The organism is Mesorhizobium sp. ES1-3, assembly GCF_020164795.1.
GTDB lineage: Bacteria > Pseudomonadota > Alphaproteobacteria > Rhizobiales > Rhizobiaceae > Mesorhizobium.
Genome location: NZ_JAIUGW010000018.1, coordinates 55565 through 109779, shown reverse-complemented (window position 1 = coordinate 109779; position 54215 = coordinate 55565). Strand labels below are relative to the sequence as shown.

Here is a 54215-nt window from a genome sequence, read left to right as displayed (position 1 = left end):
GCCAAACCTCGCGCAGCCGGCGCGGGTCGCGGACTTCCGCTATGGCGACCTGTCGGGCGCCGACTTTCCGGTGCTGGCCTGGCGGCGCGCCATGAACAGGGCCAGCGTGCGGCGCGGCGCGCGGCTGGCCTATGGCGATCCCCAGGGGTCGGCCGCTCTGCGCGCCGCGCTGCAAGGCTATCTCCGGCGGGCCCGCGGCATCAGCTGCACGCCGGACCGGATCGTGATCGTGAACGGCTCGCAGCAGGGCCTCGACCTCTGCGCCCGGCTGCTGCTCGACGCCGGCGACCGTTTCGTCATCGAGAACCCCGGCTACCTGCTTGCCCGCCAGGCCTTCGCGGCGGCGGGCGGAGTTGCCTCGCCCGTCGCCGTCGACCGCGACGGGCTGAGGACGGACGCGCTGCCGCCGGCTCGGCTCGCTTATGTGACGCCCTCGCACCAGTTTCCGCTCGGCGGCATCCTGTCGGCGACGCGCCGGCGCGCGCTCCTGGCCTGGGCCGCGCGGGAAGGCGCCTACATCATCGAAGACGATTACGACGGCGAATACCGCTACGACATCGCACCCATTCCGCCGCTGCAGACGCTGGACGCGGACATGGTCATCTATGCCGGCACGCTGTCCAAGACGCTGTCGCCGACGCTGCGGCTCGGCTATCTCGTCGTGCCCGCCGGCCTGCGCGTGGCTTTCAGCGCCGCCAAGCGGCTGACGGACCGGCACTCTCCGCTGCTGGAGCAGGAGGCGCTGGCCGACATGCTGGCCGGCGGCGCCTATGAGGGCCACGTGCGCGCCATCCGCAGGAAGAACGCCGAACGAAGGGCGCTGCTGCTGAAGGCGCTGGCGGACAATCTCGGCCCGTCGGTCACCATCGAGGGCGCCGATACCGGGCTGCATCTCGTCATCTGGGTGAACGGCGTCGGCGCCGACCGCGTTGCGGCGATCGTCACGGCCGCGCACGCCGCCGGGATCGGCCTCCATCCGGTGTTGCCGCTCTACGACCCGGCCGGGCCGCAGCCGGCCCTGGCGGGGTTCATCCTGGGCTATGCCGGGCTTCAGGCCGAGGCCTTGCGACAGGGCGTGGCGGTGCTGGCGACGGTGCTGGCCGGGTTCCGCTGAAATCAGCCGAGAAGGTTGCGTGCCGTGCGCATGAAGATCTTCGAACCGATCGGGATCAGGTCGTCGGGAAAGTCATAGTCGGGATTGTGCAGCGCCGGGTGGCGTTCGCCGGCACCGAGGAAGAACATCGCCGACGAGGCGCTGTGGCCGAACAGGCCGAAATCTTCCGAGGCGCGCATCGGCAGGGCTTCCTCGCCATGCGCGACGCTCTCTTCGTCGAGGGCGCGCCGCAGATGCTCGACCGCGTCCGGCGCGTTGACGCTGGCGACGAAGATCTCGTGATAATCCCAGCTGGCGGAGAGGCCGTGGCGGCCGGCGATCTGCTTGACCAGCGCCTCAGTGGCGGCGCAGAGATCGGCCATGCGCTCGTCGCGGCGGGTGCGCAGCGTCGCCCAGACCTCGGCATGGGCGGGGGCGATGCCGAACACGGCTTCGCCCATCCGCGCATGCGTAACGGTGACCATGGAGAAATCATCGTCGGCGAAGGTTGCGCGGCCGAGCGCGGGCAGAGCCGGCATCAGCTCGCTGATCGCGAGCATGGGCGAGGTTCCGGTCTCGGGCATGGAGGAATGCGCGGTCTTGCCCTCCAGCACGATGCGCATGCCGCGCGAGGCGCAGTTGACCACGCCGGGTTTGAGCCTGACCTCGCCGAACGGCACGCCGGGCAGATTGTGCAGCGAGAAGGCGAAATCGGGCGCGATCTCGCCGAAGCGCGGATCGGCGACGACGCCGGCCGCGCCATTGCCGGTTTCCTCCGCCGGCTGGAACATCAGCACGACGCGGCCGCTGGCCGGCCGCTCCCGGCCGAACTGGCGGCCAAGCGAAGCCAGGATGGCGGTGTGTCCATCATGGCCGCACATATGCGACTTGCCCGGCACTTGCGAAGCATGCGGCACGCCGGACAGTTCCTCGATCGGCAGCGCGTCGAGTTCGGAACGAAACAGGACGGTCGGTCCGTTTTTGCCGCTGTCGTAGATGGCAGCGACGCCGTGGCCGCCGAGGCCGGTCAGCACCTTGTCCGGCCCGGTGTCGGCGAGGAAGGCGACGACCTCTTTCGCCGTCTTTTCCTCCTCGTTCGAGATTTCCGGCTGCCGGTGCAGCTTGCGCCGCCACCCGGTCAGTTCGACGATGTCGCGATTGGTCAGGGTCATGCTTTTTCGCCTCCACTGCGGTCCTGTGCTAGCGATAAACGGCCGTGCCTGCCACGGTCCAAGGTCCGGGCTTCGGCGGGCCAGAAACGTTCGCGCCCGCTATCTCACGCGGTTGGGGCAGAGCGCCTTGAACTGGTCGAGCGTATAGTCGTAGCCCGAGGCGCCGGAGCCATCGAGCACCACGTTCTCGTCGACGGCGGTGATCCGGTAATCGGTCGTCACGTCGGTGCCCTTGTTGCGGCCCTGGAACAGCATCTTGGCGCCATAGAAGGTGGTGAACTCGCCGGTCTTGCAGTTGGCGGTGATTTCGAAATGCAGGGGCACCGTCATCTCCGCGTCGATGCACGCCTCGGTGAAGTCGTGGGCATATTCGCGGCAGTAGACGCGCGCCTTCCGCCTGTCGTGTCTGGCCAGGATGCTGGCGTGCGTGGAGCCGATGCCCGCCTTTTTGACGATGGTAAGCTCCATTCCGACCCTGGAGCCGTAATAGAGCGTCGCGGCGCCAGCCGGCGAGGCCAGCAGCATGGCGCAAAGCACAGCCAAGAGACGTCGCATGGAAACTCCTCCCTTGGAGCGAAGGATTGACGCGCGGCATCATCCGGTCAAGCCTTAATGCGGCCCTGCACCTATGCTTCCCTTGGCGGACTTCCGTTCAGGTGGACCGCATTTTGCCGCACCTGGCCCAATCGCCTCGGCCCGGGAAACGGATGGTCATTATGAGACGATTGTTTATAACGGTCGCTGAAATCGCGATACCAAGGGGAGACGATGCGCTACATACGTCCGCTTTCAATCGAAGACGCCGTAGGCCAACTGGCCGGATCGGCCGGTCCGGCCGCCATCCTTGCCGGGGGCAGTGACCTGCTGGTGAGGATGAAGGGCGGCTTTGTCGAACCCGAACTGATCATCGACATCAAGTCGATCGCCGGCTTGCGCGACATCAGGGAAACCGCCGACGGCTTCAGCATCGGTGCCGCCGTGCCTTGCGCCGTGCTGGGCGAGAACGCCGCGCTGAAGAAGGCGTGGCCAGGCGTTGTCGAGGCGGCGAAGCTGATCGGCTCCAAGCAGGTGCAGGGACGCTGCACCATCGTTGGCAACCTCTGCAATGCCTCGCCGGCGGCCGACAGCGTGCCGGCGCTGGTGGCGGCGGGCGCGAAGGCGGTGGTTGTTGGTCCTTCGGGTAAGCGCACCATTGCCGTCGAGACCGTGCCGACCGCGCCGGGCCGGACCTCGCTCGCCAAGGGCGAGATCATCGAGGCGATTCTGCTCGGCAAGCGCGCCGCGCGTTCGGCCGATGCGTATCTCAGGTTCATTCCGCGCACCGAGATGGACATCGCCGTGGTCAGCGCCGGCGTGAACCTGACGCTGGACGAGGCTGGCGTCGTGACGGCGGCCCGCGTGGCGATCGGCGCCGCCGCGCCGACCGTGCTTCTGGTGGAAGAAGGGGCCGAGGCCCTGGTCGGCCGCAAGCTCGACGAAGCAGCGCTGGAGCGGCTGGCCAAGGTCTGCGCCGGGGCCTGCCGGCCGATCGACGACAAGAGAGGCACAATCGAATTCAGGCGCAAGGTTGCGGGCGTGCTGGCCAGGCGGGCCGCACAGACCGCCTATGCACGTGCAGGAGGCAAATGATGGCTGGCGTAGCGGTTTCAACCACGATCAACGGCGACACGATCGAGTATCTCTGCCAGCCCGACGAGACCCTGCTCGACGTGCTGCGCGACCGGCTCGGGCTGACCGGCGCCAAGGAAGGCTGCGGCACGGGCGACTGCGGCGCCTGCAGCGTCATCATCGACGACCGGCTGGTGTGTTCGTGCCTGGTGCTCGGCGCGGAAGCGGAAGGCCGCCGCATCGAGACCGTCGAGGGCATGGCGCATGGCGACAAGCTGCACCCGCTGCAGCAGAAGTTTTTGGAGCACGCGGCGCTGCAATGCGGCATCTGCACGCCGGGCTTCCTGATCGCGGCCAAGGACCTGTTGGCCAAGAATCCCGACCCGACCGAGGAGGAAATCCGCTTCGGCCTCGCCGGCAACCTCTGCCGCTGCACCGGCTATGACAAGATCGTGCGCGCCGTCCAGGACGCCGCACATGTGATGAAGGGAGCCTGAAGATGAATTTCGATCCGCGTTTTTCAGGGCGTAAATTCGCTTCCGTCGGCACGCGTCCGATCCGTCCCGACGGTGTCGACAAGGTGACCGGCCGCGCCCGCTATGGCGCCGACTTCAACATGGCCGGCCAGCTGGTCGGCCGCGTGCTGCGCAGCCCGCACGCACACGCGAAGATCAGGAAGATCGACACCTCGAAGGCGGAAGCGCTTCCCGGCGTGAAGGCGGTGATCACCGCCGCCGACCTGCCTGATCTCACCGATGGCGATGCCGCCATGTACGACATCCTCGACAATTGCATGGCGCGCACCAAGGCGCTCTATGACGGCCATGCGGTGGCAGCGGTCGCGGCGATCGATGCCCACACGGCGAAAAAAGCGCTGAAGCTGATCGAGGTCGACTACGAGGTGCTGCCGCATGTCACGGATGTCGACGAGGCGATGCAGCACCACGCGCCCTTGATCAACGACACGATCTTCACCGAGGGGCTGGAGGAAAAGCCGGTCAAGCCGTCCAACGTCACCAAGCGCTCGCAGTTCGGCCATGGCGACGTCCATCAAGGTTTCGGCCACGCCGATTTCATCGTCGAGCGCTCGTTCAAGACCGAGCAGACGCATCAGGGCTATATCGAGCCGCATGCCTGCGTGGCGAGCGTCTCGTCCGACGGCACGGCGGACCTGTGGGTCTGCACGCAAGGGCATTTCGTCTACCGCCAGCACTGCGCACAGTTGCTCGGCATGGAAGCCTCGAAGCTGCGCGTCACCTCCTCGGAGATCGGCGGCGGTTTCGGCGGCAAGACCCATGTCTGGGCCGAGCCGGTGGCGCTCGCACTGTCGCGCAAGGCCGGACGCCCGGTGAAGCTGGTGATGACCCGCGACGAGGTGTTCCGCGCCTCGGGTCCGACCAGCGCCACCTCGATCGACGTCAAGATCGGCGCCCGCAAGGACGGCACCATCACGGCCGCCGAAGCGACGCTGCGCTATTCCGCCGGTCCCTATGCCGGTTCATGGGCCGAGATCGGCGCCATGACGGCGTTTGCCTGCTATCGTCTCGACAACGTCAAGACCGTCGGCTTCGAAGTGCTGGTCAACCGGCCCAAGACCGCCGCCTATCGCGCGCCGTCGGCACCGATGGCGGCCTTCGCGGTGGAAAGCACCGTCGACGAGCTGGCCAAGGAGCTCGGCATGGATCCGGTCGAGTTCCGCATCAAGAACGCCGCGCAGGAGGGCACGCGATCCTCCTACGGCCCGGTCTACGGCCCGATCGGCATCGGCCCGACGCTGGAAGCGGTGAAAGTCCATCCGCACATGAAGGCGCCGCTCAAGGAGAACCAGGGGCGCGGCATGGCCTGCGGCTTCTGGTTCAATTTCGGCGGCCAGACCTGCGTCGACCTGAACATCGGCATGGACGGCTCGGTGTCGCTCGCCGTCGGCACGGTCGATGTCGGCGGCTCCCGCGCCTCGCTGTCGCTGGTGGCGGCGGAGGAGCTCGGCATCGACTACAGCCAGCTGAAGGCCATCGTCGCCGATACGTCGAGCCTCGGCTATAACGACATGACCGACGGCAGCCGCGGCACGTTCTCGTCGTCCATGGCGACGATCTCGGCCGCTCGCAACGCGATCAAGATCCTGCGCGAGCGCGCGGCGCAGATGTGGGATATCTCCGTCGACGACGTCGTCTGGGAACAGGGCCACGCGGTCGCCAAGGGCGAGAAGCACGGCAATCTCGGCAAGCTGTCGCTGAAGGAGATCGCGGCCAAATCCGGCACCACCGGCGGGCCGATCGCCGGCCATAGCGAACTCGTCGCCGACGGCGCCGGCGTCTCCTTCGCCACCCATATATGCGACGTCGAGGTCGACCCCGAGACGGGTTCGACCAGGGTGATCCGCTACACGGTGGTGCAGGATGCCGGCAAGGCGGTGCACCCGACCTATGTCGAGGGCCAGTACCAGGGCGGTGCGGCGCAAGGCATCGGCTGGGCGCTCAACGAGGAGTATATTTACGGCAAGGACGGGCGGCTGCAGAACGCCGGCTTCCTCGACTACCGCATCCCGGTCTGCTCCGACCTGCCGATGATCGACACGCAGATCCTGGAAATCCCCAACCCCAACCACCCCTATGGCGTGCGCGGCGTCGGCGAAACCTCGATCGTGCCGCCGCTGGCGGCGATCGCCAACGCGGTCTCGAACGCGGCCGGCGTGCGCATGACCCACATCCCGATGTCGCCGCCCCGCATCCTGGCGGCGATCGAGGCGGAACGGGAAGGCTAGGGGAGGGGCAAGCGGCGATGGTCGAAGTCACCCTCTGGGGCGCGCTTGGCCAGGTCGCCGGAGGCAAGAGCAAGGTCGAGGTCGAGGCCAAGGACATAAGGGAGCTGTTCAGGAAACTGGCTGAACAGTATCCCGGCCTGGAGCCATGGATCGACCGCGGCATAGCCGTGGCGATCGACGGGACGATTTACCGGGATACGTGGTCGAAGGAACTGCCGAAGGGGGCGGAGATTTTTCTGCTGCCTCGGCTGGCTGGGGGGTGATTGGTTCATTCGACGCCTGCCCACGAACAGGGTAAGTTATTGATATTCCATAACAGATTGGGCGTTGTGGCTGCTATAGGCGATCCAGGGTTAGGACTTCAATGGACACGAGCCAGCCGATGCTTTTCATTCCATCCCTCTACAATGGCGCGAAGAGTTCCAAGCTCCAGTTGCAATCCTGAAGCCCCTAAAAGCTTGCTGGGATTGGGAAAGCACTTCACTATGGGCTTTGTGCTTCCGGTGCGGTAGACGCGCCAAAATCTGGCGGTGCCAACGCCATGGCGCCAAACTCTGTGGATGGAGGCTTAATAACAAGTGGTCGCTCTCTCTTTCTTCGCACTGGACTTTTTGCCATAACTCAATATCCCCCCGTCTCAGCGCTATCCTAGCGAAATCGCATCGACAAGTTTCTTGCCATCATTCGTGCCAACGAGGAAGATTCCTGTTCGCCGTACACACGGACGGTTGATTTCACCAGTGGATGCACTCTAGACTCTTGCAGTTCTGCAGAAATCGCAAGCGGGGGTGGCACTTGAATCCGGTCGTAAAGGCACAGTTGAAAGCGTTTGAAAAGGCTAATCCATCAACAGGTTTGTCGGAGAACGCTCTTTTCGAGGTGTTTTCAATTTTTTCTACCGCGAATGGCATACTAACAGAGAACATTGATCCTTTCTCCGCACATCTCGGAGGAGAGGAGTTCGGACTAGATGGCATTGCTATAATGGTTCAGGGTGAACTCTGCCAAACTTCTGATGAGGTAAATGGTGCCCTTAGTTCGGGAAAAAATCATTCGGTCGAATTCAATTTATTTCAATCGAAAACTAGCGAAAAGCTCGATTATGGCGACCTATCTAAGTTTTTTGACGGTTCTCACTCATTTTTTATCGGGGACTTCGTTCACCCAACGGAGAAGCTCTCCGATTTGATGTCGGCAAAAGAAGCGGTTTATGGGGCGGCCCTCAAGAGAAATCCAATTTTGCACCTATTTTTCGTTACAACCGGACCGGGCGAAGTAAGTAAGCAGCTAAGGCAGTTAATTGATACAAACAAAACCCGTTTACTTGATTTAAATCTATTTGACGAAGTTGAAATCTCTATTCTTGGTGCAAAAGACATACAGGCCGGATATCGTTCTGCGACTAACTCGATTTCGGAGAAGATTGACATAATCAAGCCAATTACGCTCCCTGAGCATCCGTCTGTTGAGCAGGCTTTTTTAGGCCTTGTTTCAGCGGAACAGCTCGTTCAATTGGCAACCATATCGCAGAGCGACGAATCTGACCGCCGAATTAACCGTGCGGTCTTCTTCGACAATATCAGAGATTTCAATCCGAATTCGTCGATCAACAAGGGCATCTTGCAAGAACTTAAGGAAGGAAATCAGGAATCTTTTATCTTCAAGAACAATGGAGTGACAGTCGTGGCAAAGGAGATCACCAGAAAAGGCGATACCTTTGATCTGGATGATTACCAAATCGTTAATGGATGCCAGACGAGCAACATATTGTTTCAAGCTGGTTATGATGCTGTTGGCGTTTTTGTTCCATTTAGACTTATCGGAAGCAAGGATGCCAATTTTATCTCTAGCATAATTGTGGGAACTAATAAGCAAAATGAGGTAAAGGACGATCAGTTTTGGGCTCTAACTCCGTTCATGAAAGATCTTGAGGAATATTGCAGAGAGCAGTTGGGTGATTTGCGTATCTTTATTGAGCGCCGGGAGAACCAATATAGAAACGAAGCAATTGAAAGAACGAGGATATGCCGGCCAAGCGATTTGGTGAAAGCGATTTCGGCGATGTTTTTGTTCCAACCGCATCGTTCAGCGCGTGACTATCGTGGGATACGTAGAGAGTTCTCCAGTAAGATTTTTCAAGATACTCATCTGGTTGTCCCGTATCATGCGGCAGCGTTTGCTGCGTATCGCACCGATTTTGCAATTAGGAATAAGCGAGTTCCTAGTTCGTGGGGAATATATAAGTATTATGTCCTTTCGGCTCTGGGAAAGAAATTGACGGGTGGCCAAGAAATATTTTCCCTGAAGAAGTCGCGTCAGGAGTTGATTTGCAACGATATAATAGAAATTTTTTCTGATGAACAAAAAATGATTGATCATTACTCCAGAGTGGGAGGGATTCTTGATGTGATGGTAGCAAATAGCTCTGCTAATACCAGAGAGAAGATACGCGATTTTATTAGAACGGAATCTGTCGCCGTCCAATTTGATGGTGATTTCGGCAAGCTAGTTTGAAAACCGTCCAAGGAGCGACCCCTCATCAGCCGATCTTTCGGCAGGCTACACGCCCATTGAATTCCCCCTAAGCCCCAACTTCCGCCTCACCGTCCTCGCGCCCCACCTACCTCCCCTTGTTAAGCTCCCGGTTCAGCGCGGTCATGTCCTCGGTGCTGGGGAAGGTGGTGTAGGCGCCGAGCCTGGCCATGAGATCGCTGAGGTTGCGCGGTGCTCGGGCCTTGTCCGCTGCCGCCAGCGCGTCGCGCAGGTCGCCCGCCGGCAGTGACGTGCAATAGGCCGGCGTGCCCGGCTGCTGGCGCCATGAGTCGGCAAGGCTTCCCGCGTCGACCGCATCGAATCCGGTTTCGTCCACCAGTCGCCGCGCAACGGCCTTGGCGGCCGCGTCATCGCCGGCAACGGGAATTGCGATCCGGTCGGCCGCGCCGCGCGGTTTTCCCGCGTCCGCCAGCACGCCAGCCAGAATGGCGTTGAAAGCCTTCACCACCGGGCGGCCGAACTGGGCGCTCGACCAGACGCTCTCGGGCTTGCCATTGTCCACTTCGGCAATGTTGCCATCGCGTACAGGATAGTAGTTCGAGGTGTCGATGACGACCCCGTTCGCCGGCACGTCGGCGAACAGCTCGGCCAGCTCGGGGTTCTTCCCAAACGGGATGGACACGACGATGACGTTGACGTCTTTCACCGCTTCGGTCGGGGTGACGGGTTCCGCGCCAACCTTCTTGGCGAGTTCGCGCAGCCTGTCGGGGGTCCTGGTCGCGGCGAGCTTGATCGTGTGGCCGTTCGCCGAAAGCTTCCGCGCGAGCGTTGTACCGATATTGCCCGCGCCGATGATACCGATCTTCATGTTGTTCCTTTCAAATTGTTCGATGTCGGCTCGCGGGCGACAATGGGTCGGACGTCGATCACGGCATCGCCGATGGGCCGTGCCCCGCCCGCGCCCAGCGTCAAGCCAATGACGCGGCCGGGCGACGAGCGGTAGCAACTCCACCGTGCTCACCAGTATACATCATAGACTTGGCGTCAATCAGGCACCTGGAGTAGCGCTGGTAGGGCTCAGGATATCGCCTGCCCTGGCAAGATACGGGACCGGATTGTCGCCGGGTCAAGCGGCCGATTTGAGCCGCGAAGCGTCAATCGGCGTCATTCCGCCGGCGGACGCGTCGAAGAGCTGACGAGCGGCATCGACCTCGGCCAAGTTCGCAAGCGTCCACTGATAGAGTGCCCGAAACGGCTCATGCAATGTGTGGCCAAGTGGCGTGATCCGATACTGCACCGCCACGGGCGACAGCGACAACACTTGCCGAGAGATCAGGCCGTTGCGCTCAAGGCGACGGAGGCACTGCGTGAGCGCCTTTTGGGTTACGCCCTCCAGGCGGCGCCGGATCCCGTTGAACCGGTGCGGTCCGTCCTCCAGCACGGTCAGCACCATCATCGACCACTTGTCGGCGATCTGATCGAACAGCACGCGGCTCGGACAGTCCGACGAGAAGCATTTCGGGTCCAGATTGGGCATTGCGGTTTCCTTCGATAAACCAGAGCGACTTAAAGTGCCTAATTGACGTCAGGTCTACGTAATATACCTGTGCGGCATCGATCACAACGGAGTTTCGATTAATGTCCCACGCAGATACCAGTACCCTGTTCCGTCCCTTCGCCATCGGGTCGCTCAAACTGAAGAACCGCATCGTCATGGCACCGATGACACGGCTCTTCGCTCCCGACGGCGTACCCGGCGAGGCGAATGTGGCCTATTACCGGCGTCGGGCGGAAGGACAGGTTGGGCTGATCCTGTCCGAAGGAACCGTCGTCGATCGTCCGGCATCGCGCAACGATGGCGGCATTCCCCTTTTCCACGGCGAGGCGGCGCTGGCGGGGTGGAAGGACATCATCGACGCCGTCCACCAGGCCGGCGGCCGCATGGCGCCGCAGCTCTGGCATACCGGTTCCACCCGTTATCTCAACGGCTGGGAGCCAAACGCGCCGGTCGAGAGTCCGTCCGGGCTGATCGCGCCGGATCAACCGCGCGGCGTCGCGATGACCGAAGAGGACATCGCCGATACCGTGGCGGCCTTCGCTAAGGCGGCCGCCGACGCCAAGCGGCTCGGCTTCGATACGGTCGAGCTCCACGGCGCGCACGGCTACCTGGTCGACCAGTTCTTCTGGACGGGCACCAACCTGCGCACCGACCGCTACAACGGCCCGACGATCAAGGAACGGTCGCGCTTCGCCGGGGAGATCGTCGCCGCCGTCCGCGCGGCGGTCGGCCCTGATTTCCCGATCATCATGCGGTTCAGCCAGTGGAAGCAGCAGGACCTCGCCGTGAAGCTCGCGGAAACGCCGGCGATCATGGAGGACTGGCTGCTGCCGATGGTGGAAGCCGGCGTCGACATCGTGCACTGCTCGCAGCGTCGCTTCTGGGAGCCGGAATTCCCCGAGATCGATGGCGAGAACGGCCTCAACTTCGCGGGCTGGGCCAAGAAGGTGACCGGCGCCGCGACGATCAGCGTCGGATCGGTCGGTCTCGAAAAAGACTTCGCCACCGCCTTTGCCGGCGAGGGATCGACCCCCGCAAGCCTGGACCGCCTCATTGAGCGGATGGAGCGCGACGAGTTTGATCTGATCGCCGTGGGTCGGGCCATTCTGAGCGACCCTCACTGGGTGGCAAAGGTCGAGGGCGGCAAGTACGATTCGCTGAACGGCTTCGAAGCAGCAGCCCTGGCCGAACTGGTGTAACTCACGGTGGGCGGGCGAGGGCACTTGTTTGCCCCGCCCGCCTTGCCGATTTTAGCGCAACCGGAGCCTGCTTCGATTATCGTGCGAACGCCTTGAAAACCGGTTGGGCGGCAAAGCTGAGCTGCACTCGCGGGCATAAGCGCCCCTCACGCCTCCAGCGTCGGCTCCGTATTCACCTCCAGCGCCTCTTCCGCTTCATGCTCCTCGCCCAGAACCTCGCCATGCACTTCCAACGCCCGGCCGATCCAGATCGGGTCGACCAGATGGTCGCGCTTGGGGTTGGTGGTGTTGGGGTGGATGAGGATGCTCAGGCCCTGGTGGTTCAGCATCAGCCAGGGGACCAGCGTGGCGAAAATCCCGGTGGCGAAGGAGACCTGGTACATGGCCTGCCCGTGCGGGCCGACCGGTCCGTCGTGCCAGTTGCCGAGGCGCACGCGGAAACGTTCGGCGATACGCTGGCGCAGCCATTCGGCATGCCGCCGCTCGGCCTGCCCGTCATGGTAGATATGGGCGTGGTAGCTGGCGATCTCGGCGAGTTGTCTCGGCTGCCCGGCCGGCGTTGGACTGGCTTCGCTCATCTCGATGTTCCCCTTAGTCTGGCGTCTGGCGGAACTCTAGCCGAAGCCCGGGCGCCTTGTCTGTAGCCCGCGCGGCTTGCGCCGAGATTGGCGACAAATGGCTGTGGGTCGCATGGAATGGTCGGCTATTCGATCGAATTTCTTTGCAATCCGTTAATGCGGCCATGCGTCAATAAGCATCCGCTAATTATCGGTTCGGGGTACGCAATGACCAAGAATCTCGGCAATGGACGCTATGTGCCGCCCAAGGACACAAGCGTCTCCTTCTTCGGCAAGGTCGCGCCGTCGCTGTTCCCGCTGATCGTGGCGGCACTGGGCTACATGATCGGGCGGCAGTTCTTCGGCCTGTAGCACTGTGGGGCATCACACGCCGGTCCCGGCTGTCGCCTCCTCGGCGCCGGCCTCCGTTCGCCTGATGCGATCGGTGGCCAGAAGCACGACCGGGCAGGCGACGGCGGCCAGCACCGCGGTCGCCGTGTCGCCGAAGAACAGCTCTTCGCCCGGCCGCTGCGTGACGCCCATCACCACCATTGCGGCGCCCTTGGCCACCTCCCTGGCGATCGCCCTGTCGGGCGTGGCGCGCGTCCTGATCGCGGTTTCGACGGCGACGCCATAACGATCGGCGAGATCGGCGACATCCTTCAGCACGGCCTCCTCGCGGCGGTGCGAAACCGAGCTTGGCGGGCTGCCCTTGCGGGCCTGCGAGACATAGAGGGCTTTCACGCGGGCGCGGTGCGGCCGCGCCAGGGCGAGCGCGAACTCGGCCGCGCGCCGCGCGACCTCGGTGCCGTTGACGGGAACCAGAATGGTCGCACTGGTGCGCAGCAACGGCATCCTGCCGCTGGATTTGGCGCCGTTCAGCACCAGGCAGAGCGGGCCGTCGAAGCCGCTGGTGATATCGTTCAGCGTGCCGCTGAAGGTGCCTTTGTCGGTCAGCGCGTTGTCCAGCCCGACCAGCAGCAGGCCGTAGCCCTTGCGGGCTTCCGCGGCGATCGTCTCAGTGGTGGCCTCGAGCTCGGTTCGGGCTGTCAGGTGGACCTTGTCGACGGGCGTATCCTCGGCCTTGCGAACAGCCCTGGCGCTTCTGGCCGCCCCCTTCTTGACCTGCCGCGAGGCCCGCTCGGAACCTTTGTCGCGGGCAGGGCCGGGCAGTTCCCCGCCCTCGAGGTGGAGCAGCGTGGTCGGCATGCCGCTGCCGCCGCCGACCAGGCCGGCGAGATAGGCGGTGAACTTGCCGACCGGGCTGTCGTCGACGAGCAGCAGCAACCGCTCCAGCTTGGAGACGAAGCCGCGCTCGTCGAGCAGTTCACGGTCGACGCGCTGCTTCTCGGCATTGCCGACCGGCAGCCGGCCGAGCGCCCAGCGCAGCATTGGCGGCATGGCCAGCGTGGTGATGACGGCCATGGTGACGATCATGGTGAACAGATTGTGGGAGAGGATGTTCATCGACAGGCCGATCGAGGCGACGATGACCTCGGTCGAGCCGCGCGCGTTCATGGCGCTGCCGACGGCGATCGACTCCTTCAGCGACATGCCGGCCAGCCGGCCGCCGAGGAAGGCGCCCGAGAATTTGCCGATGCTGGCGATCAGCACCAGCGCCAGTGTCAGCAGCGCCAGCGTCGGGTCGGCAAGCACGGTGAGGTCGGCGGACAGGCCGGCCATGCCGAAGAACACCGGCATGAACAACGCCGTGATGACGCCGCGCAACTGGCCCTCGATGTGGTCGGACAGGATCGGCGATTCCCCGACCAGTATGCCGGCGACGAAGGCGCCGAGCACGGTGTGCACGCCGATCAGGTTGGTGATCAGCGCCATCACCCCCATGATGATGAGGATGACCGATATGACTGCGTATTCGCTGCGGAAACTATCGTTGCTCCAGCGGATCAGCGTGAACACCAGGCGGCGGCCGATGGTGAAGGAGAACAGCATGAACAGCGCCACTTCCGCCACGGTCAGCACCAGTGGCAGCACCTGCAGGCTGCCATTGGTGGCGATGCCGAAGGTGACGGCGATGATCAGCCAGCCGATCGTGTCCTCGATGATGGCGGAGGAGACGATGATCTGGCCAAGATTGCGGCGCATGAAGTTCATTTCGCGCACCACCATGGCGACGATCTTGACCGAGGAGATCGACAGCGCCGTGCCGAGGAACAGTCCGGCGACGACGCGCTCGGCCGGCTCGGGCAGAAGGGAAGCCGGCAGCACCTGCGCCAGCGCGAAGCCACAGCCAAAGGGCAGGACGACGCCGGTGATCGAGATCGAAAAACAGGCGGCGCCCACCCGCCGCACGAGGCGCAGGTCCGTCTCCATGCCGGTGAGCAGGAGGAGCAGCAGAATGCCGAGCTGCGAGACGGCATCGATCATGCTTTTCTGCGCGGGGTCGGTGGAAAAGATCAGATGCTGCGCGTCGGGCCAGAGCCAGCCGAACAGCGACGGCCCGAGCAGGATGCCGCCGATCAGCTGGCCCATGATCGCCGGCTGGCGGTAGCGCTGGAAGATTTCCCCAAGGCCACGACCAACCAGAAGCAGGAGGACGATCTCGGCGACGAACAGCCCTTCCGCCGAGCCGCCCATTCCCGAGGCGTGACCGGCCGGCCGCGCGGCCAGCGCGTGGCTTGCCGGTGCCAGGACGAGAATGGCCAGCGCAAGAGCGACCGCAGCGCCGTGCGACCTCGTTGCCGGTTGACGGTTCATGGATTCCCTCAAGACGCCGCGACGGACTGACCATCACAACGCGCGGCTGGCATTTGCGTTGCAGCCGCCTGCCGCCGGATGTCGATGCCAGACGCAGAGCTCAGGGGCGCCGGGCTCAGACGTGGACGTCGCCGATGGAGAGTTCGCCGTCGTCGCCCGTCGTCAGGAAGGCGGCGGCCAGCAGGCCGGCATAGAGGAACGCAACCACGGCGACGATGGCCGCGCCCGGAATGGGACCGAGCGCCGCGGCGCCGACGGCCTCGCGCAACGTGCCGGCAAAGCCGGCCGGCGCGGCCTGGTCGATCAGGCTCGGGGTCGACAGTTTCAGGATCCAGGCGAGCAGCAGGATCAGCATCATGTAGAGGTAGTTGCGGCGCAAACGGCGCGCCAGCGCCACGCGTTGCGAAACCAGGAACTTTGGCGTCCGCAGGCTCTCGCCGACGACCAGCAGCCAGTCCGAGGCGAAGTCGGGCTGCGGCGAGAAGATCTGCGCGAAGTAATGGCGCTCGAACTGGCGCACGCGGGCGCGGTAGACATCGAAGAAGCGGTAGCGGCGCGCCTCGATCCACAACAAAAGCAGCACCAGCAGCATGGCGAACAAAAGCACGCCGTGATGGGCGCTGGCCGTCGACAGCGACACCGACAGCATCGCCGCGACAACGGTGATCGCCCAATTGCTGGTGCGGTCGAGGCGGTCGCGCCAGCCGGCCATGCGTGCGATCTCGGCGCGATGGAAATGGGACATCACGGTGACCAGTTCGCCTGGCGAAAGCGTCCTGCCGACGGGCGTTGCCGGCGCATCGTTCATGGCTTCCTCCCAACCCGATGAAACGTTCCGGGAGCGATCTCGTTCCATGACGACCGCCGTGTCGTGACGCGGGCGACCAGCCGGCCGGTGTCGTGAGTTAGAGACTGGGTCTGGCAAAGATGTCTATCCAAATGCGGCGTGGAGCTTTGATTTTTAGTCCCGCTCCATTTCGAACAATCGCGCCGATCACATTGCATTACCAGGTCTTGACCCCGCCGCAACGAAGCCCAGATCGACCATGCCGGCTCAGACGGGGCCGTTCCGGAACGTGTGTCGGCGCTTCATGGCGGCGCGTCGGGTGACCGTTCGGACTCGGGCATCATGTGCCGGAGGCGATGACGTCTCGCGAGACGCGCGACCGGCCGCGACCGGGCAAGGGCGGTCCCAAAGGTGGAGCGGATCGGACCAAAGCAGAGCGAAAACAGCGAGCGCAAACGGGGTCGGCAGCGATGCCTGCGTCAGACGGCGCATTGTCCCCGGAGCATGGCAGCCAGGGTATGCAAGCGTGCCAGAAACAGGATCAAGAAAAGGAGAAAATGCAATGACCATTCGTGATCTCATGCCATGGAGCCGCGACACCAGCCAATCCGCGACCCGCTTTCGCGAAGGCGACCGGGACCCGTTCATGGGTCTGCATCGCGAAATGAGCCGCCTAGTCGACGACATGTTCCGGGGCTTCGATTCGCGGCTTCCTTCCATGGGCAGGTTCTCTTTGGCCGGCACCGGTTGGCCCAGCGTGGAAATCTCCGAAACGGACAAGGAGCTCCGCGTGACCGCCGAGATACCTGGCATGGAGGAGAAGGACGTCGAAGTGCTGCTCGATGACGGCGTCCTGACGTTGCGCGGCGAAAAACACGCCGAAACCGAGGACAAGGAGCGTCAGTTCTCCGAGCGGTTCTATGGCCGCTTCGAACGTCGTATCCCGATCGGCTTCGAAGTCGCGGAGGACAAGATCGCCGCCGATTTCCGCAACGGCGTACTGTCCGTGAGCTTGCCGAAATCCGAGAAGGCGCAGAACAAGGCAAAGCGCATCCCCATCGGCGGCAAGGGCACCAAGCACTAGAACAGAGCTGCCGGGCGCGGGCCGCGCACGCCTCTGAATCAAATGGATAGAGCATGATGTCGTCCGAAAACCGCTTCACACTTTTTCGGCATCATGCTCTAGCCGGCGGATTTGGCGCCGGTCGCAAGGAGGCCTCTTGAGAATCTCCCAGCCTTCGGCAAGATGGCGGCAAGGCTGGGAGCGCAAGGATGAGCAAGGCCATTTCCGCCGCACCGCCGCGCAAAGCGCCGATGGCGCTGACCGAGGCGCTGGTGGCGCGCACCTTGCGCGCGGTCGAGGATGCCGGGCCGACGCCGGGCATGGTCTATATGACCGACCAGGACTATGCGCGTTTTCGTGACGAGATCATGGCCTCGGCACCGCCCGGGCCGCCGAAACTGTTCGCCTATGGCTCGCTGCTGTGGAAACCGGCGGGGGAGGTGCGGGGTGGCGAGCATGCGGTGGCGCGAGGCTGGCACCGGTCGTTCTGCTTCACGGTGCAGCGCTTTCGCGGCACGCTCGATCAGCCAGGCCTGATGATGGCGCTCGACCGCGGCGGCCAGTGCCAGGGCATGGTGTTCGAGATCGCCGAACCTGTTGCCGCCAATCTGGAGGCGCTGCTGCGCCGCGAAATGACCATCCTGCCCGCCGTCAACGTGCCGCGCTGGCTGCGGGTCAGCACCGAAGGCGGGCCGTGCCTGGCGCTGGGTTTCGTGGTCGATTCCGCCAATCCGCGCTATGCCGGCAAGCTCGACAAGCAGGCGGTCGCGGCGACGTTGGCCAGAGCCGTCGGCCATTGGGGCTCGGGCGCTGAGTATCTGTTCGAGACGATCCGCCATCTCGACGCCTGCGGTATCCGCGACCGCAATCTGTGGCAATTGCAGGAACTGGTGGCGCAGGAAATTGGCCGCACCCACGTCCGCTGAAAAACCGGAGCCGGCGCCGCGCGAATGCGTCTGCGTGAACAGGAAATAGCTGACGACCGCCGAAGGGCTGGGGGCGGGGTATCGACGGTCGCCTGAGCGGAAGAGGCCATGGATTGAGCAAACTACGTTGCGGCAGGCCCTTACCTATAATAGCTGATTTGGCCAAGATGAACAGTCTGTTCGTCCGGTTGGACGAAGCCGCTGTCAACGGGTGAAGGCGATCGCGTCCAGCGCCGAAGGAACTATGTTGGCTTTGCCGTCCATCTCACCGATATTCCTGTCGCTCCAATCTTCCACTTGACGAACATATATCCCTGCGGTTATACGTCAACCAATAGCCAATGGGTTATCGATTTCGGATGCCAGACGCTCATGACATGCTCTTCAGGACGCTCGCCGACCCGACCAGGCGGGCGATCTTCGAACGGCTGTGCCGCCAGGGAGAGCAGACGGTCGGGGCACTGACGAGCCAGTCCGGCGTCTCGCAGCCGGCGGTGTCGAAGCATCTCGGCTTGCTGAAGCAGGCCGGGCTGGTGCGCGACCGGCATGAAGGTCGCCAGACGCATTACAGCGCGCAGCTTGCCGCGCTGGCGCCGCTGATGGACTGGACGCGTGAGATGGCGGGGTTCTGGGAAAGCCGGTTCGACGACCTCGAGGATTTGCTCAAAAGGATGGACCAGTGAACGATAGTGCCCAGGAGACCCGCACTGTCGTCGTCGAGCGGGAAATCTCCCATCCACCTGAAATACTCTGGCGCGCGCTGACGCAACCGCATCTGATCGAGGAGTGGCTGATGAAGAACGATTTCAATCCGGTCGTCGGCCATCGCTTCAACCTCCGCGGCGACTGGGGCGGCGTGCTGGATTGCGAGGTGCTTGCCGTCGAGCCGCACAAGACGCTGTCCTACAGCTGGAACCTCGCGCACCAGGATCCGGCTTTCGATCTCAGGAGCGTGGTGACTTTCACGCTCACCCCAACGTCGACGGGAACCCATCTGCGCATGGAGCAGGCCGGTTTCCGGCCCGACCAGAGACGGGCCTATGGCGGCGCCAAGGTGGGGTGGCCGCAATTCCTGGAGAAGCTGGAAGAGCTTCTGGCGCGGACCGACTGAGGTCTCCGGCCAGGCCGAATGCCACACAGCGGTAGTAAAGGGCGGTCCTCCGCCAGCAAAACCTATGGAGAAAAAGCGATGAAACTCAAACTGACCAGCATCTATGTCGACGATCAGGAAAAGGCGCTCGCCTTCTATACCGATGTGCTCGGCTTCACCAAAAAAGCCGATTTCAGCAACGGTCCGTTCCGCTGGCTGACGGTCGTCTCGGCCGAAGAGCCCGACGGGACCGAATTGCAGCTGGCGCTGAACGACAATCCGGCGGCCAAGGCCTACCAGCAGGCGATCTTCAAGCAGGGACAGCCGGCGCTGATGCTCTTCACCGACGACATCAAGGGCGATCACGAGCGCATCAAGGCGAATGGAGGTGCCTTCGCCATGGCGCCGACCGCGGTGACCGGCTCGACCATCGCGCAGGTGAATGATGGCTGCGGCAATCTCGTCCAGATCACAGAGCTGGCGCGCTGGTAGGGCGCCGGGTTTCAACGCATAGTGCAAAGGAGGCAGAATTGGACTGGAGCAAATGGATACGGCAGGCGCATCGCTGGCTGTCGATTATTTTCACGATCACCGTCGCCGCGAACTTCGCCACCATGGCGTTCGGGCAGCCGCCCGCCTGGCTGGTCTATTCGCCGCTCCTGCCGCTGTTCCTTTTGCTGTTCAGCGGCCTCTATATGTTCGTGCTGCCCTATGTTTCCAGGGGACGCAGCGTGCAGCGGGCCAACGGATAGGAAGGCAGCGGCATGGCCAAGACCGAGCGGAAATCGAGCAAGCCCGCCAAGGCTGAGCCGAAGCTGCTTTCCGGCGGCAATCCGCAGATCGCCAAGGGCTATGGCGATGCACCGGTGCAGGCCTATATCGCGGCCATGCCGGGCTGGAAGCGCGAGATCGGCCAACGCCTCGACGCGCTCATCGAGCGCGCCGTGCCCGGTGTCCACAAGCCGGTCAAATGGAACTCGCCCTTCTACGGCGTCGAAAGCGAGGGCTGGTTCCTCAACATCCATTGCTTCACCAAGTACATCAAGGTGGCTTTCTTTCGCGGCCAGTTGCTGGATCCGGTGCCGCCGGTCGCGTCCAAGAGCAGGGATACGCGCTATTTCCACATCCACGAGGACGATGCGTTCGACGAGGCGCAGTTCAGCGCCTGGGTGAAGCAGGCCAGCCAATTGCCTGGCGAGCGCATGTGAGCGCGCTATTTCCAGCGTTCGAAGGAGAAACGACATGACGACCACCGGACTGCAGGACAGCAAAACTCCCTCCGAGCTGATCGACGGCAGGATCAGGGAATTGGGCGACTGGCGCGGCGAGATGCTGGGCCGGCTGCGCGCGCTGATCCATCAAGCCGATCCCGATGTGGTCGAGACGTGGAAATGGCGCGGCGTGCCGGTGTGGGAGGATGCCGGCATGATCTGCACCGGCGAGACCTACAAGGCCGTCGTCAAGCTGACCTTCGCCAAGGGGGCCGCGCTGCCCGATCCCGCACGCCTGTTCAACTCCAGCCTCGAAGGCAATACGCGCCGCGCCATCGATTTCCAGAAAGGCGAAGAGGTCAACGAGGAGGCCTTCAAGGCGCTGGTACACGCCGCCGTGGCGCTGAACAAGTCGAAGGCGCGGCGTTAAATCCGCTGCGTCACGGTCCTATCATTTAGCGGTCGCCGTCGGTGCTGCCCCTCACCTGCCTGCCGGCATCCTCTCCCCGTATAGTGACGGGGAGAGGGACGCTATCGTGGCTGCTTTCGCCAATTGTCCACGTTGCAATAAATGCGCCGGCGTTGCGGTAGCGCCTCTCGCCCCGTTTGCGGGGAGAGATGTCCGGCAGGACAGTGAGGGGCAGCGCCGACGTAGAAGAAAGGCGCGTTTACGATCTGGGAAGCTTGATGGTGGTAGACATCGCCGGATGATGGCTGGCCAGCCGGGCCGGCCCGGTCTGGATTCGCCGCCATGAAAAGCCCGATGCGCATGCCGTGGGTGGATACGGCCAAAGGCCTCTCCATCATCCTCGTGGTCATGATGTACTCAGCCTACAACACCGGCGAGTACACGGGCGGCGTCGGCTTCCTCCACTACGTCATCGGCTTCGCGACGCCGTTTCGGATGCCCGAATTCTTCCTGATCTCGGGGCTTTTCCTGTCGCAGGTGATCGACCGGCCGTGGCGGCGCTATATCGACCGGCGCGTCGTCCATTATCTCTATTTCTACGTGCTGTGGGCGATCATCTCGATCGGGCTGAAGATCGGCATTTTCAGCCGGGATCCCGCCGGCATGCTGCACGACCTGGCAATGGCCGTCGTCCAGCCCTATGGCGTGTTGTGGTTCATCTACATGCTGGCGGTGTTCGGCCTTGCCGCGAAACTGCTGCGGCAGTTCGCCGTCCCTGCCTGGATCGTCATCCCGATCGCCGCCTGCCTGCAGATGTGGGCGCCCCATCCGGACAGCTATGCGGTCGAACAATTCGCGGCCTATTTCGTCTTTTTCTACGTCGGCTTCGTGATGGCGCCGCTGGTGTTCCGGCTCGTCGAATGGACGCAAGCCCGCCCGGCGCTGGCCGTTGCCGGGCTGCTGCTGTGGGCTGTTGTCAACGGCCTGCTGGTGTATTCGCCGGGTTATGCCATGCAGCCCGTCGGCATGCGGATGGGCTTGGCGGCATGGCCGCCGCTGCATCTGGTGCTGGCCGTCGCTGGAGCGGTGGCGCTTTGCGTGCTTGGCGGCTTCCTGTCGAAATTTCCCGCCATGGAATGGCTGCGGTGGCTCGGCGAACACTCACTGGTCGTCTATGTCGCCTTCACCATCCCGATGTCGCTGTTTCGCGGCGCTGCGCTGGCAAGCGGCCTGTTGACCGACACGGGCATGCTCAGCCTGGCAGTGCTGTTGGTCTCGATCATAAGCCCCGTCGTGCTCTACTTCATCGTCCAGCGCATTGGTTTCGGCATGTTCCTATTCGAACGGCCAGCCTGGGCGCATGTCGACAGGAGCGCCGCGGCACTGAATGCGTCGCAGCCTGTCGCAGCCCAATGAAGCGGGACCTAGGCCGTGATCATAAATGCGAAATGGAAGCCGACAGTTACGCTGCAAGCGCCCATTGTGCTAGAAATTCGGGAGTGAGCTTCTCAGCGTCCTACCTAATGGTTCGATCACACAAGGAGGTCAGTTGGTGAGTACACCTAATTTCGAGGCCCCCAGATGTGAATGCGGGACACTTGAGGCGCTTTCCCAGGAACCGTCGATCCCCATTTTGTTCGATGCCGAGCTCAATGAGTATCACCTCGTTGGAACTGCTCAACAGCAGGTCCTGATCTATCACTGCATCTTCTGCGGCGGCCAAACGCCAGCCTCACGAAGGGGTGATCTTTTCATGCATGTGACCCGTGAAGAGTTCGAAAGGCTTAGGAAGGCAACAAGCGGTCTGAGGACGCTGGACGATGTTGTGGGAGCTTTCGGGCCACCGGACTTCGACCATCCAGCCGGATTCAGTTCCACTGAACCCGGTCTCGGTCCGCGCAGAACCACCGACTTCAGACAGATGACGTTTAGTGCCCTATCAGACACTGCAGATGTCCACGTCGCTATAGGTTTGAACGACAAGGTTCAATTCAGCTTCACGCCGAAGCCTGCAGCGCGCGACTGAGCAAGAAAGACCTTTAGCCCAGCTACCCGATTGGCTTTGGCTTATCCACATCCGCTTCGATGTCGTTTTCCGACCGATCCTTTCATATCGCGCCGGATTCTGACTCAGACCCAGCATGAACCGATAGCGGTTCACCGTTTCACGGAAACGGCCTTGGCGTTACGGCCAACCTCATCCATCCCGCAGCCAGACCAGCATCTCGCCGGGCTCGCGGTTATCCCAGGCGAAATAGGGGATGGCCGTCAGGCGCGTCTCGACCTTGGCCGGCGGTTCGGAACGGTAGAGCCCTTCCTGCCAACCGTCGTCGGCGTCGGCCTTCGCCGTGGCTGAAAGCGTTACCACACCGCCCAGCAAGTCCGGCTCGTCATGCGCATCGATGCCGGCCGTGCGCGGCAAGGTCAGGCGATGCAGTCTGGTGTCATTGTCTGATGCCTCGACGCAGTAGATCAGCGGCCCGCGCGACAGCGCGACGCGGCCGGCATCCTGCCGGACCTCGGGATTGGCGTAGAGCCGCTCGATCGGCATTTCGAGATCGAGCCGGATACGATCGCCCTTTGTCCAGTTGCGCCGGATCGCGGTATATCCGTCGCTGGTGACTTCCTCGAGGTCGACCGTCTCGCCATTGACGGCGAGGCCGGCCTTGGAGCTCCAACCCGGCACCCGCAAATGCAGCGTGAACTCCACCGGCGATTGCGGCTCGACCGCGATCTCGACGGCACCATCCCAGGGATAGCGGCTCGCCTGCGTCAGCGTTACCGGCGTGCCCGACATGTCGAAGCGGGCGGTGGAATCGCCATAGAGATGAACCGCAAGTGCGTCGTCCGCCAGGCTGTAGAAATAGCTGCCGATGGAGGCCACCATGCGGCCGACATTGGGCGGGCAGCAAGGGCAGCGGTGCCATTTCCACCTGTTATGCTTGCCCTGGCTTTCCAGCGGGTTCTCGTAGAAGAACAGCGAGCCGTCGAGCGACAGGCCCGAGATCGAACCATTGTAGAGAGCGCGCTCCATCATGTCGGCGTAGCGGGCGTTCGGGCCCATGCCGAGCATGCGGCTCGCCCAGAACACCAGCCCGACCGACGCACAGGTCTCGGCATAGGCGGTCTCGTTGGGCAGGTCGTAGTCGCTGGTGAAACCCTCATTGTGCGCCGACGGCCCGAGCCCGCCGGTGACGTACAGGTTCTTGGTGGTGAGGTCGTCCCACAGCCGGTCGAGCGCCACGCGCAGCGTGTCGTCGCCATATTCGGTGGCGATGTCGGCCATGCCCGAATAGAGATACATGGCCCGTACCGCATGGCCGACGACCTTGTCCTGCTCGCGCACCGGGATGTGCGACTGGCTGTATTCGTAGGTCTTGAAATGATAGGCCTTCGGGTCGGCGCCGCGGGCGCGCGCCTCCTCGTCGAAATAATGCGGCTGTTGGCCGCGCTGGTCGATGAAGTATTTGGCCAGCTCCATATACTTTTGTTCGCCGGTTACCCGCGCCAGCTTGACCAGCGCCAGCTCGATCTCCTCATGGCCGCAATAGCCCTTCTTCTTGCCGGGCTCGGGGCCCAGTACCGAGGCGATGTGGTCGGCGTAGCGGCACATGATGTCGAGCAGCCTGCGCTTGCCGGTCGCCTGGTAGTAGGCGACCGCGCCTTCGATCAGGTGGCCGGCGCAGTAGAGCTCGTGGCAATCGCGCAGATTGGTCCAGCGCTTGCCGGGCTGGATGCGCTGATACCAGCTGGAGAGATAGCCGTCCTCCTGCTGCAGCCTGCCGTACATGTCGATGACGGCGTCGATCTTCTTCTCCAGTTCAGGGTTCTTGCGCCGGTAGAGCGAATAGGCCGCGGTCTCGATCGTCTTGCCGAGATCGGAATCCCAGAACATCTGCGTGGTCACGGTCGAACCGGTGAAGCCGGGGGAGGCGGCCTCGTCGGGCGAAGGCGAATGGAACGGAATGACGATGCCGGGCGAGGGGCGGTCGGGGTCGATCTGCTCCAGCATGCGCGCCTCCACGCAGCGGTCGTAAAGGATGTCGGCGGTGCGCGTCGCCACCGCCTCGGCGCGGTCGCCCCAGAAGCCGTGCACGTCGACCTGCGGCACCGGCAGCGGGCGGAAGGCGAGCTTCGGCTTGCCCGTTCTAGCCGTCTTTGCGGTTTGCGATCCGGTCATGAACTCACTCCATTCGATCTGTTATTTGACGGCCCCGGCCATCAGGCCGCGGATGTAGAAGCGCTGCAAAGCGAGGAACAGGATCAGGCACGGCACCATCATCACGGTGACGCCCGCCTGCACGGCGCCCCAGTCGATGGCGCCGAAGCGGCCCGACTGAAGCGCTGTCATCATCACCGGCAGCGTGAATTTGGACTGGTCGGTCATCAGCACCAGGGCCGCGAGGAATTCGTTCCAGGCGCCGAGGAAGGCAAACAGCGCAATGGTGACGACGCCCGGCCAGACCAGCGGCAGCATGACCTTAATGAGCATGGTGGCGTTGCCGGCGCCGTCCATGCGCGCGGCCTCCTCGATCTCGCGCGGCACCGCGTCGAAGGCGTTGCGCATCATGAAGATCGAGAACGGCAGCTGCAGCGTCACATAGACGCCGACCAGGCCGGTCAGCGTGTTGTGCAGGCCAAGCTTGGTCAGCACCAGGAAGATCGGCGTCAGGATCGACTGGAACGGGATCATGATCGTCGACAGGATGAGGACGAAGAACAGATCCTTCAGGGGAAACCGGAACCGCGAAAAACCGTAGCCGGCGAGCACGCTGATGATGACCGACAATATTACGGTCATCACCGAGACGTAGATGCTGTTCTGGGCCGAGACCCACAGCCCGTCGCCGAAGCTGTTCAACGTGGCGTAGTTTTCGAGCGAGAATCCCGTCGTCGGCCAAGGCGGCAGCGGTGGCAGGCGGGCCTCCTGCCCCGGCTTGAAGGCCGACAGCACCGTCCAGACGATCGGCGCCACGAACAACACCGAGGCGATGATGCCGGTGGAGTGCCTGGCGAAGCGCGCGGCGAGCTTGCCTGTGCCTGACATCGCCTGCGCCATCAGTCGAGCCCCTCTGGCTTGCGCAGCAGCCAGAGCTGGACGAGGCTGAGCGTCACCAGGATCACCAGCAGCACCATCGAGAGTGCGGCGCCGTAACCGAGCTTGAACGACACGAAGGACTGGTTGAAGATCCAGTACACCGCCGTCAGCGTTTGGTTGCGCGGGCCGCCGCGCAGGATGATGTAGAACTGGTCGAAGGCCAGGATCGAACCGGCCACCGACAGGATCAGCGCCAGCGCCAGCGTGCGGCGCATCAGCGGCAGGGTGATTGCCCTGAACCGGGCGAACGGCCCGGCGCCGTCGATGACGGCGGCCTCCTGCAGGTCCTGCGGGATCGATTGCAGGCCGGTCATCAGGATGATCATGGTGAAGCCTGCGACCTTCCACACCACCATGGCGATGATCGACCAGAAGGCCGGCTGGAAGGTGGCGAGCAGGTTGAATTTCTTGTCGATCAGGCCGAGGTCGTAGGCGGCTGGGCTGAACAGGCCGGAATCGACGTTGAGCAGCCACGACCAGAGCAGGCTCGCAGAGGCAAAGCCGACCACCGCCGGCATGAAGAACATGGTGCGATAGAGATTGGTGAACGGGCGCGGCCGCTCGATGAAGATCGCCAGCGGAAAGGCGACGGCGAAGATCGCGATGGTGACGACCACCGTATAGTAGCCGGTGAATCTCAGCGCGTTCCAGAACCTGGTGTCGCGCAGGATCGCCCAGTAATTGCCGAGGCCGATGAAGGAGTGCTCGCCCATCAGCGGCCAGTTGTGCAGCGACATCCACGCCGTCATGCCGAGCGGAATGACGAAGAACAGCATGACTAGCGCGATCGCTGGCGCGACATAGAGCAGGCCGATCCATTGCCGGCGCCCGGCACCGACGAGTTTGCGAGCGCGGGGCGGGGCGGTGGTTGCGGTGATGGTGGTCATGGTTGAGCGCTCGATGCTGTTAGGGCATCGGCCACGTACCCCCTCACCCGGATTGCGAAGGGCAATTCGGGGCAATCCGACCTCTCCCCGAGGGGAGAGGAGGGCGCCGGCACGGGCGCCAGCCTCTTCTCCCCAGCGGGGAGAAGGTGGCCGCGTAGCGGCCGGATGAGAGGGTCTTGTCTCAACGCGATAGCCCTGTCGTTAGCGATGCAAATTCCCGGCCGCCCGCCCAGGGAGACAGGCGGGCGGCCGGACAGGCGCGCGCTACTTCTGCGGCGCCTGGTCGATGATCGACTGCATGGTTTCCTGTGCATTGGCGATCGCGCCGTCGACGTCGTCGCCGAAGAAGACCTCGTTGATCATCTGCGTCCACGGGCCATTGGCGGAGTTGATCAGGTCGTTGAACACCACGGAATAGGGCGTCTTGCCCTTGGCCATGGCTTCGGCGGCGATCTGGTAGCGCGGGTCGAGATCTTTGAGCGCGTCCTTGGCGATGTCGCCGCGCACCGGCAGGCTGCCGTATTTGGCGAGGATGGTCTGGCCTTCGAGCGAATAGGCGAAGTCCAGGAACTCCTTCACCACGGCGAGTTTCTTGGTGCCCTTGGTGACGACGAAATTGTCGCCGCCGGCAAAGGACGACCAGTTGCCATCCTTGCCCGGCAGGAAGGTGACGCCGTAGTCGACATTGGGATATTGCGTGTTGAGCGCGCCGATGGCGAAGGCGCCGGAGGGAGAGATGCCGATATTGCCGGCGGCGAAGGCGGCAAAGAAATTGGCGCCGGTGTCGGTCTGGGCTCCCGCCGGCACCAGATCCTTCTTGACCATGGAGCGGTAGAGATCGATGGCGCCGCGCAGTTGCGGGCTGTCCAGCGTCGCCTTCGAGCCGTCCTCCGACAGGATGTCGCCGCCCGAGGCCCAGATCAGCGGCGTGAAGGTGAAGATGTTGCAGCCGCCGCAATTGCCGGAGAAATAAAAGCCCTTGATGTTGCCGCCAAGCGCGTTGACCTTCTCGGCGTCGGCTTCGATCTCGGCCCAGTTGGTGGGACCTTTCTCGGGGTCGAGGCCGGCCTGCTTGAACAGCTTCTTGTTCCAGATCAGCACCGAGGCGTCGGCCGAGAAGGGCAGGCCGTAAATATGGTCCTTGTAGGTGCCGGTCTTCACATGCGCCGGAGACAGGCTGGCGAAATAGGGCAGGGATTTCGCCCAGTCGGTGATGTCCTCCAGCTGGCCGGCGGCGGCGAAGGAGGGCGTATAGATCAGGTCGAGCGACAACGCGTCGGGCGCCGTGCCGCCGGCGGCGGCCGCGCCATATTTCGGGATGATCTCGGCATTGGGAATGATGTCGAGCTTGACCTGGTCCTTGTTCGCCTTGTTGAAGGCGTCGACGATCTTCGGCATGAAGTTCGAGCCGTCGGCACGTACCCAGATGTTGGCGGTCTCGGCGGCGGCAAATTGCAGGCCGCATCCCAGAGCGGCAGCCGTCAGGGCCAGTTTGGCAATCAAAGTCCTCATGTTCTCCTCCTCCACATTGGCCGCGATGCGCGGCTTGCCGCCGATCGCGGCGTTTCGTTCTTCAGCCGTCTTTCTCAGCCATTTGACAGGCGGCCGCAGGACTGCCGCACCACCAGCCGGCACGGCAGTTTTCGAATGCCCGGCGTGGCGGGCTTGCCGCCAACCAGGGAAAGCAGGGTCAGCCCGGCCTCGCGTCCAAGCGCTGCCAGGTTCATGTCGATGGAGGTCAGCGGCGGGCGGGTCGCCTCGGCCACGATCTCCCAATTGTCGAAGCCGATGACGCCGACATCATTGGGCACGCCGAGGCCTCGTTCGCGCAGAGCATCGATGACGCCGCGCGCGATCTGATCGTTGCCGCAGAAGACGGCGTCCGGCTTTTCGCCGTTGGTGTCGAACAGTTTTGCCACGGCCTCATGTCCCCAGGCTTCCGACCAGGCGCCGAGCAGCGGCTCGATGGCAGGCAGGCCGTTTTCGGTCAGCGCGGCGCTATAGGCCTGCGCCCGTTCGTGCACCACGGCAAAGCTCGCCGGGCCGGTGACATGGGCGATGCGCTTGCGGCCGAGCCGGCAGAAATGCTCGATCGCCAGCCGCGCGCCACCGGCATCGTCGGAAACGAAGGCGACGGCGTCGGGATCGGGCTGGGTGAAGGCGTAGATAACCGGGACGCGCAGATTGGAGAGGTCGACGGGCAGATGGCGATCGATGCGCTTGCCGGTGGCGATGATGCCGTCGACGCGCTTGTCGAGCATGGCCTCGACATGAAGCTGGCCGAGGCGCGGATCCTCCTCGACATTGCACAGGAACACCGAGACGCCGGCATCGACAAGCGCGTCAGATATGCCCGACATCAGCGGCAGCGAGAAACGGCCATAGGTATCGTTGGTGAGCAGGCCGACGGTGAAGGAGCGGCGCCTCAGCAGGCTCTGCGCCAGGCTGTTGGGACGAAACCCCAGGCTGCGCGCCGTGTCGCGGATGCGCTCGCGGGTCTCGGCGGTCATCCGCCCCTGGTCGTTGAGCGCCTTCGAGGCGGTGGCGACGCTGACGCCGGCCCGGGCGGCCACGTCACGCAAGGTGACGGGCTTAGGAAAGACCGGAACTGGCGGATCGTCCGATGCCATCGGGCCGAGAATCCTTATCTGGGAAAAGGTTTTCCCTTATTGTCCGAAACAACGCCCGGCACGCGGCCGAGCCCGATCGGAAATGTCTGGAAAAACCTTTTCTCATTCAAGGCTAGGCCAGATCGGGTGTGGGTTCAAGGGGAAAAGTGTTGGATAAGCTCCTCCATTCCACCACGCCATTCCGAGCGGTGGCGCTGCCCCTCATCGCCCTGCCGGGCACTTCTCCCCGTATAGTGACGGGGAGAAGGGGCGGCCGCGACCTCGGCGCCCTCTTTTGCAACGTTGGCGATTGGCGAAGCCATCAATAAGCGCCCCTCTCCCCGTCCCTATACGGGGAGAGGATGCCGGCAGGCAGATGAGGGGCGGCGCCGACTTCGACAATCGCTCCATCAAAACCAGGCCTGCCGTCAGCGAAGTTTTAAGGGCTGTTGCGCCATGGTGGTCGCCCGCCAGGAGTTCCTCCATGCCCGATGCATCCTGCACTCCGAAAGACCCGGCCTCGCTACCCGGCAAGCGGATGGGGCAAGGCAGCGCCGACGAACCGCGCCACGATGCCGCGACCATCGCCAGGCTCGAGGCGGAACTTGCCGCGCAGGCGGCGCTGATCGCCAGTCAGGATGTTTCGCTGGCCCACAGCCGCAAGATCTTCGACCGGGCGTCGGCCGCGGCGCGCATCGGCGTGTGGGAATGCAGCCTGCCCGACGAGCGACTTACCTGGACCGACGTGGTCTACGACCTGTTCGACCTGCCGCGCGGCTCGGTGCTCGACCGCGGCGAGATCATCAAGTGCTATCCGGCTGAATCGCGCAAGGCACTGGATAGTCTGCGCGGCCGGGCCATTGCCGAGCGCAGCGGCTTCACCCTCGATGCCGAGATCACGACCGTGGCCGGGCATCGCCGCTGGATCCGCATCACCGCCACCGTCGAATGCGAGGCTGACGTGCCCGTGCGCATCTTCGGCATGAAGCAGGACATCACCGAGGAAAAAATCCTCTCGGACCGGATGCGCTATCTGGCCGAATTCGACGCCATGACCGGGCTTGCCAACCGCGCCCGCTTCCAGGCGCGGCTCGGGCATACGGAGGAGGGCCGACCCGTCGGCGCGCTGCTTTTGATCGACCTCGACGGCTTCAAGGCCGTCAACGACACATTCGGCCATGTCGTCGGCGACGAGTGCCTGAAGGCCGCGGCAGAACGCCTTGCCGGCGGTTGCGGCGAGGCCGAACTGGTGGCGCGCGTCGGCGGCGACGAGTTCGCGGTGCTGCTTGGGCCGCATCTCGATCGAGCTGCCGTCTCCGGCATGGCGCGCCATCTCATCGAGGCGATGGCCAAGCCGCTTCCCGTCCGTGGCCAGTCGCTCAGATTGGGCGCCTCGGTCGGCATTGCCTTCACCGAGGCCGGCCAGCCCTGCGACCTGTTCATGCAGGCCGACACCGCGCTCTATGCCGCCAAGGCCGCAGGCCGCAACACGTTCCGCATCTTCAAGGCCGAGGGGCAAGTGAAAGGGCACAGCGCCGCGGCATGAGGGCTAGGTGTCGTCTTCGAGCCGCCGGATCGTTGCTTCTATCCACGCCGTGACCGCCGCGACGCGGGCGAGGTGGCGAAGGTCGGGATGCGTGAGCAACCACAGTTCGCGCGTCGGGAACGGGTCCGCCGGCATTCGCGCAAGCGCTGCGATGCGATCGGCGACGATGCAGGGCAGCAGCGAACGGCCAAGGCCGGCGAGGACCGCCTGCAGCAGCGGCTCGGCATCGTTGACGGCGAGTTGGGCATAACCATCCTTGCGGGCGACGCCGGCAATCCAGCGCGCCTGCGGCAGAGATGCCATGCCGTCCTCATAGGTCAGCCAGGGCAGATCGGGGATCTGCCCGGGCAGATCAGGCACCGACAGGTGGCGCGCGGCATAGGGGGCATAGGCGAGCGTGCCGATGCGCCTGGCGATGATCCGGCTGCCGGTTTCCGGGCCGGGCCGGGCCAGCCGAAGCGCGATATCCGCCTCGCGGCGGGTCAGGCTGACATCATGGGGATCGGCGACCAGTTCCAGCCGCAGGCCGGGATGGCGGGCGACAAGGTTGGCGATGGCAGGTATCAGCACCCGGTTGATGAGGATCGGCACGGCGGTCACACGCACGGTGCCGATGATCTCGCTGTCGGCCCCCTCGACCGCAAGGGCCAGCCCGCTGATCTCTGCCTCGACAGCTTCGGCCCGATCCGCCGCGATCTCACCGGCCTGCGTCGGCCGCATCTCGCCTTCCGCGCCGCGTTCGAACAGGCGCACGCCGAGCGCACGCTCGATCGCGCGCAGGCGGCGCGCTACCGTTGTCGGATCCAGCCCAAGCCGGCGGCCGGCGGCGGCGAAGGACCCTTCACGGGCCAGCGCCAGCACATGACGCAAGTCATTCCAGTCGAGATCGTGCATTTTTGCAGCTTTGCCAGGAGATATTTCAGGATGATGCTGTGAGAATGCTGCGGTAAGGTCGCTGTGTCCATCCCTGGAGAGAAGCGCGCCGTCGCTTTCATCGCCGGCCTGGCGCGCGGGTTTTCCGGCTTCGGTGCGGCCCTGATTTTCATGCCGCTGGCAAGCTCGATCATCGGGCCGAAATCGACGGCCCCGCTGTTGCTGATCATCGATGCGGTCGCGGCCCTTGGCCTGCTGCCGCGCGGCTGGCTGTTGGCCGACCGACCAAGTGTCGGCACGATGACGCTCGGCGCGCTGGTCGGCGTCCCGCTCGGCACCTATGCGCTGACGCGGATGGACCCGCTGGCGCTGCGCTGGGGCATCATTGTGCTGGTGGTGGTGCTGCTTGGCCTTCTGATGTCGGGTTGGCGATACCATGGCCGCCCTGCAACGACGCTGACGGTCGGCGTCGGCTGGCTCGCCGGCTTTTTCTCCGGCGCCGCTCAGGTCGGCGGCCCGCCGGTCGTGGCCTATTGGCTTGGCGGAGGCGGCAATGGCGAAGTCGTGCGCGCCAACATCATCCTGTATTTCGCCTTGTCGAGCGCACTGGCGGCGGCCAGTTACCTTGCGGGCGGGCTGATCACGCGGCCCGTCCTCGCCCTGGCGCTGGCGGCGGGCCCATCCTACGGGCTTGGTCTCTATCTCGGCTCGCATCTGTTTGGCCGCACGAGCGAACGCGGCTATCGCTGGGCCTGCTATGGTCTGATCGCAATGGCGTCGATCGTTAGCCTTCCGGTGCTGGATTCCATGCTGGGCCGATGAGCGGCTCCGCCCTATGCCATCAAGACGGCCGGCGGGCTGCGACGAAGCGGAGCGGCAACTGCCCGCTAGTTCGACTGCGATGGCCGCGTGGCGGAGCGGCTACGCTGGAGACTGCAGATATCCGAAGCCTCGGTTCGATCCCCAGGCGAGGCCTCCAAAGAACCTCCCCAGGAATTATTCCTTTGCCCTCTCAGCCGAATCGTCGGCTGCCAACACATAGATGCTCTCGCGGGAGCGACCGTAGACCTTCGACGCTGCTCTCGGTGTCGAATGTGGCTAGGTAGCCTGCTTCATTGTCGTTTCCCAAAGCCGAGGCCACTTTTGGGCGACATGCATCAGGCCTTCTTTACCGCCCGTTTCTTCTTCGGTGCCGGGTTCTGGGCTTCCGCCATGCGGTCGGCTTCTTCCTTGGCCAGCCGCAACTCTCTCAGTCGTTTCGTCTTGATCTCCCTGGCCCGCGCCTCGGACATGTATTCAGCGGTTGCCTTGTTGTGCTCGGCCGTCTTCTTCTGCTTGTCGACAAAGCGGGCTTGGGCTTTTTCCATCAGAGTGTGATTGCCATCGGCCATCGAACAAATCTCCTTCATGCTGAAATCGTGAAAACGAACTTGTCAGATAAATAGGGGCTCGGCAGGAAAAATTCAATCTTTCGAATTATTTGGGCCCTTGCCGGCGTGGAGAAACCGAGCGCTGAAATAATACTTCTAATATTTAATTCGTCTCACGATAAATTTTGGCACTCCTATCTATCGAGTGCCAAACCGCCTATAGGAGAGGGCGCGGTCGCCTATGCCGGCCCCAGAAAGAAGTTCCCATGAAGTTCCGTCCACTCCACGACCGCGTCGTCATCCGGCGCGCCGAAGGCGATACTAAATCCAAGGGCGGCATTATCATTCCCGACAATGCCAAGGAAAAGCCGCAGGAAGGCGAAGTCATTGCCGTCGGTCCGGGGGCACGCGACGAAAAGGGCGCGCTCGTTCCGCTCGACGTCAAGGCCGGCGACTTGGTTCTGTTCGGCAAATGGTCGGGGACGGAGATCAGGATCGACGGCGAAGACCTGCTGATCATGAAGGAAGCCGACATTATGGGCGTCATCGAAAGGGCTGTCGAAGCCAAGAAGGCCGCCTGACTGGAGCGCCGCGCGTTCGGCGCGGCGACTGGCCCCCTCAAACTCGAACGGAAAAAATCATGTCTGCCAAGGAAATCAAATTCTCCACCGATGCGCGTGACCGCATGCTGTGCGGCGTCGAAATCCTCGCCAATGCGGTGAAGGTGACTCTGGGTCCCAAGGGCCGCAACGTCATCATCGACAAGGCTTATGGCGCCCCGCGCATCACCAAGGACGGCGTCGCCGTTGCCAAGGAAATCGAGCTTGCGGACAAGTTCGAGAACATGGGCGCGCAGATGGTGCGCGAAGTGGCCTCGAAGACCAACGACCTCGCCGGTGACGGCACCACGACAGCCACGGTGCTGGCCGCTTCGATCCTGCGCGAAGGCGCCAAGCTGGTCGCCGCCGGCATGAACCCGATGGATTTGAAACGCGGCATCGACCAGGCCGTCGCCGCCGTCGTCGGGGAAATCAAGGCGAAGGCAAAGAAGGTCAAGTCGTCGGCCGAGATCGCGCAGGTCGGCACCATTGCCGCCAATGGCGACGCCAGTGTCGGCGAAATGATCGCCAAGGCGATGAACAAGGTCGGCAATGACGGCGTCATCACCGTTGAGGAAGCCAAGACCGCCGACACCGAACTCGACGTCGTTGAAGGCATGCAGTTCGACCGCGGCTATCTCAGCCCCTACTTCGTCACCAATGCCGACAAGATGCGCGCTGAACTCGAGGACCCCTATATCCTCATCCACGAGAAAAAACTCGGCAATCTGCAGGCGATGCTGCCCATCCTCGAAGCGGTGGTGCAGGGCGGCAGGCCGCTGCTGATCATTGCCGAGGACGTCGAAGGCGAGGCCCTCGCTACCCTGGTCGTGAACAAGCTGCGCGGCGGCCTCAAGGTCGCGGCCGTCAAGGCACCGGGCTTCGGCGACCGTCGCAAGGCGATGCTGGAAGACATCGCGGTGCTCACATCGGGCCAGATGATTTCCGAGGATCTCGGCATCAAGCTTGAAAACGTCACCATCGAGATGCTCGGCCGCGCCAAGCGCGTGCTGATCGACAAGGACACCACCACGATCATCGACGGCGCGGGCACCAAGGCGACCATCCAGGCGCGCGTCGCCCAGATCAAGGGCCAGATCGAGGAGACGACCTCGGACTACGACAAGGAAAAGCTCCAGGAGCGGCTGGCAAAGCTGTCAGGCGGGGTTGCCGTGATCCGCGTCGGCGGCGCCACCGAATCGGAAGTGAAGGAAAAGAAGGACCGCATCGACGACGCGCTGAACGCCACCCGTGCGGCCGTGGAAGAAGGCATCGTGCCAGGCGGCGGCGTCGCCCTGCTTCGTGCCCGGTCGGCGCTATCAGGCCTGAACGGCGCCAATGCCGATGTCACCGCCGGCATCTCCATCGTGCTTCGCGCGCTTGAGGCGCCGATCCGCCAGATCGCCGAGAATTCCGGCGTCGAGGGCTCGATCGTTGTCGGCAAGCTCTCCGACAGCAAGGACCACAATCAGGGCTTCGACGCCCAGAACGAGGTCTATGTCGACATGATCAAGGCTGGGATCGTCGACCCGGCGAAGGTGGTGCGCACGGCATTGCAGGACGCCGGCTCGATCGCGGCCTTGCTGATAACCGCCGAAGCGATGATCACCGACATCCCGCCGAAGGATGCGGCGCCGGCGGGTGGTGGCGGCGGAATGGGCGGCTAGTAAGGGTTCGGTCGACCTGCGGGGGTGGCTTCATCGAAGCCGCTTTCCAGGCCTGCCTCAATCAGCCACGCCGGCTGCTCACTGAAGTTCGATATTACCGCCGGGGGATTTTCTTCCGGCGCGCTGGCCTCTAGCCCAGGAGATCGATCCATGATCCTGTTCGCGCAGAAGCCAGAGACGGTCGTCACGACCGAGACGACCGAGGAAAGCCGCTTCGACCGCATCCGCAGGATTGCCGCCGACAAGCACAAGAAGTCCGATTCAGATACGGCAACGCCACAAAAGGGCGAACCCAAGCGCCCGGTGTAAGGCCGCGCCGCTACTGGCCGTTCAACCTCAGACCACATCGCGCGTCCACGGCGCCAGCTCGATGCCGTTGGCCGAGCGTGGTCCAGCCAGACAACTTCCTGTCGGCAGCGTCGGAGTGTCCGGTATTGTCATTATATTAGCTTGAGAGCATATTTATCTGGCAGCGAGCCCTTGGCCGCCGACGCGTCCCGGGGGCGCCTGCGATTGTTCCGAAAAATAAATCACTCCGTGCCGCTCGAATTATGGAGCAGCACGAGACAATGACATTTGGAGGAAATACCCATGAAAGTGACTATCTTGGCAAACTATGCGCCTCATGCCGCCAAAGGATTGATGCAAGGCTCGGACAGGCAGGCTGCGGTCAAGGCGCTTTTTGAAAGCGTTGGCGGCAAGGTGAGCAGCGTGATGTTCACGCGCGGCATCTATGACGTCGTTGTCAATGGCGAGGTGCCGGACCAGTCAGCGGGGATTGGCATGTCCGTTGCGGTGCGAGCGAGCGGCTCGCTGACCGAGATGGTTGTACTGGAGGAACTCGATATGAAGGCAGTGCTCGCGGCCGCCAAAAAGGCTGCGGGCGCGTACAAACCCGCCGGCTGACGAACTTGCCTTCTTGATCAAGGCAGCACGGTTCGATGGACGTGCCGTGCTGCCAAGTCCGACAGGGCATCTTCTTCCGACTTTCGCGGCGACTGGAATTCAAGCTAGTATCGTCCGGTGGTCGTTTGGTGCAGGGCGTTTGCGGAAAAACGGAACCGCGATCCTCAATACGGAGACAAGCCATGTTCGCCGCCAAGGCCATCGACACCTCGGACAAGGCCGCGTTCTACCGAGACCTCGCCGCGCAACTGAAGGCATTGCTGGAGGGCGAGGGCGTTTCGATCGCCAACGCCGCCAACACCTCGGCGCTGATTTTCCAGATGGTGCCCGACCTCAACTGGGCCGGCTTCTACTTCCTGGCATCGGACGAGGAACTGGTGCTCGGCCCTTTCCAGGGCAAGCCGGCCTGCGTGCGCATCGCTGTCGGCAACGGCGTGTGCGGAACGGCGGTCGAGCTCGGCACCTCGATGCTGATCAAGGACGTGCATGATTTCCCCGGCCACATCGCCTGCGACGCCGCCTCGCGCTCCGAGCTGGTGGTGCTGCTGGAAGATGAGGAGGGCGTCTTCGGCGTGCTCGATCTCGACAGCCCGACGCCCGGCCGTTTCGACAGTGCCGACCAGGCCGGCATCGAGGCGCTGGCGGCGATCTATGTCGCGGCGAGTTCGTTCCAGGACTGAGCGCTCGCCATTGAGATAAGCGTCGCCGCAGAGTGCTGCCTTGCAAGCCTATGGTTCTGCCTTCAGCGCGCGCGTGAAGGCAGCGCGTGCCATCTCGATTAGCTGCGCATGAATCTGGCCGCGTGATCGGCCCGCGCCGTCGTCGCATACGGGATCGCCGATTTCTTGGGATATGATCAGCGCCGGCGCGCCGGGCTTGCACTCCCCGAACATGCTGAAATGGCTGGCATCCCCGATCGTCGCATAGCTGGCATTGGGGATCGCCTTGGCGATGCCCGACGCATCGGCCGTCGCGGGAATTTTCCCCGGCTGGCCAAGATTGACGATATCGACCGGGATTTTGATGCCGGAAAAGCTCCCGGCTTCAAAGACATCCGATGGCGCGGGGTCGATCGCCATGACGAAGCGGACGCGCCGGTCGCTGTTGTCCCGTCCGGCGAACCGCATGTCCATGGTGTGGAGGTCGACACCGCTTTGCCTCACCCAACCGCATAGCGAGGCGTTGAGCAGGTCGGTATCACAATAGGCCGCCAGCAGCTTCGGGTCGAGACGCGCGCCGGCAATGGCCAGCGCCGTGCCGCCGCCCATGGACAGGCCAAGGGCGCCCACTTTGCCTTGCTCGACACGATCCCGGAAGGAGGCCTCTTTCTCGATAGCGTCCAGGGTTGCCGTGAGATCGGCGGGCCGCAGCCACAGTTTCATCGTCTCGGCGGCGGACCTGTCTTTCCCGCCATTTCCCGGATGGGTGGGCGCGGCGACGATGAAGCCCTGGCTCGCCAGTGGCGTCGCTATCCAGCTCAGGGCTTGCGGGGTGCCGGCCAGGCCGGCCCCATGCGAGAGCAGGATGAGCGGGAATTTGCCGAGGGATATCGGCGCATCGCGCTCGGCGGAGGTTCCGGTGAAGAGCTGGCTGTCGCCGAGCGTGACAGCCACGCCGCCCGGTTCTGCCGGGTACCAGACGGTGACGTCGAGATCGCTGCCGCGCTCCACCGATCGGGCGGCAATATGGCGAACGCCGACGGCGTCGCCGGCATTGGCCTGCTCTTGCATCGCAAGCGTGGAAACGATGATCGCGCAAAGCATGGTTCGAAATTTCATCAAGTCCTCCGTTCGCCGAAAGCGCGCCATCGCTGGAAACCCCGAAGGCTACGGGCAACAGCTTCGGTCGCCGTGTCGATGACGCGATGTCGCCGGATCCGGGCAGCGCCCGCGACCTCGATCGCGATCGAGGACGTCCATAATCGCGATCTGGTACGGCCGCCGCGGAACGGCGTATTCAGCCGCTCGCGGGGCTCGCAAGGGATGGCGCCTGCGCGTTCTTCTCGCGCCAGGCGAGCGGGGTCGTGCCGGTCACGCGGCGGAACTCGCGGTTGAAGTTCGATTTGGTCTGGAAGCCGGCGGCGAACATGATTTCGGTGACTGACCGGCCGGGTTCGCCGAGCAGCCGGCAGGCCTCGGCGATGCGGTGTTCATTGACATATTGCGAGACGTTCCTGGCCATCGCCCGGTTGATGGCTGCCGAGATCTGCCGCCCCGGAATTCCGGCGCGCCGGGCAAGCCGATTGAGGTTGAGATTGGCGTCGCGATAGAGTTTCTTCTCCTGCATCAGCTCGTTCACCTGGGCGATCGTGTCGGCGTCTTCGCCGGCAGAGGGCGGCGATGAAACGTCCACCGGATCGGCGACGGCGCCGGGAACATGGCTTTGGCTGGCCGCTGCCGCCGCCACCCCGACAATGACGAGAATGAAAAGATTGGCGATGCCGATGATCGTCGCGGCACGGTCGCCATGACCCGATGCCAGCTCGAAGGACACCAGCATGTCGACCAGGGCCGACAGGCACAGTGCCGATGCCGCCGCGATGATGGCCCTGTAGGCAGGCACAGCGCCGTCGAAAGGCGCCAGCCGAAGCCCATCCGCACCGGACCGCAACAGCCACAGGATGGCCGCTGCGTAGATAAAGTCAATTGCGATGAGCGCCACGTCCACCGCGTAGCGCCAGACGATGATCAGCAGCATGACGATTGCAGCCGGCGCCGCATGGAGCATCAGCAAGGCCGGCCACCGGCGGTCGCTGGTGCGCACCAGCTTCGAGACGCCGGCATAGAGTAGCGAGGGCATGATGGCGGCGGAGACGGGAGCGATGTAGCCGACCTCGCGGATGCCATAACCCCAACGCAGGCCGGTCAATACGGATTGCAGCGCGGCAAGCAGGATCAGGCCAAGAAGCGGCAGGTTGGGCGCAGCCTCATCCTCGCGCCTGGCGACGACCCAGAGCAGGATGAACAGCAACAGCGCGACGACGAAGGGTAGGGGAACGAACGGCATGGGGCGAGGCTCTGTGCTGACAGGCGGACCCTAGCCGAAGTGGTCTCGATTCCCAATTGGCGCGTTTCGGTGTTCGATAGAATCTCCGGCCAGCTCTAACTTCTTGTTTTTACGCAATTCCCAAGGGGAAGCGCTACGCGCTTCTCCCGGGAAAACCGCTACGCACTTTTGGAATTGCTCCGGCGATAGGGCTCAGCCCGTCTCAGGCCAACTTCACCAGCATCAGGCTGAAGCAGCCGATGAACAGGAAGGCGCAGAAGGCGAGCGCCAGCGGGCGCAGGCCGCGCGAGCGCAACTGCGAGATGTCGGCCTGAAGGCCCATGGCGGCCAGTCCCATGGTGAGCATGATGGTGGTGGCGATCGCCATTGCCTGCTTCACCTCAGCCGGCATCGCGACCAGGCTGTTCAGCGCCACGACGGCGACGAAAGCGGCGACGAACCATGGCATGGGCGGTCGCGCCGCCGACTGGTCGTTGCTCCCGCGGCGCGCCGTCAGGCCGAGCGCGATGACCATCGGCGCCAGCATGGCAACGCGCGTCAGCTTGGCCACCGTGGCGATCTCGCCGGACTGGGTGCCGTTCTGGAAACCGGCGCCGATGACCTGCGCCACCTCATGGATCGAAGCGCCCGCCCACAGGCCGAACGCATGCTGGTCGAGGCCGAGCATCGGCGCCAGCAGCGGAAAGCCGAGCATGGCGACGGTGCCGAACAAAGTAATCGAGGCGACGGCGTAGGTGACGTCCTCGTCGCGCGCATCGGTGACGATGTTGGTGGCCACGATCGCCGAGGCGCCGCAGATCGAGGTGCCGGCGGCGATCAGCCGCGCCAGCTTGGCGTCGACGCCGATCAGCCGGCCGAGCGTGATGGTGAAGAGGAAGGTGGCGCCAAGGGTCAGCGCCACGATGCCGACGCCACCGGCGCCGATGGAGACGACCTGGCCGAGCGTCAGCTGGAAACCGAGCAGCACGATGGCGAAGCGCAAAAGGCGCTTTTGCGAGAAGGCGATGCCGGCCTTGGCGTGCGCCGGCGTGCCGAGCACGTTGGAATAGATCATGCCGGCGACGACGGCCAGGATCATGGGGCTGAACAAGGCGAAGCCGGAGACATTGCGCGCGGAGAAGGCGACGGCGGTGATCATCGCCACCAGCACGATGCCGGGGATGATGCCGTTCCAAAGGGAATCGAGACGCTTGCGGCCGGCGACCAGATCGGCGGAAATCCTGCTTTTCGGAATATCGTTCGCAATGCGGGTCAGGGAAGACAATGCAATTCTCCAGGCGGGCATGCCGGGGAAATGCCATTTCACAATCGATCTTTCCAACGAATTATTCTAGTTAGAATGATCGAATTTTTCGAACGATCGCGGTCAAAGACGGCCACAAGAACGCGTGCGCGCATTGCTGGTGCCTTGGCGATCATGCAAGCGCACCGAACTTCGAGGACGCAAGCCGTCGGGCTACAACAATTCCTGCCACCGCCGTGCGCCATGAATAACACGCACGATCTCCGCACCGTCGTCCGTTTGGCGATAGAGGATCAAGTAGTTTCCCGCGGGGAACGTGCGCAAGCCTGCTCGCACTTCCGGCCGGGCAATGCCCATGCCCGGCATGTCGGCGATGCGTTCGCAATGGGCATGGATTTCGTCATACCAAACGCAATGCCGCCGAGGGACTGTCCTCGGCTATATAAAGCGCGATGGCTTCGATATCAGCTTCGGCCTCCGGTCTTAGGCGCAGCGTCATCGCGATGTGCGCTCGGCAATCCTCGCATCAAGCTTGCCTTTGATCCGGGCGAAGGCATCCCGTCCATCTACGGGATCGCCGCTTGCCATGCCTTCGTCCCATAGGCGGCCTAACTCGTCGATGGCTTGGTCGCGTTGCACCCGACGAAACTTCCACTCGCGCAAGGCCTCGCGCATGACTTCGCTCGCCGAAGCGTATTCGCCCGCCGCAACGACCTCGCGCATCATGGTTGCCATTTCGGGCGTGAGGGCAACGCTCACTTTCTCGACATTCGCCATCGGCGGCTACTCCTATCTGGACAAAGTAGGCAAGTTTACCACCGGCTGCAAAGAGGATAGGTGGCGCATGACATCAAAGCTGCGCCTCGATCGCCGCCTTGTCGATCACGGACCAGACGTTCCTGATCCTGTCGTTCAGAAACTCGTAGAAGACGTTCTCGCTGAAGGAGACTTTCCTGCCGTTGACGAGCAGTCCGAGGAAAGTTCCCTTGGGCGTGCAATTGAACTGGAGGCGGCTCGCTATGAACGGTGGGTCTGAGATCAACAGCTGGACATCGAAATAGAGGTCCGGGATTTCGCGAAAATCCCGTTCCAGCATGTCGCGATAGCCCGACAGTCCAACCCGGTCGCCATTATAATGCACCTCGTCATGGACGAAGCGATGCAGCCTTTGCCAATCCTGATTGTTGAGGCAGTCGATATAGCCTCGATAGAGATCGGTTTCGGTCACGGCGATGGCTCCGTTGGTAGAACGCCCGATCGGGAAGATAGAACGGCCACGGATACAATCCAGCCGCTTTACCCGCGATATCGCAAGGCATCGACCAGCGGCGGGAAGGCCGCTGGCGGCTGGCGGCTGGGCAAAGCGCTGCCGATGGTTGGCCTAACGATCGGCCTGGACGGTGCCTTGACGCATGGCTGTTGCTGCCCCAGCCTGCCACCATGTTCGTTCTCGCGCCCGCCGACACCAAGCGACGCCGCCCCCGCACGGTGCGGAAGGGCACGCTGATTGCGCGACGAGGAAGATCGGCTTTATAGATCCGCTTCGTTTCCCCAGCCCGCCCGCGAAAAACGCCGGCGGGTTTTTTCATGCCTGGAGCCTTTTGATGATTGCCAATTCTTCGATCCGGTTTCGGCCGGCCGAACCTGCTGACGCCGCAGCGATCCGCGACATCGTCCGTGCCGCCTATGCCAGATGGGTGCCGGTGATCGGCCGCGAGCCGCTGCCGATGCGCGCCGATTACGACAAGGCCGTCGCCGAACACCAGTTCGAGCTCGCCATCGCGGAGGACCGCATCGTCGGCATGATCGAGACCATGCTGGAGGACGATCACCTCTGGATCGAGAATGTCTGCGTCGCGCCGGAGGCGCAGGGCAGGGGCATCGGCCGGCTGCTGCTGGAGCGTGCGGAAACCAAGGCGCGCGAGGCAGGACGCCCGGAGCTCCGCCTGTTGACCAACGGCGCCTTCGAAGCCAATGTGTCGCTCTATCGCAAGCTTGGCTATACGATCGATCGGGAGGAGCCGTTCATGAACGGAACGACGGTCTACATGAGCAAGCGGCCAGTTGGATGCCCACCAATCGGAGCGTGAGCATGGCTGCCAGGATCAAGCTCAAGCAACTCCCCGGCCTTTATGCGATTTCGCGGCTTGAAGCCGGTGACGGCATTCCTGCCTGGGCGGACGGACCGGGCTTCGTCAGCATCACCAGAACCGACGACGAGCTCTCGATCACCTGCCTCCAGGATCGCGTACCGGATGCCGTCAAGCACGATCGCGACTGGGTCGCCTTCAAATTGCAGGGGCCCTTTGCGTTCGACGAAACCGGCATCGTGCTGTCGGTCATAAGGCCGCTGTCGGAAAACGATTTGGGTATCTTCCTGGTGTCGACCTTCGATGGCGACCACCTGCTGGTGAAAGCGTCGGATCAGGAAGCGGCGAGACGGCTGTTGGGCGAGGCGGGTCATACGCTTACCTCTGAGCAAATAGGGAGGCTGGCGTGATGCAGAAAGCCGTGCGCGATCTCTGGGGGATTGCTCCGAAGTTGACGGAAGATCTCACTCTCGAGCAAATTACCGCGGCGCAAACGTGCATTGAATCCCTGCTTCCCCCACTGTCCGCCGATGACGTCAGCGCCCTGATATCGTTGCTGCCTGCCGACGGCGACACAGGCTACGGGCTCAACTGGTCCATTTTACGTGCTGTCGAAACGGCTCCCGAATGGCCGCTGTGGGATATGCTTCGGGACGAAGGCAACGATTGGGTTCGCCGCTTTCGCCAGCGGCTTGCCAATGCAGGTTTCGAGGTTCCATGCGATATCGGTTCAAAGCCGAACTGATCGCACTGCTCGCCGGCCCAACCGCGCTGGCTCAATCACTGGCGCGCTGGCTCAACCACTTCGGGGGTTGCGTTTGACAGCGCCGTTTGCGCATCGTTATTTCTTGCCCGATATGACGGCCCGCCCGGCAATGCGGCACACCCCAGGAGTAACCATGTCACACAATCTGCAGTTCTATATCGATGGCGCATGGGTCGATCCTGTTGTGCCCAACACGCTCGACGTCATCGATCCGTCGATTGAAGATGCCTTCGCGCAGATTTCACTCGGCTCCAGAGCCGATGTCGACAAGGCGGTGGCCGCCGCCAAGCGCGCCTTCGACACATATGGCTTCACCTCGGTCGAGGAGCGCCTCGATATCCTCAACCGCGTCATCGAAGTCTACAAGAAGCGCAGCAAGGACCTGGCGCTCGCCGTGTCGCGCGAGATGGGCGCGCCGCGCCAGATGGCGCTCGACAGCCAGGTCGGCGTTGGCCTCGCACATCTGACCAAGATGGCCGAGACGCTGAAGAATTTCCAATTCCGCCACGTCAAGGGCAACCACCTCGTGGTCAAGGAACCAATCGGCGTCGTCGGCCTGATCACGCCCTGGAACTGGCCGCTGAACCAGATCACCTGCAAGGTCGGTCCGGCACTCGCCGCCGGCTGCACCATGGTGCTGAAGCCGTCCGAAATCGCTCCGCTCGACGCCATCATCTTCGCCGAGATCATCGACGAGGCCGGCGTGCCGAAGGGCGTGTTCAACCTCGTCAACGGCGACGGCCCGGGCGTCGGCCAGGCGCTGTCCAGCCACCCCGACATCGACATGATGTCGTTTACCGGTTCGACGCGGGCCGGCATATTGGTGGCCAAGGCCGCCGCCGACACCGTCAAGCGCGTGCACCAGGAGCTTGGCGGCAAGTCGGCCAACATCCTGTTCCCGGATGTCGATCTCGCCACCGCCGTCAGCAAGGGCGTCGCCGGCTGCTTCAGCAACAGCGGCCAGTCCTGCAACGCGCCGACGCGCATGTTCGTCCCGCGAGACCGCCACGACGAGGCCGCCGGATACGCCAAGACGGCGGCTGAAAAGTTTACGGTCGGCCCGGCCGACGGCGCCAACACCAAGCTCGGGCCTGTGGTCAGCCAGGTCCAGTTCGACAAGATCCAGGACCTGATCCAGAGCGGCATCGACGAGGGTGCGACGCTGGTCGCCGGCGGCCCCGGCCGCCCGGCCGAGCTCAACCGCGGCTACTATGTCAGGCCGACCGTTTTCGCCGACGTCACCCACGACATGCGCATCGCGCGCGAAGAGGTTTTTGGCCCGGTGTTGGCGATCCTGCCCTACGACACCGTCGAACAGGCGGTCGAGCAGGCCAACGACACCGTCTACGGCCTTGCCTCCTACATCCAGGCCAAGGACCTGCAGAAGGCGCGCGACGTGGCGGCGCGCATGCGCTCGGGCAATGTCTACATCAACTATCCCCAATGGGACGCCGGCCTGCCCTTCGGCGGCTACAAGCAGTCAGGCAACGGCCGCGAGTACGCCGAATACGGGCTCGAGGATTTCCTCGAGATCAAGGGCATCGCCGGGTATCAGGCGGCGGAGTAGTTCTTGGCTGCTATCCCCGGTTGGACAGGCGCAGGCGCTGCCCCTCATTGTCCTGCCGGACATTTCTCCCCGTATAGTGACGGGGAGAAAGACGCCGCCAGCAACGCCGGCGCCATTCTTGCAATGCTGATGATTTGGCGAAGGCGGTGACGACAGCGCTCCTCTCCCCGTCCCTATACGGGGAGAGGATGCCGGCAGGCAGGTGAGGGGCAGCGCCGACTTGGGCGATGCTGTCTCCTCCAAGTTCGAAACTTGTTTTGCAGTGGCCCTTCGATCCCGCCTCATCCTTGCCAATTGGCAGGTACATGCTATATATCTGCCATTAGCGAGGTCTAGACATGCAACTTCAGTCCATCGTCACCACGCCGGCTGCGGTCGGCTCAGCCATATCGGATGAAGAGGCGGGCGCCTTGGCGCGGACCACGGTCAATCTGTTCAAGGCGTGGAATCTCAGCGACCTCGAAGCCTGCGTCCTGCTTGGCGGTATTTCGGCGCGCACCTGGGCGCGGTGGAAGGAGGGCGGCATCGGCCGGATCGACCGCGACCTGCGCACCCGCATGGCGCATCTGATGGGCATCCACAAAGGACTGCGCTACCTCTTCACCGAGCCGGCACGTGGCTATGCCTGGATCCGCAAGCCCAATGCCGCCTTCGGCGGGCAGTCGGCGCTCGACCTGATGCTGCGCGGCGACATTGCCGATCTCGCGGCGATGCGCGAATGGCTCGACGCGGAGCGTGGTGCATGGTGAGTGGACTTGCGGTCCGGCGCCGCGTCCACTGGCCCCAGACCTATCGCATCATCCGCTCCATCCATCCGCCGATCGACCTCTTCGAGGACATCGCCGACCCGCGCGACTGGGAGGCGCTGGCCGCCGTCGAGGAGAAGACCAACCCGCGCATCCGGCTCGAGCTCGGTGATCTCGGCAAGGTGCCGGCCGCAAGGCGGGTTTCCGGCCCGGGCGCCAGCTTCGTCATGGCGCCTTTCGTGCATTGCTCGACCTTACGGCCCGGCCGCTTCTCGGATGGCAGCTACGGCATTTATTATGCCGGCGACAGCGAGGACGTGGCGCTGACCGAAACCATCCACCATCACCAGAACTTCATGCGCGCCACCAACGAGGCGCCCGGCTGGACGGCCGATTTCCGCGTGCTGATCGGCAGCGTCGACCGCGATCTCGACGACGTCAACGCCGTGCCCGGCGTGCTCGACCCGGACGACTATACGGCGTCGCAGGCGGAAGGGCGGGCGCTGCGGGCCGCCGGCAGCGACGGGCTGGTGTGGAACAGCGTGCGCATGCCCGATGGCGAGTGCATCGGCATCTTCTGGCCAGACGTCATCGATGTCCCGGTCCAGGGCCGCCACTACAGTTACCACTGGGACGGCGGACGCGTCGACTTCGTGCGCCAGCACGACACGGGCAAGGTGCTGGCGGTGGTGTGAATGCGGGCGGTGCGGTTGACCTCAGGTCAGCGCCGCCGCCAGCAGTTTCGCCTGCGGCGTCAGCGCCTCGAAGCTGCGGGCGCAGAGATTGAGCTGGCGCGTGGCCCAGTCGTCGGTGAGCCGCAGGCTGCGCAGCGTGCGGGCGGCGCGGCGCGCGGCACTTTCGGGCACGATGGCGATGCCGGCGCCTTGCGAGACCAGCCGGCAGACGTTGTCGAGGCCAGGCACACGGATGCGGAAGTGCAGGTGGCCGCCGAGCCGGGCAGCCTGGCGGGCTATGTGCTCCTGCAAGGGATGGCCGGCGCTCAAGCCGACGAAGGGCTCGCCGAGAACGTCGGCAAGGGCGGCGGTATGGCTTTCTAGGCCGGGCTGGGTCCGCGCGATGATCACCACGAGCCGGTCGACGAAAAACGGCTTCTGCTCGAGATGCGAAAGGCCGGCCCAACTGGCGGCGATGCCGAGATCGGTCGCACCGTTCGCCACCGCCTCGGCGATCTCATGGCTGGGGCGTTCGTCGAGGTCGATGTCGATCCCGGGATGCGCCGCCAGGAAAGCCGGCAGTGTGTCGCGCAGCAGCTCACTGGTCGCCGCCGTGTTGGCCATCAGCCGCACGCGGGCGCGCAGTCCCGTGGCATAGGCGCCGAGGTCGCCGGCCATGGCTTCGATCTGGTTCTGCACCGCCCGCGCATGATGGAGCAGCGCCTGTCCGGCCGCCGTCGGCACCACGCCGCGTCGTCGCCGCTCCAGAAGCGGCGCGCCCAGGCTTTCCTCCATGCCCTTGATGCGCGCGCTGGCTGAGGCGAGGGCGAGGCCGGCAAGTTCGGCGCCACCCGTGATGCTGCCGCGTTCGGCCACCAACAGGAACAGCCGGAGATCGGTGAGGTCGAAGCGCATTTTTTCGCTCCCGCAATCGTATCGTGCCCCAATCAGCCTTCGTTCAGGCCGAAGGCTGGCAGCGCAACTTCCACATTGCGGGCGGCCTGCATGTCAGTCAAATCATTTGCGATGGAGATGTGTGATGCGTGAAAAAACATCAGGCCGGCAAGGGCTCGGGATTCTTGAAAGCGCGGCGATCGTGCTGGCGCTCGCGGTGGCTTCGCTTGCCACCGCCCAAGCGCAATCTGGCTTGCGGGGATGCGCGGTGACGACGGCTTCCGTCAGCCGCGATGCCGTGCCCGCAAAGCCGGATGCCGAGGCGACGGACATGCTGTTGCATGACTGAAGGAACCGGCGTGCCCAAGGTCCATCCATGCTGAGCGGGGCCATAGCCTTCATCGGCGCCGTTTTCCTCGCTGCCGGCCTCGTCAAGGGCGTGGTCGGCATGGGGTTGCCGACCGTGGCGATGGGCCTGCTGGCGGTGACCATGCCGCCGGCGCAGGCCGCCGCCCTGTTGTTGATCCCGTCGCTGCTCACCAATCTCTGGCAGTTGTTCACTGGCCTGTCCTTCGGCGGGCTCTGCAGGCGCCTGTGGACGATGATGGCCGGCGTCGTCATCGGTACCGTAACCGGCGCCGGCCTATTGACCGGCGCTCACACGACGATGGCCTCGGCCGGGCTTGGCGCCGCGCTGGTGCTCTATGCGCTGGCCGGCCTCGCCAAGGTCGGCTTCACCACGCCGGCGCGCCACGAAGCCTGGATGTCGCCGCTGGTCGGTGTGGCGACCGGACTGGTCACCGGCGCCACCGGCGTCTTCGTCATCCCGGCGGTGCCTTACCTGCAATCGCTGCGGCTGGAGAAAGAGGACCTCATCCAGGCGCTCGGCCTGTCCTTCACCGTATCGACCGTGGCCCTTGGCTTCGGATTGTTCAGAACCGGCGCGTTTCTCTCGCCGACCGGGCAACTGGCGGGGTCTGTCCTGGCCCTGGCGCCGGCGCTGGCCGGCATGGTCATCGGCCAGGCGCTGCGCCAGAGGATGGGCGTCGAGACCTTCCGCACGGTGTTCTTCGCCGGCCTGCTGGTGCTGGGTGCCTATCTCGCGCTGGAGGCTGTGCTGCGGGGGTAAAAAGGGGCCCGGCCGCATACCGTCTTGCGCGTGTTTCGGCCAGGCCCAGCACTTTGGAGGATCAGACGGTGCGCTTGCGTGCCTGCGTGACGCTCAGCCATGCCGCCGAGACGAGAAAATAGAAGGCGCCGAACGCGGCGTAAGGCGCGATATCGGTGATGTCAGGCGCCGCGGCGCCGATTGCCTGTTTGATGAAGAAGCCGCCGGCAAGGGCCGACTGCGCACCGCTCAGCACCATCGCCCATTGCGCGCCTGAAGCAGCCTTGATCGACCGCGCCATTCTGTAAAAAGTGAGTTGCGGGACCAGCCGTTACCGCACCACGAGCACCGGGATCTCGGTGTAGGACAGCACTTCCGCCGTCTGGCTGCCCAGAAGCAGCCTGCCCAGCCCGCGGCGGCCGTGCGAGGCCATGACGATCAGGTCGCAGCCCTGCGCCCGCGACAGTTCCAAGATCGCCTCGGCGGGTCTTTTCTCCTCGACATGGATCAGTTTGGCGGACACGCCGGCGGCCTCGGCCGATGCCTTGCATTTGTCGAGCACTTCCTTGCCGTAGCGGCGCGCTTCTTCCTGGTAGGCGGCCAGTTCATCGCCAGCGGCATAGCCGGCCATGGCGCCGCCCCAGGCGAAGATCGGGAATTGTTCCGAGACGGTGATGAAGGTGACGGCGGCGCCGATGCCCTTGGCCAGCGTGAGGCCATGGGCAACGCCCTTGTCGGCCAGTTCCGAGCCGTCGGTGGCGATGAGCAGATGTTTGTACATGATGATCCGACCTGTCGTGCGAGGATTGTCCGCGGGCGGACATGTTCCGGTGATGACTATCCAACAGAGATAGTTATGCCCCCGCGCTCATTCATTGAGCCAATGCGGCGGGCATCAGGGCCAGAAATGTGGCTTGATATCCAGAGCTTGGTTTCTCGCGCGGTCAATTGTTGGCGTCGGCGCCGCCCCTCATTGCCCTGCCGGGCATTTCTCCCCGTATAGAGACGGGGAGAAAGGGCAGTTGCGACCTTGGCGCTCTTTCTGCGGCGCTGGAGATTCGCGAAATCATCGACGAATGCGTCCTTCTCCCCGTCACTATACGGGGAGAAGATGGCGGCAGCCAGATGAGGGGCGGCGCCAACCTATCGAGAAGAAGCACCGCGCAGATTTAGCCAGCCGGATTCCCCTTGGCGGAATCGTCCTCTAAGGTGCCGACAACTCCGAAAGGCACCCCATGAGCAACGCGTTTCCGCAGATCCATCTGGTCCGGCATGGCGAGACGGCATGGAGCCTTTCGGGGCAGCATACCGGGCGCACCGACATGCCGCTAACGCCGGCCGGCGAGGCGGCCGCGCACGGCGTCGCAGATCGGCTCAAGGGCCTGTCGTTTTCCCAGGTTTGGTCGAGCCCTTCTCAGCGCGCCTACAACACCAGCGTGCTCGCCGGCTTTGGGGAGCGCAGCGTCAGGATGGACGACCTGCAGGAATGGGACTACGGCGCTTATGAAGGGCGCACGACCAGGGAAATTCTGGCCGAGCGGCCGGGCTGGAACGTGTTTCGCGATGGCTGCCCGCAAGGCGAGATGGCGGCCGATGTCGGTGCCCGTGCCGACAGGATCATCGACCGCCTGCGCAAGGCCAATGCCGACATACTGATCTTTTCCAGCGCGCATTTCCTGCGCGTGCTCGCCGCCCGCTGGCTCGGGCTGCCGCCGGAAGGCGGGGCGCTGTTCGTGCTCGACACAGCCAGCATCAGCGTGCTCGGTTACGAGCATGGCCTCGGCGAGCCGGTCGTGCGCAAGTGGAATCTGAGGTAGGGCTGGCAGCTTAGCGCCGACATCAATCGCTTCGTCATCCACGGGCGGAGCAAGGAGCGAAGCGACGTGGCGCAGACCCGAGGATCCATGCCGCGAGCTCAAGGCGTCGCCAACGGTGCCGATCCTGCTCCGCTGCACTCCTCGATCGATGTCACGGCATGGATACCAGGGTCTCCGCGACGCCGCATCGCGGCTGCTCCGCCCTGGTACGACGAAATTAGGGAACCTACCTCTCGAACTTCCTGATCGCCTCGGCGGTGACGGGCTGGAAGAAATTCACCAGATTGCCGTCGGGGTCGCGGAACAGCAGCGAGCGGTTGCCCCAGGGCATGGTGGTGGGCTGCTGCACGATCGTGTTCTTGATGAAGTCCGACAGCCGCGCGAATTCGGCATCGACGTCGCCGACGCGGAATTCGAGGATGGCCGTGTGATTGTCGGCGGGACGGGCGATGTCGCCGCCAAACAGCATCAAGGTGCGCGTGCTCCCGATCGCCAGCGTGCAAGCCGGCGTCGCCAGTTCGGCGAAGTCTTCGGTGTATACCGTCACCGGCATGCCGGCAATCTCACCGTAGAAGCGCACGAGGCGCTGGACATCGGACGTGATGATGCGGACGGAGACGAAATTCATCGCATTGGCTCCTTGATCTCGAAGCCGCGACCGGGCTCCCGACCGATCCATAACCCAGGTCTCCTGCCAGCTTTCCGTCAGGAGGCCTGTGCGACTCTCATTCGTTCGTCGGTTTGCCAAGGATATGATTGGGGCGATAAACTGGACGGCCCATCGCCGATCTCTTGGGCACCAACAAGCAACAGCCTGGGAGGAATGTACGATGACGACGCTGTTCGTGAGACATACCGTGTCCGACTACGAGGCCTGGCGCAAAGTCTATGACGGGTTCGCCCCGGTTCAAAAGGCCAATGGCGTGAAGGCAGAGGCCGTCTATCAGGCGGCGGACAACCCCAACGACGTCACCGTAACGCATGATTTCGCCAGTGCCGCCGAAGCGCAGGCCTTCATCAAAAACCCAAAATTGAAAGAGGCGATGGCGAGCGCCGGCGTGGTAGGCGCGCCAACCATGTGGATCACCAACAAGGCCTGATCGACTGCTTTAGCTGTTCGATCTGATCGCCAGTGCTGCAATGAATGGCCAGGCCGCTTTCGGCCTGGCGCGCAGGGGCGTTTTTTCAGCCCGCCAGCAATGCCAGTTCCTCCGCCGTCAAATGCCGCGCCATGCCCTTGGCGAGGTCGCCGAGCGGCAGGCTGCTGATGGCGATGCGGATCAGGCGCTTGACCTCGATGGCGTGGGCGGCGAGCAGTCGGCGGATGTGGCGGTTCTTGCCTTCGTCGAGCACGATCTCCAGCCAGGCGGTGCGGCCGCCGCTGCGCAGCAGTTGGATCGAGTTTGCCGCCAGGGTCTCGCCGTCGACTGTGACGCCGGCGCGGAGCTGGTCCAGCAGCGTTTCATCCGGCACCGTGGCGACCTGCACGTGATAGGTCTTGGGCAGATGCGAGGCCGGGTCCATCAGGCGGTTGGCGAACTGCGTGTCGTTTGTCATCAGCAGCAGGCCTTCGCTCGCCTTGTCGAGACGGCCGACCGGCGAGACGTAGGGCAAGCCGAGCCCTTCGAGACAGGCATAGACGGTGTCGCGCTCGAGCGGATCGTCGCGGGTGGTGACGACCCCGCGCGGCTTGTTGAGCATGACGTAGACCTTGCGCTCGGCAACGACCGCTTCGCCATCGACGACGATGCGGTCGCGGTTCAAGTCGACGCGCAGCGAGGCATCGCGCACCACCTTGCCGCCGACGCGCACGCGGCCATCCGCGATCAGCACCTGCGCCTGCGTGCGCGAGCACAGGCCGAGTTTCGACAGTGCGCGGCTCAGGCTGACGCCGGGAGGCCCGGCGCTGCGTGGCTTGCCGGGTGGCGGCCTGCCGGGCGGTGGTGGTCGTGGGGCCATGCTGTTCGTCCGTTTCATCGGACAGATGCCACGGCTGGCAGGCGCATCGCAAGCTGCGCGCGGACGGTCTATTCCTGCCCCAACATCAGCGCTTCAGGCGGATGGCTCCGCCATCACGATGAAATTGCCGCAGGTGTCGTCGAAGAAGGCCGATGTCACCGGGCCCGTGCGTTCCGGAGGCCCGAGAAATTTCACGCCGCGCCCGGTGAGCCGGTCGAACTCGGCGTGGATGTCGCCGACGGTGATGAGCGCCGCCGGGAAACGGGCGTCGTACAGCGCTTGCTGCGCGGCACGCGCCGGCGGCGCGCTGTTGGGTTCGAGCACCAGTTCCGTGCCGGCATCGTCAGGTGCCACGACCGTCAGCCAGCGGATCGGACCGCTGTCGTGATCATGCTTTTTCACAAAACCCACGACCGAGGTGTAGAAGGCCAGCGCCTTGTCCTGGTCGTCGACCTTGATGAGGATATGGCGAAGCTGCATCGTCGATTTCCTTTTACTCGCCTGGTGTTGGCGTCCGCGCTTGATCCCGACTGTTGAAGAACGCCGTCAGCATCGAGGCGTGCGCGGCGGGTTTCAGCATGTGGTTCTGGCCGGGCAGCGTCCGGTAGCTTGCATTGGGCAGTGCTTCGGCCAGCGCCCTGTTGCCATGCTGCATCCATGGCGGGCTGTTGCCACCATCCGTCACCAGCACCGGCACGCGCAGCGATGCCCAGCGGGTGGGGTCGAGCGGCTTGCCAAGCTGGTCGCCGGCCACGATGGCGCAATCATGGGGCAAGGTGTGCGCCACCGCCTTGAGCTTTCGCCAGATCGGCGTGAGCTTCATGAAGACGATGAGCAGGCGGGGCATGCCCACCGATTTGAGGAAGGCGGCTACGGCCTCGCCGCGCCGGCCTCGCGCGCCGGCATCCCTGATGGCTGCCCAGTCGGCCTGCGTTGTCCTGCGGCTGTCGTCGATGATCAGCGGCGCCTCGTAGAGCGCGAGCTTCTTAATGCCGGGCAGGCGGACCGCCGCCATCAGTGCCAGCATGGCGCCAGACGACATGCCCCAGATATAGGCTTCGCCGCCGGCGGTCCGCAGCACGGCCTCGATGTCGTCGACCTCGCGCTCGACCGCGTAGGGCGCGGTATCACCGCTACCGCCACGGCCGCGCCGGTCATAGCGGAACACGGTGAAGTTGTCCGCGAGCGCCTTGGCCAGCGGACCGCTCGGCCCCATGGTGCGCGAGCAAAGCGCGCCGTCGACGAGGATGAGCGGGTGGCCGTGGCCCCGGCGCTCACAGGCGATCGGCGTTCCATCCCGCGACAACACGGCTTGCGTGGACGGTTTCGCGTTCTCAGCCAGCATGGTTGTCCCGATCTATCAGCTGCTCGAGCCGGTCGAAGCTCTGCATCCAGCCGCCACGCATACCCAGCGCCAGCAGGCGCTCGCGGTCGGCGGCACTGGCCAGCGTCACCTCGAAATGGACATGGGTTCGCATACCGTCGGGCGTAAAGGTCACGGTATGGCGGCTCTGGCCCGGCGGATTGCCCGCCCATTCGCGGATTTCCGGATCCGGGTCGTCGCGATAGCTCAGCCTGACGTTCTCGACGACTTCGAGATAGCTGCCCTGGTTGCGGTAGAGCGCGCCGCTGGCGGTCAGCATGTCGATGCGCCAGCGGCCGCCGACGCGCACGTCGAGTTCGCAATGGGGAATGGTGCAGTCCCTGATGCCCCACCACTGCGCCACCAGCCTGGGATCGGTCCACAGCCGAAAGACACGCGCCACCGGAGCCTCGAACACCCGTTCGATGGCGAAGCTGAGATCGGCCGCATCTCGCACGCGATCGCTCATGGCACCTTGTCCGCGTCGCGGCGCAGCAGATCCTCCATGCGGTCGAAGCGGCCTTCCCAGAGTTTTCGGTAATCGTCGAGCCAGCGGTCGATGCCGCGCAGCGGCTTCAGCTCGATGCGGCTCAGATGTTTCTGCGCCGCACGGCTGCGGGTGACGAGGCCGGCCTGCTCCAGCACGCCGACATGCTTGGACACGGCGCGCACGGTGAGCGCGAAGGGCTGCGCCAGTTCGGCGACCGAGGCTTCACCGTCGAGCAGCCGGGCCAGGATGGCACGCCGCGTGGGGTCGGCGAGGGCGGCGAACGTGTGGT

At 63.9% G+C, this 54215-nt stretch carries 63 protein-coding genes and 1 pseudogene (2 of these 64 running past the window's edge); 35 read left to right on the top strand and 29 right to left on the bottom strand.

All coding sequences use genetic code 11. The annotated features are described in order from the left end of the window. Positions 1 to 1114 carry the 3' portion of a PLP-dependent aminotransferase family protein gene (locus LB536_RS22490; protein ID WP_224596433.1) on the top strand. It extends 332 nt beyond the left edge of the window, so only the last 1114 of its 1446 coding nucleotides appear in the window; its start codon lies beyond the left edge, outside the window; it ends in the stop codon at positions 1112 to 1114. Between the two features lie 2 nt (positions 1115 to 1116). Here the strand turns inward: LB536_RS22490 and LB536_RS22485 are convergent, their stop codons facing one another. Together LB536_RS22485 and LB536_RS22480 are read right to left on the bottom strand one after the other, a co-directional pair. Beyond that, positions 1117 to 2265: an amidohydrolase gene (locus LB536_RS22485; protein ID WP_224596429.1), complete on the bottom strand. Its 1149-nt coding sequence runs from the start codon at positions 2263 to 2265 to the stop codon at positions 1117 to 1119. Positions 2266 to 2364: 99 nt separating this feature from the next. Further along, complete coding sequence (locus LB536_RS22480) at positions 2365 to 2820, bottom strand: hypothetical protein (protein WP_224596427.1); 456 nt, start codon at positions 2818 to 2820, stop codon at positions 2365 to 2367. Between the two features lie 213 nt (positions 2821 to 3033). Here LB536_RS22480 and LB536_RS22475 point away from each other — a divergent pair, with 213 nt between their 5' ends. The 5 genes from LB536_RS22475 (at position 3034) to LB536_RS22455 (ending at position 9151) form a co-directional block, all read left to right on the top strand. Continuing rightward, complete coding sequence (locus LB536_RS22475; RefSeq protein ID WP_224596424.1) at positions 3034 to 3894, top strand: FAD binding domain-containing protein; 861 nt, start codon at positions 3034 to 3036, stop codon at positions 3892 to 3894. Continuing rightward, positions 3894 to 4370, top strand: coding sequence for a (2Fe-2S)-binding protein (locus LB536_RS22470; protein ID WP_224596422.1), 477 nt, complete (start codon positions 3894 to 3896; stop codon positions 4368 to 4370). Before LB536_RS22475 ends, LB536_RS22470 begins: the two co-directional genes overlap by 1 nt. A gap of 2 nt (positions 4371 to 4372) precedes the next feature. After that, positions 4373 to 6637: a xanthine dehydrogenase family protein molybdopterin-binding subunit gene (locus LB536_RS22465; protein ID WP_224596420.1), complete on the top strand. Its 2265-nt coding sequence runs from the start codon at positions 4373 to 4375 to the stop codon at positions 6635 to 6637. A gap of 17 nt (positions 6638 to 6654) precedes the next feature. After that, positions 6655 to 6900: a MoaD/ThiS family protein gene (locus LB536_RS22460; RefSeq protein WP_224596418.1), complete on the top strand. Its 246-nt coding sequence runs from the start codon at positions 6655 to 6657 to the stop codon at positions 6898 to 6900. Between the two features lie 532 nt (positions 6901 to 7432). Beyond that, on the top strand, positions 7433 to 9151 hold the full coding sequence (locus LB536_RS22455) for an AIPR family protein (protein ID WP_224596416.1): 1719 nt from the start codon (positions 7433 to 7435) through the stop codon (positions 9149 to 9151). A 106-nt stretch (positions 9152 to 9257) separates the two neighbouring features. Here the strand turns inward: LB536_RS22455 and LB536_RS22450 are convergent, their stop codons facing one another. Both LB536_RS22450 and LB536_RS22445 read right to left on the bottom strand, forming a co-directional pair. Continuing rightward, positions 9258 to 10142 (bottom strand): NADPH-dependent F420 reductase, encoded by an 885-nt coding sequence (locus LB536_RS22450; RefSeq protein WP_224596465.1) that lies wholly within the window; start codon positions 10140 to 10142, stop codon positions 9258 to 9260. Positions 10143 to 10256: 114 nt separating this feature from the next. Continuing rightward, complete coding sequence (locus tag LB536_RS22445; protein WP_224596413.1) at positions 10257 to 10667, bottom strand: winged helix-turn-helix transcriptional regulator; 411 nt, start codon at positions 10665 to 10667, stop codon at positions 10257 to 10259. A gap of 101 nt (positions 10668 to 10768) precedes the next feature. On the opposite strand from LB536_RS22445, the gene LB536_RS22440 reads away from it, so the two are divergent. Further along, positions 10769 to 11887 (top strand): NADH:flavin oxidoreductase, encoded by a 1119-nt coding sequence (locus tag LB536_RS22440; protein ID WP_224596411.1) that lies wholly within the window; start codon positions 10769 to 10771, stop codon positions 11885 to 11887. 146 nt (positions 11888 to 12033) lie between these two features. Here the strand turns inward: LB536_RS22440 and LB536_RS22435 are convergent, their stop codons facing one another. Beyond that, on the bottom strand, positions 12034 to 12465 hold the full coding sequence (locus LB536_RS22435; protein WP_224596408.1) for a DOPA 4,5-dioxygenase family protein: 432 nt from the start codon (positions 12463 to 12465) through the stop codon (positions 12034 to 12036). A 207-nt stretch (positions 12466 to 12672) separates the two neighbouring features. Here LB536_RS22435 and LB536_RS22430 point away from each other — a divergent pair, with 207 nt between their 5' ends. Continuing rightward, positions 12673 to 12816: a hypothetical protein gene (locus tag LB536_RS22430; RefSeq protein WP_224596405.1), complete on the top strand. Its 144-nt coding sequence runs from the start codon at positions 12673 to 12675 to the stop codon at positions 12814 to 12816. Positions 12817 to 12828: 12 nt separating this feature from the next. Here the strand turns inward: LB536_RS22430 and LB536_RS22425 are convergent, their stop codons facing one another. Both LB536_RS22425 and LB536_RS22420 read right to left on the bottom strand, forming a co-directional pair. Next, positions 12829 to 15042 (bottom strand): cation:proton antiporter, encoded by a 2214-nt coding sequence (locus LB536_RS22425; RefSeq protein WP_224596462.1) that lies wholly within the window; start codon positions 15040 to 15042, stop codon positions 12829 to 12831. Between the two features lie 235 nt (positions 15043 to 15277). Then, entirely contained in the window at positions 15278 to 15970 is a 693-nt protein-coding gene (locus LB536_RS22420; protein ID WP_224596402.1) for a DUF2270 domain-containing protein, read from the bottom strand. Between the two features lie 541 nt (positions 15971 to 16511). Between LB536_RS22420 and LB536_RS22415 the strand changes: the two genes are divergently transcribed. The 10 genes from LB536_RS22415 to LB536_RS22370 all read left to right on the top strand — a co-directional run bounded on the left by LB536_RS22415 (position 16512) and on the right by LB536_RS22370 (position 22674). Further along, the gene (locus tag LB536_RS22415; protein ID WP_224596400.1) at positions 16512 to 17033 is read left to right on the top strand and encodes an Hsp20/alpha crystallin family protein; all 522 of its coding nucleotides are present in this window, start codon (positions 16512 to 16514) and stop codon (positions 17031 to 17033) included. A gap of 188 nt (positions 17034 to 17221) precedes the next feature. Continuing rightward, positions 17222 to 17938 (top strand): gamma-glutamylcyclotransferase, encoded by a 717-nt coding sequence (locus LB536_RS22410; protein WP_224596397.1) that lies wholly within the window; start codon positions 17222 to 17224, stop codon positions 17936 to 17938. 359 nt (positions 17939 to 18297) lie between these two features. Continuing rightward, positions 18298 to 18621, top strand: coding sequence for an ArsR/SmtB family transcription factor (locus LB536_RS22405; RefSeq protein ID WP_140763678.1), 324 nt, complete (start codon positions 18298 to 18300; stop codon positions 18619 to 18621). Next, positions 18618 to 19049, top strand: coding sequence for an SRPBCC domain-containing protein (locus LB536_RS22400; protein WP_224596394.1), 432 nt, complete (start codon positions 18618 to 18620; stop codon positions 19047 to 19049). The genes LB536_RS22405 and LB536_RS22400 overlap by 4 nt, the downstream gene beginning before the upstream one ends. Positions 19050 to 19127: 78 nt before the next feature. Then, the gene (locus LB536_RS22395) at positions 19128 to 19520 is read left to right on the top strand and encodes a VOC family protein (RefSeq protein WP_140811398.1); all 393 of its coding nucleotides are present in this window, start codon (positions 19128 to 19130) and stop codon (positions 19518 to 19520) included. 38 nt (positions 19521 to 19558) lie between these two features. Next, the gene (locus LB536_RS22390; RefSeq protein ID WP_140763669.1) at positions 19559 to 19780 is read left to right on the top strand and encodes a hypothetical protein; all 222 of its coding nucleotides are present in this window, start codon (positions 19559 to 19561) and stop codon (positions 19778 to 19780) included. A gap of 12 nt (positions 19781 to 19792) precedes the next feature. Next, positions 19793 to 20236, top strand: a complete 444-nt coding sequence (locus LB536_RS22385) for a DUF1801 domain-containing protein (protein WP_224596391.1) — start codon at positions 19793 to 19795, stop codon at positions 20234 to 20236. Between the two features lie 34 nt (positions 20237 to 20270). Further along, complete coding sequence (locus tag LB536_RS22380; RefSeq protein ID WP_224596389.1) at positions 20271 to 20669, top strand: DUF1801 domain-containing protein; 399 nt, start codon at positions 20271 to 20273, stop codon at positions 20667 to 20669. Between the two features lie 321 nt (positions 20670 to 20990). Beyond that, entirely contained in the window at positions 20991 to 22064 is a 1074-nt protein-coding gene (locus LB536_RS22375) for an acyltransferase family protein (RefSeq protein WP_224596387.1), read from the top strand. Positions 22065 to 22200: 136 nt separating this feature from the next. Further along, positions 22201 to 22674, top strand: coding sequence for a hypothetical protein (locus LB536_RS22370; protein WP_224596385.1), 474 nt, complete (start codon positions 22201 to 22203; stop codon positions 22672 to 22674). Positions 22675 to 22845: 171 nt separating this feature from the next. Here LB536_RS22370 and LB536_RS22365 read toward each other — a convergent pair whose 3' ends face one another. The 5 genes from LB536_RS22365 to LB536_RS22345 form a co-directional block, all read right to left on the bottom strand. Beyond that, positions 22846 to 24828 carry a glycoside hydrolase family 127 protein gene (locus tag LB536_RS22365; RefSeq protein ID WP_224596383.1) on the bottom strand — a complete coding sequence of 661 codons (1983 nt, stop codon included), beginning with the start codon at positions 24826 to 24828 and terminating at the stop codon, positions 22846 to 22848. 21 nt (positions 24829 to 24849) lie between these two features. Continuing rightward, positions 24850 to 25707 (bottom strand): carbohydrate ABC transporter permease, encoded by an 858-nt coding sequence (locus LB536_RS22360; protein WP_224596381.1) that lies wholly within the window; start codon positions 25705 to 25707, stop codon positions 24850 to 24852. Further along, positions 25707 to 26633 (bottom strand): carbohydrate ABC transporter permease, encoded by a 927-nt coding sequence (locus LB536_RS22355; RefSeq protein WP_224596379.1) that lies wholly within the window; start codon positions 26631 to 26633, stop codon positions 25707 to 25709. The genes LB536_RS22360 and LB536_RS22355 overlap by 1 nt, the downstream gene beginning before the upstream one ends. 264 nt (positions 26634 to 26897) lie before the next feature. Further along, a complete protein-coding gene (locus LB536_RS22350; RefSeq protein ID WP_140811389.1) occupies positions 26898 to 28145 on the bottom strand; it encodes an ABC transporter substrate-binding protein in 1248 nt (415 codons plus the stop codon). Between the two features lie 74 nt (positions 28146 to 28219). Next, entirely contained in the window at positions 28220 to 29263 is a 1044-nt protein-coding gene (locus tag LB536_RS22345; protein ID WP_224596377.1) for a LacI family DNA-binding transcriptional regulator, read from the bottom strand. 463 nt (positions 29264 to 29726) lie between these two features. On the opposite strand from LB536_RS22345, the gene LB536_RS22340 reads away from it, so the two are divergent. After that, positions 29727 to 30788, top strand: a complete 1062-nt coding sequence (locus LB536_RS22340) for a diguanylate cyclase domain-containing protein (protein ID WP_411966565.1) — start codon at positions 29727 to 29729, stop codon at positions 30786 to 30788. Between the two features lie 3 nt (positions 30789 to 30791). Here the strand turns inward: LB536_RS22340 and LB536_RS22335 are convergent, their stop codons facing one another. Next, complete coding sequence (locus tag LB536_RS22335) at positions 30792 to 31682, bottom strand: LysR family transcriptional regulator (protein ID WP_224596375.1); 891 nt, start codon at positions 31680 to 31682, stop codon at positions 30792 to 30794. 63 nt (positions 31683 to 31745) lie between these two features. Here LB536_RS22335 and LB536_RS22330 point away from each other — a divergent pair, with 63 nt between their 5' ends. Further along, positions 31746 to 32483, top strand: coding sequence for a sulfite exporter TauE/SafE family protein (locus LB536_RS22330; protein WP_224596372.1), 738 nt, complete (start codon positions 31746 to 31748; stop codon positions 32481 to 32483). 335 nt (positions 32484 to 32818) lie between these two features. Here LB536_RS22330 and LB536_RS22325 read toward each other — a convergent pair whose 3' ends face one another. After that, a complete protein-coding gene (locus tag LB536_RS22325) occupies positions 32819 to 33052 on the bottom strand; it encodes a hypothetical protein (protein ID WP_140811386.1) in 234 nt (77 codons plus the stop codon). A 245-nt stretch (positions 33053 to 33297) separates the two neighbouring features. On the opposite strand from LB536_RS22325, the gene LB536_RS22320 reads away from it, so the two are divergent. The 5 genes from LB536_RS22320 (at position 33298) to LB536_RS22300 (ending at position 36883) form a co-directional block, all read left to right on the top strand. Then, entirely contained in the window at positions 33298 to 33612 is a 315-nt protein-coding gene (locus LB536_RS22320; RefSeq protein ID WP_224596369.1) for a co-chaperone GroES, read from the top strand. A gap of 59 nt (positions 33613 to 33671) precedes the next feature. After that, a complete protein-coding gene (gene groL, locus LB536_RS22315; protein WP_224596366.1) occupies positions 33672 to 35297 on the top strand; it encodes a chaperonin GroEL in 1626 nt (541 codons plus the stop codon). A gap of 150 nt (positions 35298 to 35447) precedes the next feature. Further along, positions 35448 to 35606 carry a hypothetical protein gene (locus LB536_RS22310; RefSeq protein WP_224596363.1) on the top strand — a complete coding sequence of 53 codons (159 nt, stop codon included), beginning with the start codon at positions 35448 to 35450 and terminating at the stop codon, positions 35604 to 35606. A gap of 282 nt (positions 35607 to 35888) precedes the next feature. Continuing rightward, entirely contained in the window at positions 35889 to 36203 is a 315-nt protein-coding gene (locus LB536_RS22305; RefSeq protein ID WP_224596361.1) for a GYD domain-containing protein, read from the top strand. Positions 36204 to 36385: 182 nt separating this feature from the next. Beyond that, on the top strand, positions 36386 to 36883 hold the full coding sequence (locus tag LB536_RS22300) for a GAF domain-containing protein (RefSeq protein WP_224596358.1): 498 nt from the start codon (positions 36386 to 36388) through the stop codon (positions 36881 to 36883). Positions 36884 to 36931: 48 nt separating this feature from the next. Here LB536_RS22300 and LB536_RS22295 read toward each other — a convergent pair whose 3' ends face one another. The 6 genes from LB536_RS22295 to LB536_RS22270 form a co-directional block, all read right to left on the bottom strand. Beyond that, positions 36932 to 37981, bottom strand: a complete 1050-nt coding sequence (locus LB536_RS22295; protein ID WP_224596356.1) for an alpha/beta hydrolase family protein — start codon at positions 37979 to 37981, stop codon at positions 36932 to 36934. A gap of 178 nt (positions 37982 to 38159) precedes the next feature. Beyond that, positions 38160 to 39209 carry a helix-turn-helix domain-containing protein gene (locus LB536_RS22290; RefSeq protein ID WP_224596351.1) on the bottom strand — a complete coding sequence of 350 codons (1050 nt, stop codon included), beginning with the start codon at positions 39207 to 39209 and terminating at the stop codon, positions 38160 to 38162. Between the two features lie 202 nt (positions 39210 to 39411). Beyond that, positions 39412 to 40473 (bottom strand): YeiH family protein, encoded by a 1062-nt coding sequence (locus LB536_RS22285; RefSeq protein ID WP_224596349.1) that lies wholly within the window; start codon positions 40471 to 40473, stop codon positions 39412 to 39414. Positions 40474 to 40665: 192 nt separating this feature from the next. After that, positions 40666 to 40809 (bottom strand): type II toxin-antitoxin system RelE/ParE family toxin, encoded by a 144-nt coding sequence (locus tag LB536_RS22280; protein WP_263489272.1) that lies wholly within the window; start codon positions 40807 to 40809, stop codon positions 40666 to 40668. 138 nt (positions 40810 to 40947) lie between these two features. Further along, the gene (locus LB536_RS22275) at positions 40948 to 41229 is read right to left on the bottom strand and encodes a type II toxin-antitoxin system ParD family antitoxin (protein ID WP_224596346.1); all 282 of its coding nucleotides are present in this window, start codon (positions 41227 to 41229) and stop codon (positions 40948 to 40950) included. A 73-nt stretch (positions 41230 to 41302) separates the two neighbouring features. Beyond that, positions 41303 to 41680, bottom strand: a complete 378-nt coding sequence (locus LB536_RS22270) for an ester cyclase (RefSeq protein ID WP_181178776.1) — start codon at positions 41678 to 41680, stop codon at positions 41303 to 41305. A gap of 376 nt (positions 41681 to 42056) precedes the next feature. On the opposite strand from LB536_RS22270, the gene LB536_RS22265 reads away from it, so the two are divergent. The 6 genes from LB536_RS22265 to LB536_RS22240 all read left to right on the top strand — a co-directional run bounded on the left by LB536_RS22265 (position 42057) and on the right by LB536_RS22240 (position 46316). After that, positions 42057 to 42542: a GNAT family N-acetyltransferase gene (locus LB536_RS22265; protein ID WP_224596344.1), complete on the top strand. Its 486-nt coding sequence runs from the start codon at positions 42057 to 42059 to the stop codon at positions 42540 to 42542. A gap of 2 nt (positions 42543 to 42544) precedes the next feature. Next, a complete protein-coding gene (locus LB536_RS22260; RefSeq protein WP_224596342.1) occupies positions 42545 to 42952 on the top strand; it encodes an ACT domain-containing protein in 408 nt (135 codons plus the stop codon). Continuing rightward, positions 42949 to 43287 carry a hypothetical protein gene (locus LB536_RS22255; RefSeq protein WP_224596339.1) on the top strand — a complete coding sequence of 113 codons (339 nt, stop codon included), beginning with the start codon at positions 42949 to 42951 and terminating at the stop codon, positions 43285 to 43287. The genes LB536_RS22260 and LB536_RS22255 overlap by 4 nt, the downstream gene beginning before the upstream one ends. Before the next feature lie 154 nt (positions 43288 to 43441). Beyond that, positions 43442 to 44875, top strand: a complete 1434-nt coding sequence (locus LB536_RS22250) for an aldehyde dehydrogenase family protein (protein WP_224596335.1) — start codon at positions 43442 to 43444, stop codon at positions 44873 to 44875. Positions 44876 to 45213: 338 nt separating this feature from the next. After that, positions 45214 to 45624: an MbcA/ParS/Xre antitoxin family protein gene (locus LB536_RS22245; protein ID WP_224596333.1), complete on the top strand. Its 411-nt coding sequence runs from the start codon at positions 45214 to 45216 to the stop codon at positions 45622 to 45624. Further along, positions 45618 to 46316: an RES family NAD+ phosphorylase gene (locus LB536_RS22240; protein WP_140810043.1), complete on the top strand. Its 699-nt coding sequence runs from the start codon at positions 45618 to 45620 to the stop codon at positions 46314 to 46316. Before LB536_RS22245 ends, LB536_RS22240 begins: the two co-directional genes overlap by 7 nt. A 21-nt stretch (positions 46317 to 46337) precedes the next feature. Here the strand turns inward: LB536_RS22240 and LB536_RS22235 are convergent, their stop codons facing one another. After that, positions 46338 to 47210, bottom strand: coding sequence for a LysR substrate-binding domain-containing protein (locus tag LB536_RS22235; RefSeq protein WP_140810042.1), 873 nt, complete (start codon positions 47208 to 47210; stop codon positions 46338 to 46340). Positions 47211 to 47334: 124 nt separating this feature from the next. Here LB536_RS22235 and LB536_RS22230 point away from each other — a divergent pair, with 124 nt between their 5' ends. Next, the gene (locus LB536_RS22230; protein WP_140810041.1) at positions 47335 to 47538 is read left to right on the top strand and encodes a hypothetical protein; all 204 of its coding nucleotides are present in this window, start codon (positions 47335 to 47337) and stop codon (positions 47536 to 47538) included. Between the two features lie 27 nt (positions 47539 to 47565). Further along, positions 47566 to 48318, top strand: coding sequence for a sulfite exporter TauE/SafE family protein (locus LB536_RS22225; RefSeq protein WP_140810039.1), 753 nt, complete (start codon positions 47566 to 47568; stop codon positions 48316 to 48318). Positions 48319 to 48379: 61 nt separating this feature from the next. Here LB536_RS22225 and LB536_RS22220 read toward each other — a convergent pair. Together LB536_RS22220 and LB536_RS22215 are read right to left on the bottom strand one after the other, a co-directional pair. Next, positions 48380 to 48574: pseudogene (locus LB536_RS22220) on the bottom strand (DUF308 domain-containing protein); the annotation flags it as partial. A 54-nt stretch (positions 48575 to 48628) separates the two neighbouring features. Further along, the gene (locus LB536_RS22215) at positions 48629 to 49078 is read right to left on the bottom strand and encodes a universal stress protein (protein ID WP_140763602.1); all 450 of its coding nucleotides are present in this window, start codon (positions 49076 to 49078) and stop codon (positions 48629 to 48631) included. Between the two features lie 454 nt (positions 49079 to 49532). Here LB536_RS22215 and LB536_RS22210 point away from each other — a divergent pair, with 454 nt between their 5' ends. Then, on the top strand, positions 49533 to 50114 hold the full coding sequence (locus tag LB536_RS22210) for a histidine phosphatase family protein (RefSeq protein ID WP_224596330.1): 582 nt from the start codon (positions 49533 to 49535) through the stop codon (positions 50112 to 50114). Positions 50115 to 50340: 226 nt separating this feature from the next. Here the strand turns inward: LB536_RS22210 and LB536_RS22205 are convergent, their stop codons facing one another. Then, complete coding sequence (locus LB536_RS22205; protein WP_224596329.1) at positions 50341 to 50742, bottom strand: VOC family protein; 402 nt, start codon at positions 50740 to 50742, stop codon at positions 50341 to 50343. 202 nt (positions 50743 to 50944) lie between these two features. Here LB536_RS22205 and LB536_RS22200 point away from each other — a divergent pair, with 202 nt between their 5' ends. Then, positions 50945 to 51214: a cyclase gene (locus tag LB536_RS22200; RefSeq protein ID WP_140810033.1), complete on the top strand. Its 270-nt coding sequence runs from the start codon at positions 50945 to 50947 to the stop codon at positions 51212 to 51214. An 85-nt stretch (positions 51215 to 51299) separates the two neighbouring features. On the opposite strand, the gene LB536_RS22195 is transcribed toward LB536_RS22200, so the two are convergent. From LB536_RS22195 to LB536_RS22175, 5 genes are all read right to left on the bottom strand, one after another. Continuing rightward, positions 51300 to 52073 (bottom strand): pseudouridine synthase, encoded by a 774-nt coding sequence (locus tag LB536_RS22195; RefSeq protein ID WP_224596327.1) that lies wholly within the window; start codon positions 52071 to 52073, stop codon positions 51300 to 51302. Between the two features lie 93 nt (positions 52074 to 52166). Beyond that, entirely contained in the window at positions 52167 to 52553 is a 387-nt protein-coding gene (locus LB536_RS22190; RefSeq protein WP_224596325.1) for a VOC family protein, read from the bottom strand. A 13-nt stretch (positions 52554 to 52566) separates the two neighbouring features. Further along, complete coding sequence (locus LB536_RS22185) at positions 52567 to 53418, bottom strand: alpha/beta fold hydrolase (RefSeq protein ID WP_224596324.1); 852 nt, start codon at positions 53416 to 53418, stop codon at positions 52567 to 52569. Continuing rightward, positions 53408 to 53905 carry an SRPBCC domain-containing protein gene (locus LB536_RS22180; RefSeq protein WP_224596323.1) on the bottom strand — a complete coding sequence of 166 codons (498 nt, stop codon included), beginning with the start codon at positions 53903 to 53905 and terminating at the stop codon, positions 53408 to 53410. Before LB536_RS22180 ends, LB536_RS22185 begins: the two co-directional genes overlap by 11 nt. Then, positions 53902 to 54215, bottom strand: the 3' portion of a protein-coding gene (locus LB536_RS22175; RefSeq protein ID WP_224596322.1) for an ArsR/SmtB family transcription factor. It continues 22 nt past the right edge of the window; only the last 314 of its 336 coding nucleotides appear in the window; its start codon lies off the right edge, out of view; it ends in the stop codon at positions 53902 to 53904. Before LB536_RS22175 ends, LB536_RS22180 begins: the two co-directional genes overlap by 4 nt.

Excerpts from the sequence above, each read along its gene's own strand:
- LB536_RS22485 (WP_224596429.1), bottom strand. The coding sequence starts at position 2,265 with ATGACCCTGACCAATCGCGACATCGTCGAACTGACCGGGTGGCGGCGC.
- LB536_RS22480 (WP_224596427.1), bottom strand. The coding sequence starts at position 2,820 with ATGCGACGTCTCTTGGCTGTGCTTTGCGCCATGCTGCTGGCCTCGCCG.
- LB536_RS22475 (WP_224596424.1), top strand. The coding sequence starts at position 3,034 with ATGCGCTACATACGTCCGCTTTCAATCGAAGACGCCGTAGGCCAACTG.
- LB536_RS22470 (WP_224596422.1), top strand. The coding sequence starts at position 3,894 with ATGGCTGGCGTAGCGGTTTCAACCACGATCAACGGCGACACGATCGAG.
- LB536_RS22465 (WP_224596420.1), top strand. The coding sequence starts at position 4,373 with ATGAATTTCGATCCGCGTTTTTCAGGGCGTAAATTCGCTTCCGTCGGC.
- LB536_RS22460 (WP_224596418.1), top strand. The coding sequence starts at position 6,655 with ATGGTCGAAGTCACCCTCTGGGGCGCGCTTGGCCAGGTCGCCGGAGGC.
- LB536_RS22445 (WP_224596413.1), bottom strand. The coding sequence starts at position 10,667 with ATGCCCAATCTGGACCCGAAATGCTTCTCGTCGGACTGTCCGAGCCGC.
- LB536_RS22440 (WP_224596411.1), top strand. The coding sequence starts at position 10,769 with ATGTCCCACGCAGATACCAGTACCCTGTTCCGTCCCTTCGCCATCGGG.
- LB536_RS22435 (WP_224596408.1), bottom strand. The coding sequence starts at position 12,465 with ATGAGCGAAGCCAGTCCAACGCCGGCCGGGCAGCCGAGACAACTCGCC.
- LB536_RS22430 (WP_224596405.1), top strand. The coding sequence starts at position 12,673 with ATGACCAAGAATCTCGGCAATGGACGCTATGTGCCGCCCAAGGACACA.
- LB536_RS22425 (WP_224596462.1), bottom strand. The coding sequence starts at position 15,042 with ATGGGCGGCTCGGCGGAAGGGCTGTTCGTCGCCGAGATCGTCCTCCTG.
- LB536_RS22420 (WP_224596402.1), bottom strand. The coding sequence starts at position 15,970 with ATGAACGATGCGCCGGCAACGCCCGTCGGCAGGACGCTTTCGCCAGGC.
- LB536_RS22415 (WP_224596400.1), top strand. The coding sequence starts at position 16,512 with ATGACCATTCGTGATCTCATGCCATGGAGCCGCGACACCAGCCAATCC.
- LB536_RS22410 (WP_224596397.1), top strand. The coding sequence starts at position 17,222 with ATGAGCAAGGCCATTTCCGCCGCACCGCCGCGCAAAGCGCCGATGGCG.
- LB536_RS22405 (WP_140763678.1), top strand. The coding sequence starts at position 18,298 with ATGCCAGACGCTCATGACATGCTCTTCAGGACGCTCGCCGACCCGACC.
- LB536_RS22395 (WP_140811398.1), top strand. The coding sequence starts at position 19,128 with ATGAAACTCAAACTGACCAGCATCTATGTCGACGATCAGGAAAAGGCG.
- LB536_RS22385 (WP_224596391.1), top strand. The coding sequence starts at position 19,793 with ATGGCCAAGACCGAGCGGAAATCGAGCAAGCCCGCCAAGGCTGAGCCG.
- LB536_RS22380 (WP_224596389.1), top strand. The coding sequence starts at position 20,271 with ATGACGACCACCGGACTGCAGGACAGCAAAACTCCCTCCGAGCTGATC.
- LB536_RS22375 (WP_224596387.1), top strand. The coding sequence starts at position 20,991 with ATGAAAAGCCCGATGCGCATGCCGTGGGTGGATACGGCCAAAGGCCTC.
- LB536_RS22365 (WP_224596383.1), bottom strand. The coding sequence starts at position 24,828 with ATGACCGGATCGCAAACCGCAAAGACGGCTAGAACGGGCAAGCCGAAG.
- LB536_RS22360 (WP_224596381.1), bottom strand. The coding sequence starts at position 25,707 with ATGGCGCAGGCGATGTCAGGCACAGGCAAGCTCGCCGCGCGCTTCGCC.
- LB536_RS22355 (WP_224596379.1), bottom strand. The coding sequence starts at position 26,633 with ATGACCACCATCACCGCAACCACCGCCCCGCCCCGCGCTCGCAAACTC.
- LB536_RS22350 (WP_140811389.1), bottom strand. The coding sequence starts at position 28,145 with ATGAGGACTTTGATTGCCAAACTGGCCCTGACGGCTGCCGCTCTGGGA.
- LB536_RS22345 (WP_224596377.1), bottom strand. The coding sequence starts at position 29,263 with ATGGCATCGGACGATCCGCCAGTTCCGGTCTTTCCTAAGCCCGTCACC.
- LB536_RS22340 (WP_411966565.1), top strand. The coding sequence starts at position 29,727 with ATGCCCGATGCATCCTGCACTCCGAAAGACCCGGCCTCGCTACCCGGC.
- LB536_RS22335 (WP_224596375.1), bottom strand. The coding sequence starts at position 31,682 with ATGCACGATCTCGACTGGAATGACTTGCGTCATGTGCTGGCGCTGGCC.
- LB536_RS22325 (WP_140811386.1), bottom strand. The coding sequence starts at position 33,052 with ATGGCCGATGGCAATCACACTCTGATGGAAAAAGCCCAAGCCCGCTTT.
- LB536_RS22320 (WP_224596369.1), top strand. The coding sequence starts at position 33,298 with ATGAAGTTCCGTCCACTCCACGACCGCGTCGTCATCCGGCGCGCCGAA.
- groL (WP_224596366.1), top strand. The coding sequence starts at position 33,672 with ATGTCTGCCAAGGAAATCAAATTCTCCACCGATGCGCGTGACCGCATG.
- LB536_RS22310 (WP_224596363.1), top strand. The coding sequence starts at position 35,448 with ATGATCCTGTTCGCGCAGAAGCCAGAGACGGTCGTCACGACCGAGACG.
- LB536_RS22305 (WP_224596361.1), top strand. The coding sequence starts at position 35,889 with ATGAAAGTGACTATCTTGGCAAACTATGCGCCTCATGCCGCCAAAGGA.
- LB536_RS22300 (WP_224596358.1), top strand. The coding sequence starts at position 36,386 with ATGTTCGCCGCCAAGGCCATCGACACCTCGGACAAGGCCGCGTTCTAC.
- LB536_RS22295 (WP_224596356.1), bottom strand. The coding sequence starts at position 37,981 with ATGAAATTTCGAACCATGCTTTGCGCGATCATCGTTTCCACGCTTGCG.
- LB536_RS22290 (WP_224596351.1), bottom strand. The coding sequence starts at position 39,209 with ATGCCGTTCGTTCCCCTACCCTTCGTCGTCGCGCTGTTGCTGTTCATC.
- LB536_RS22280 (WP_263489272.1), bottom strand. The coding sequence starts at position 40,809 with ATGGGCATTGCCCGGCCGGAAGTGCGAGCAGGCTTGCGCACGTTCCCC.
- LB536_RS22275 (WP_224596346.1), bottom strand. The coding sequence starts at position 41,229 with ATGGCGAATGTCGAGAAAGTGAGCGTTGCCCTCACGCCCGAAATGGCA.
- LB536_RS22265 (WP_224596344.1), top strand. The coding sequence starts at position 42,057 with ATGATTGCCAATTCTTCGATCCGGTTTCGGCCGGCCGAACCTGCTGAC.
- LB536_RS22260 (WP_224596342.1), top strand. The coding sequence starts at position 42,545 with ATGGCTGCCAGGATCAAGCTCAAGCAACTCCCCGGCCTTTATGCGATT.
- LB536_RS22250 (WP_224596335.1), top strand. The coding sequence starts at position 43,442 with ATGTCACACAATCTGCAGTTCTATATCGATGGCGCATGGGTCGATCCT.
- LB536_RS22245 (WP_224596333.1), top strand. The coding sequence starts at position 45,214 with ATGCAACTTCAGTCCATCGTCACCACGCCGGCTGCGGTCGGCTCAGCC.
- LB536_RS22240 (WP_140810043.1), top strand. The coding sequence starts at position 45,618 with ATGGTGAGTGGACTTGCGGTCCGGCGCCGCGTCCACTGGCCCCAGACC.
- LB536_RS22235 (WP_140810042.1), bottom strand. The coding sequence starts at position 47,210 with ATGCGCTTCGACCTCACCGATCTCCGGCTGTTCCTGTTGGTGGCCGAA.
- LB536_RS22230 (WP_140810041.1), top strand. The coding sequence starts at position 47,335 with ATGCGTGAAAAAACATCAGGCCGGCAAGGGCTCGGGATTCTTGAAAGC.
- LB536_RS22225 (WP_140810039.1), top strand. The coding sequence starts at position 47,566 with ATGCTGAGCGGGGCCATAGCCTTCATCGGCGCCGTTTTCCTCGCTGCC.
- LB536_RS22215 (WP_140763602.1), bottom strand. The coding sequence starts at position 49,078 with ATGTACAAACATCTGCTCATCGCCACCGACGGCTCGGAACTGGCCGAC.
- LB536_RS22210 (WP_224596330.1), top strand. The coding sequence starts at position 49,533 with ATGAGCAACGCGTTTCCGCAGATCCATCTGGTCCGGCATGGCGAGACG.
- LB536_RS22205 (WP_224596329.1), bottom strand. The coding sequence starts at position 50,742 with ATGAATTTCGTCTCCGTCCGCATCATCACGTCCGATGTCCAGCGCCTC.
- LB536_RS22200 (WP_140810033.1), top strand. The coding sequence starts at position 50,945 with ATGACGACGCTGTTCGTGAGACATACCGTGTCCGACTACGAGGCCTGG.
- LB536_RS22195 (WP_224596327.1), bottom strand. The coding sequence starts at position 52,073 with ATGGCCCCACGACCACCACCGCCCGGCAGGCCGCCACCCGGCAAGCCA.
- LB536_RS22190 (WP_224596325.1), bottom strand. The coding sequence starts at position 52,553 with ATGCAGCTTCGCCATATCCTCATCAAGGTCGACGACCAGGACAAGGCG.
- LB536_RS22185 (WP_224596324.1), bottom strand. The coding sequence starts at position 53,418 with ATGCTGGCTGAGAACGCGAAACCGTCCACGCAAGCCGTGTTGTCGCGG.
- LB536_RS22180 (WP_224596323.1), bottom strand. The coding sequence starts at position 53,905 with ATGAGCGATCGCGTGCGAGATGCGGCCGATCTCAGCTTCGCCATCGAA.